Source organism: uncultured Maribacter sp. (genome assembly GCF_947495965.1).
Taxonomy (GTDB): Bacteria; Bacteroidota; Bacteroidia; order Flavobacteriales; family Flavobacteriaceae; genus Maribacter_B.
Map to the genome: position 1 here is coordinate 1 of NZ_CANMBB010000002.1, position 57,671 is coordinate 57,671.

Consider the following 57,671-nt stretch of genomic DNA (forward strand, 5'->3'; position numbering starts at 1 on the left):
ACGATGCTAGCATCGTTGAACTTTAAGTAATAAATTTAATCCTTTAATAATCTGTATCGGTTATTTAGGACTGGACATCTTAAACTATAATTTGTTTTTTTTGAAGTGTAAGGTGAAAATTGCATTAAAGCCAAAAACAAAATTTCCATCCTCGCCATTAAAATTATTTGGCGTATTTAATATAAAATCATCATCAATCATATTCCAAGTATTTGTCATATGAAATTGCAACATTAAGTAACGTATATCCCAGTTAATACCTAACGCAAATGCTCCATAGGTATCTTTAGATTTTATAGGATTTGCAACATAATAATATTCAGAGACTAGAGAAACATGATTAGCAATCTTATATCTTCCACTAAAACCAAGGGCAAAATAATTAGAAGGATCTATAGCGGCTACTTTATTTCTATGAATAAAAGTTGGTGCTATTTGCATTGAAAATTTTGGAGTAAACTTACGTGCAATTAAGAGTTGACTAGTAAAAGATAATCGATCATTGAATGAGCTATCTGGACTAGGAGCAGACCTATCCCCATAATAAGAGACGCTTTGGTAATAGGCAATGCTGGCAAAAGCCTTGCTGGGTTTTTTACGTTGGCGTAAAAGATTATATTTAAAATAACCATTATAAGCATTATCAAAAGAAGTCCATCCTATACCAGTGGTAAAATTATTAGTAATACCATACTCCACACCAAAACGGGTTGCAACCCTATCTGTTATAAAACTTTGCGTTCTAGTGTTTGGTATATTCCAATACCTACTTAATGCCATAAGCTGAAGTACTCCTTTTTTTCTGTTTTCTACAGATTGTCCTATAGCTATTTGCGTTGTTTTAAAGGTAGCCGTTTCGTATTGCGGTGTGTTAGGATATTCTTCATCTAATTTTTCTAATAAATCTTGTGCATTTATAGAAGAATTACAACCAAGTAATACAACAAATACATATAGAAAAAAAGATATTTTATTCTTCATAAGATTCATATTCAAATCTAAATTTTGTTGTTATTATTTTAGCAATATTAGATGCTACTATTGGCGGAATTTTAATGTCAAAATCCTTTACAACTATTTCAAAATCTCCTTCTAAGATATACGTATTATTATCTTTAGTAATAATCGTTTTTATTTCAATTTCCTTAGATATATTTCTTATAGTAAGTGTTCCTTTAACGATTCTTGTTTGGCTTTCTACTTGCGAAGAATCAAAATCAAGAATTTGACCTTTAAAAGTTGCTTTTGGGTATAAATCAGATTCTATATAACTTTCATTAAAATGCTCATACATTAAAGACTTTTTAAAAATAAAAGCATTCATAAGCATACTTATTGCAATCTCATTGTTAGACACATCAATAATACTTAACACTTGATTGTTTTTTGCTTCTATATTCTCCGCAGTGGTATAAGAAAAAAAGGAAACTTGCCCTTGACGGGCTATGAACTGGTTAGACTTAGTGTTAGAGCCTAATAAAGAAAAAGATACAAAAAGTAGAATAAGTATTCTATTCATTATTTGGAGTGTTTACCAACATACAATTTAAAAATATAACGTCATGTAGGAAACCTTTACAAACACCTTTAATAGTTACTTTTTGGCCTACTTTTAAAGACATTGGTTGTTTTGACGTGGGTAATTGCAAATTACATAATACATTAAAATTGGTATAGTTGCTTTGCAATATTATGGTATTTGTATTATTTATGAAAGTAATTTCTTTAATTATTCCGTATACTTTTACAACCTTACCTTTGTATATAGCAGTTGCTTTTTTTTCATTTTTAATGAAAGAAGCTGTGATTTCTTCTGCGCTAATGGTCGTTTTTTCTGTAGCATCCCGAATGTTAACTTTATACGGGTCATTATATAAATAAACTATATACAAGCTAAGTATTAGCACTAAAGTTACTAGAAAATAGCTTGTTTTTTTAAGTTTCATTTTTAGTTTATACTAAGAATAGTAATCCATATTAAAAAAATAAGTTAAATTGCTTTTAATGGACAAAAAAAAATTGTCGCAATCTTATTAAAACTACTTTGGATTCCATTTTGTTTTTACAATGAAAAAAGATAAACTTTATTTTTTAACTTTCATTTCTATCTCGGTTATTTTTTTGATTATTGCATCTGTTGGAGTAAAGTACTTCATAAAAGTAAGTGCTAATCAATTGTTAGAATTACAATTGGAGTCCGTAAAGAGAGAGTCTAATGAAATTTCTAAATTACTTTATTACCAATTAGAGAATAAAACAAAGCAACAAGAAGTTGTAGAACAAATACAACGAACAATAGAAAACACCCAAGAAGCTACCTCTTTTGTAAGTGTGTTTAATTGGTCTGGTAAAGCGGTATCGCACCCAGATATTACTAAAGTCGGGCAAAAAGTAAATTCTAATCAAACCCTATTAAATTCTTTAAAGGAAGAAAATAGTTCGGATCGTTTGTATAATTTGTTAATAGAACATGAGGAATTTAATACTGAGATTATACATATAGCACCAGTTATTAATTCCGATTTAATTGTAGCTGGCCATATAAATATATCGGAACTAAGCTCGGAAATAAGTAAGTTAAAGAAAAGCTTTTATACCATTTTTGTTTTAATGGGTATACTTATAATATTGTCTTCCTTTTTTGCGGTTCGTGTTATAGGTAGCTATTACGAAAAGCAATTAGAGGTAAAGAATAATAGCCTAGAAAACGAATTAATAAATCTTTCTAAGTTAAATACGGATCTTGTAGCGTATCAACAAAAAGTAAGTGTAGAAAATAAAACGGAAACTACCATAGAAGAATCTATACAAGAAACGGTTCCGGAATCTAGTAAAAAAAGAATTCTTACGTATATAAGGAATGAATTAGTGCCTATACATATTAACGAGATAGCCTATATTTATACAGAAGACACTATTACCTATGTACATTGTTTTAGCGGAAAAAAATCTACTACTAATGCAAGTTTAGATGATTTATTATCTAGTCTCGATACTTCCTTATTTTTTAGAGCAAACAGGCAATTTATTATTAGTATAACTTCTATTCATAAAATTATTAAATACGGAAATAGCCAGCTTAAGATTTTAATTAAAGAGGCAGATGTAGAAATTCTTATAAGTAAAAATAAGGCATCCGAATTTAGGCAGTGGTTAAATATTTAAGTAAACTACTTTTGGGGTAAACCAATAAGGCATTTATTAGAACTAATTTTATTTCTAGACAAGCCTTGGGACATATAAATCTAGATTTTCGAGTAAAGTCCTTTCCAATTCTATTTCCTTTAATACTCATGTATAAAACTATAGATGTTTTTATAATCCAGTATTATTTCAACCCTTTTTTATTCCTTTTTAAACCCTTTTTTTCCCTTTCGCATACTTTATATTGTATGTAAGCCCTTTGTTTTAGGTTATTTGCTGAACAATCATAAAATAATTTAAAATGAAAAAATTAAAGGTATTAGTATTTGGTTTAATTGGATTAATGTTGAGTTGTAGTAGTGAAGACGACTCTGTTACGGACCCAAAAGACGATAAAGATTTAGAAAACAGTATTTCTATACAACTAACTTCTAACGCTACTTTCGGAAATATTATAACAGATGAAAACGGGATATCTCTTTATTACTTTTCTAAAGACGTAAAAGGAGATTCTGAATGTGTTGATGGATGCCTAGCTGCTTGGCCACTCTTTTATGAAGAAAATTTAAAATTAGGCGAGGGTTTAGAAACCACAGATTTTGGTGTTATTACAAGAGCAGATGGTGCAATGCAAAATACCTATAAGGGATGGCCTTTATATTATTTTGCAAGTGATACGGCTGCGGGTGATACAAAAGGAGACGGGGTTGGAGATAACTGGTATATTGCTAAACCAGACTTTTCCTTGATGTATGCGCAAGCAGATATAGATGGTGAAAGTACCTTTTATATGACGAATGCTACAGGAAGAACCATATATCTTTTTGCTAATGACACTAAAGACGATAACAATTTTACGAATGAAGATTTTTCTAATGATGGTGCCTGGCCGGTAATAAGCATAGATATAAGTCATATACCAAGTATTTTGGATATAAATGACTTTGGAACTATTGATGTTTTTGGAACAACACAGGTTACTTATAAAGGATGGCCATTATACTATTTTGGGAATGATGTAAATAGGGGAGATGCTAATGGAGTGAGTGATGTTTGGCCAATAGTAAATGTAGATACTCCTAATGCACCAGAGGTGAATCAAGAAGCTTCTGTTAAATTAACATCTAATGCTACTTTCGGAAATATTTTAACAGATGCAAACGGGATATCTCTTTATTACTTTTCTAAAGACGTAAAAGGAGATTCAGAATGTGCAGGCGGCTGCCTAGCTGCATGGCCTCTTTTTTATGATGAAAACTTAATTGTAGATGAAGGTTTAGAAGCTGCAGATTTTGGTGTGATAACAAGGGAAGATGGAGCAAAGCAAAATACGTATAAAGGATGGCCTTTGTATTACTTTGGCAGCGATACGGCTGCAGGAGAAACTAAAGGTGACGGGGTTGGAGATAACTGGTACATAGCTAAACCAGACTATTCTTTAATGTATGCGCAAGCAGATATAGATGGTACAAGTACATTCTATATGACGAATGCCACAGGAAGAACCATATACCTTTATGCTAATGATACCAAAGACGATAACAATTTTACGAATGAAGATTTTTCTAATGATGGTGCATGGCCGGTAATACGCTTAGACATAAGTCAAATACCAAGTATTTTGGATATAAATGATTTTGGAACTATTGATGTTTTTGGAACAACACAGGTAACCTATAAAGGATGGCCATTATACTATTTTGGTAATGATGCAGAAAGAGGAGATGTAAACGGTGTAAGCGGGGTTTGGCCAATAATTAATGTGGAGACACCAAGTGCTGAGTAAAAAAAGGATATACTAACTATTACTTAGTATATAAACTATTAAAAAAAGAGGAAGCTATACATTTTGGGTGGTTACTTCCTCTTTTAAATAAAAGAATAACCTAAAGTCTTGCTATTTAAAGTTTGGTTATTCGTATCCATTAAAAACTTATTATTTACCTAAAAAACTATAATTCAAAATATCATGAAAATCATATATATATTAATTGGTCTTTTTTTAAGCACGCATCTTACTTATGGACAAAAGTTCTTAACAAAACAAGGAGAGATTTCCTTTTTGTCCGAGACTCCAATTGAAGATATTAAATCCGAAAACCATCAAGTATTAAGTGTTGTGGATGCTAAAGATGGTACCATAGCTATTGCGATATTAATGAAGTCTTTTTCATTTGAAAAATCCCTAATGCAAGAACATTTTAATGAAAACTATGTAGAATCAGACCTATATCCTAAAGCTACTTTTAAGGGTAAGATAGAAAGTGTAACCGCAGATTATGTAGGAGAAAAAGAAGTGGTAGTAAAAGGAGATATAACTATACACGGCATAACAAAGACTATTAGTATAAACGCAGAATTAGTAAAAACTACAGAGAATATAGCCCTTAGTGGAGTTTTTAAAATAACCATAGCAGATTTTAATATAGAAATTCCTTCAGTAGTTGCAAATAACATTGCAGAAACCATGGATGTTACTTTTCTGTTAGATCATTCTTTGTACCAGTAATTTGTTTAGAAGGCTACTTAATAAAAATAATCATTGTATAAAATCACGGTTAAACTAAAAAAAATAAAAGATGTATAGAAAATTTCAAAATATTAAAAAGATAGGGTTGGTGTTTGTATTTAGTGTTGCTCTTTTTTCTTGTGAAAAAAATGTAGAGGAAGAGGTTACCGATCCTTTAAAAGAAGCCGAAGAAACGTCTTGTGATCCAAATATTTCTTTTTCTCAAAATATAAATCCAATTCTAGTTGCCAATTGTATAGAATGCCATGGAGGAAGTCAGGCTCCTAATTTAAGCACATTTAGTGGTGTAAATGCAAATGCAAGTAGGGTAAAATCGGCAGTAGTAAGTCGCAGAATGCCTCAAGGAGGTTCTTTGAGTAATGCAGAGATAGAGCAAATTAGCTGTTGGGTAGAAAATGGCGCATTGAATAACTAAAAAAGAAGGTTATGAAGTTTAAAAAAATAAAAATGGGAGTATTTATTTTTCTCCTATTCCTCTTAGCCGCTGTATTTTTTTCTTTATGGCAGTATAACAAACCTCATATAAATGTTGCCGTTTCTAAGGCAGATATATCCCTTTCTGCAGAAAAACTATTTACAGATTTTAGTACAGATGAAGCCGGTTCTAATGCTAAATATCTAGATCAAATAGTAGAGGTTACTGGTCTAGTTTCTAATATAGGAACAGAGAAAGGGCAAACGGTAATTACATTGGGTAATGGAAATATAATGGGTAGTGTTTTATGTTACCTAGCTCCGGAGCAATTAATGGATAATAACACTTTAAAAAAAGGGCAACAAATTACCATAAAAGGAATTTGTACCGGATATCTTATGGATGTAATACTTGTAAAGTCTGTATTGGTTAATTAAAAACCTTTACGTAGTAACAAGTTTTTCTTTTTGAATATATAACGAATCTCACAAAAAACTAGAATGAAAAATTTATTTCTTATTGCAGTCTTAGTAATGGCTTGCACACAAACATACGCTCAAGACCTTTCTGCTATTTTGGAAAGTAATATGCCAGAAACAGAAAATTATACAACAGCAACTTTTAAAGGCACACGAATACTTAATGGACATTCTATAGAAAACCGAAAAAAAGGGGTTACAGAATTTGTAATATCGCATCGTTTTGGAAGAATTAATTTAGGGTTCGATGAACTTTATGGCTTAGACCAATCTAACATTCGTTTTGCTTTAGAACGCGGAATAACAGATGATTTAATGTTAGGTATTGGTAGAAGTAGTTTTGAGAAAACTTATGATGGTTTTGTAAAATACAGAATTTTAAAACAAAGAGACACTAAAAATACAATGCCCATATCTTTATCCTTTTTTGGGAGTTTGGCCTATAGAACTATAAAAGATTTTGACCCCGAAAAGGAACCAACCTTTAATCAAAAACTAACCTATGTAGGGCAACTACTAATAGCTAAAAAGTTTAGCCCAGGTTTTTCTATGCAAATAATGCCAAGTTATGTCTATAGAAACTCTGTAAAAATACATAACGACCCCCATGGAATATTTGCTATGGGTATAGGGGGCAGAGCCAAAATAACAAAACGTATGGCGCTAAACGCAGAATATCATTATACAATAAACCCATTACAATCTATTAACGCTAGTAATTCTTTAGCGCTAGGCCTAGAAATAGAAACAGGAGGACACGTTTTTCAAATAATCTTATCAAATTCTATTACTATGATCGAGAAAAGTTTTATAACAGAAAGCACAGACGATTTTTTTAAAGGAGATATACACTTAGGGTTTAATATATCTAGAGCTTTCCAAGGTAAAAACAAAAAGAAAAAAAATAAGGAGTAATTGCTTTAGGGTAAGCTTCGGAGTATTTAAATTGTAATTATTGAGCAAATAAATACTTCTATGAAAGGGATACTAAGGGGAAATTATGGTTAAGAATTTAAGGGTTATCACGTTTTACATTCTTAACCTTTTTTTTTAATATAAATAGTAGCTTAAAAACAAATTAAAATGTTTAGAAGAAAATATAAAGTTAAAGGAGAAGATGTAAATGATTATATGGTAATGCAAGACTTTGCATATGTAGTATATGCAATTTCTCTTATTAAATCTTACGTAATTAAAAATGGCTACTCCAAAAAAGTAGTAGAGGGTATAAAAATGAATATAGAAAATTCTACTAACCAATTAGTTTGTATAAAGAATCTAATGTTTACGCAAGATTTTTTAATGTATTTAGATAGTTTTAATATACAAGAGAGCAATAATAAGGTATTGGTAGAAACAAGATTTTTTAATGCTAAAAATGAACTGTGTGCAACTTTAGTTTTAAAGACGTAGAAATACAGTTATGCAATAATCTAAAATTGTAATGCTTTTAGGATTGTCTCGAAATAAAATTAGTTTCTAATGAATGTCTTGTGGTATTGCCTCGAGGTAGTTTACTTTCCCTTTTACCATAATTAAGGAAGTTGTAGTTAAAAGCTTGTCTTACTGAACTAAAGATTAGAAAAAAACTAAATGAGTTGTTTAATTTGCGTATTCAACTCATTTTTTTATTATTTTTGAGCCGAATAGATTTTTTAATTGGCTCATGAAATACAATTGGCAACAAAAAGACTGGTTTAATTTTCAATATCTGACTACAGATATAGATGACTTACTTTTTGATTTTGTTCAAAGAACTGGGAGAATTAGCGGAGTATTGGAAGGGTTTTCAGAAACGGAACAAACCGAAACAATAATTAATCTTATGGTTTCTGAGGCAATTAAAACTTCGGAAATAGAAGGGGAGTACTTAAGCCGAAACGATGTGGTGTCTTCTATTCGAAGGAATATTGGACTTAATCTAGATTTACCTCTTACTAAAGATAAACGTGCTGAAGGTGTGGCAGAATTAATGCTAGCCGTTAGAAATGATTTTTTAAAACCAATGACAAGTGAAATGTTATTTGATTGGCACGGAATGTTAATGAAGGGAAATTCTCAAATACAAATAGGACAATGGCGTACACATGAAGATCCTATGCAAATTGTTTCTGGAGCAATAGGAAAAGAGGTTGTGCATTTTGAGGCTCCACCATCGCAAAAAGTGCCTGAAGAAATGGATACGTTTATCAAGTGGTTTAATACATCCAAAAAAGTAATAAAGAAGCCTATTCTGAGGGCAGCAGTTGCTCACTTATATTTTGAATCTATCCATCCTTTTGAAGATGGTAACGGGAGAATTGGTAGGGCAATAGCAGAAAAAGCATTATCACAAAGTATTAATCGTCCTGTTTTGTTTAGTCTTTCTAAATCTATAGAAACTAATAAGAAAAATTATTATGATGCTTTAAAGGCTGCTCAGCGTTCTAATGAAATTAGCAATTGGATACATTTTTTTGTTAAAACTGTTCTTGATGCACAAATGGATGCCGAACAAGAAATTGAGTTTACCTTAAAGAAAACAAAATTCTTTGACCAATATAAAGGTTCCTTAAATGAACGTCAGCAAAAAGTTGTACGTAGAATGTTAGAAGAAGGTTATCAAGGTTTTGAAGGAGGTATGAATGCAGGTAAGTATGTTTCCCTTGCGAAAACATCTAAAGCTACGGCAACTAGAGATTTGCAAGACCTGGTAGAGAAAGGAATATTTGTACCCTCTGGTGGAGGTCGAAGCACTAGATACGACTTAAATATATAGTATTCTCAATATTAGCTTTACCACTTTATATTAGCCAAAAAGCCATTGTCTGTTAGCTTTGCCATAATTAAAGCATCTTTATCTTGATAAAAGAACTTTAATAGGATATCTATTTACCTATTTATTTTCCCCGGTACAAAAAATATACAAGAGTCCGCCTATCTAGTGCATATATGTACTAAATAGAGCGGTATTGATAGATATGACGGGGAAAGGGAGTGGTTGAGTTCTATTATATTCTATGCGGTTTTAGTGGTGTTTAACTACTTCCCGATACAAAAGTTGGCGAAAATATTCCCTAAAAGCTCATCGTTGGTAACTTGCCCTGTAATTTCTCCTAAATGGTAAAGGGCGTCTTTAACATCTATTGCCATAAGGTCGCTAGGAAGTTCTTCGTCTATACCAAACTGTACTTTTTGTATGGCTTCTAGTGCCTTGAGTAAAGAATCGTAATGTCTGGTATTGGTAACAATAGTTTCGTTATTACGTAACGCCCCAGTATTTACAAATTCTAGAAGTTTGTTTTTTAAAGCGTCAACGCCTTCGCCTGTTTTTGCAGAAATAGGCAAGAGGTTAGGTATGCTTGAGGAAAAATGTTCTATTTCTTTAGAAGAAAGTACGTCTCTTTTATTGGCTATTATAAGTAAGGGTTTTAGAGGGTATTTATTTTTTATTTTTTCAATTTCTATTACTAAACTTTGAATTCCTAACGCTGAACTTTGCACTTCTTTTGCATCTACTAAAAACAGAACTACCTGTGCTTGCTCTATCTTTTCAAAAGTTTTTTTAATACCAATATTCTCTACAACGTCTTTAGTATCTCTAATTCCAGCAGTATCTATAAAACGAAAACCAATACCACCAATAGAAATTTCATCTTCTATAGTATCTCTAGTAGTTCCTGCAATATCGCTTACAATGGCTCTTTCTTCATTTAATAAAGCATTTAAAAGAGTAGACTTACCAACATTGGGTTCCCCAACAATGGCCACAGGAATACCATTTTTTATTACATTACCAACAGCAAAAGAATCAATCAATCCTTTTAAAACCGTATTAATCTTATTTACTAGGGAAACAAAAGCGGAGCGGTCTGCAAATTCTACATCTTCTTCTGCAAAATCTAACTCTAGCTCTATTAAAGACGCAAAGTTTAATAACTCTTCTCTTAAATTTTTAATTTCATTACTAAAACCACCACGCATTTGTTGCATGGCTATTTGGTGCGATGCTTCGTTTTCCGACGAAATTAAATCGGCAACGGCTTCGGCCTGACTTAAATCCATCTTTCCATTTAAGAAAGCTCTAAGGGTAAATTCGCCAGCTTCTGCCATTCTACAACCATTTCTTAAAAACAATTGTATAATTTGTTGCTGTATATACGGGGAGCCATGACAAGATATTTCTACCACATTTTCTCCGGTATAGGAATTAGGGTTTTTAAATACAGAAACAAGTGCTTGATCTAAAGTTTTATCACCATCTACAATATTTCCTAAAAGAATAGTGTGACTTTTTTGCTTTTTTAGTTTCTTATTAAATGAAGATATAAAATGGTTCGATGCTATTACAATAGCATCTGGCCCAGAAAGGCGTATTACAGCAATAGCACCAGCACCAGAAGGTGTAGCTAAAGCAATTATAGTATCGTTTATTGTTGTTTGCATCTTTAGCAAAAATAAGTAAAATGAAAATAGAAATAGGTATCTATATTATTTGTAAAAGTTGCTTATTTGGTTGGTTTTTATATTGAAAAATAATTTAAATTCGTGTCAATTAATTTACCATTAACATTAAAAAAAAGAAAATGAAAAATGTATTAAAATGTGCCTTAATAGGAAGCTTTTTTGCAGTTAGTATTGCCCATGCACAAGAAACTACAACACAAGAGGTTGTGCCTGCAGAAGTAGTAGGGGAAGATGGAATACCAACAGAAGTAGATGTTACTACGGATACAGAAATGACTCTAGAAGAAGCCATTCCTTTAGAAACAGAAATGGAAGAAAAAGAAGTGGAAATGGATGCAGAAGCTATTAAAGAAGCAGAAGAGAAGGAACAAAAAGAAGCGGAAAAGAAAATAGAGAAAGCGGAGAAAAAAGCTAAAAAAGCAGAAAAAGAAATAGAAAAAGCGGAAAAAGAAGCTAAAAAAGCCGAAAAATTGGCAAAAGCTATTTCTAGTAAAAAGAAGGGTATTGCTAAAAGTGAAAAACAAATAAGTAAGTTGCAATCTAAATTAGCAAAAGGAAAAGCTAAAGGTAGTTTGTCTCCTGTTGCTATTGAAAAAATTAATAGCAAAATAGAAAAGGAAACGAACTCTATTGCGAAAGACAAATCTAAATTGGCAAAGTTGCTTAAAAAGCAATAAGCTGTTTTTTTAGACCATAAATTTTAAAGATTATTTTCTTATAAATACCTCAAGGATTTTCCTTGAGGTATTTTTTTTGTAACAAAAATCGCAGTTCCTCGTCTTATTAGTAGTTAAGCATCAATTAAAATAAATCAAAAAAAGATATGGAAATAGTAAATACACATGTAGCAAAAAGAGAAGATAAACAATTATTAGTGGTAACCCATTTATCACAATATTTAGATTATGTAACTGGCTTTGGCGGACTTATAGTTCCTTTAATTATTTGGTATACAACCAAAGACAAAGTACACGCTATGGAGGAGCATGGTAAGGCGGTTATTAATTTTCAATTAAGTTTAATTGCATATATATGTATAGGAATTCCTTGCATACTACTTTTAGGCTTAGGGTTTTTAATTATTGGTTTTGCAGCTGTTATAGGATTAATAATGCCTGCAGTAAATGCTATAAAAGCTAATAATGGAGAAGCGCCAAGTTATTTTGGAACCTTTAAGTTTATCTCTTAAACCCGCATAAACGGTATAAAAACAAAAAGTCCACCTAAAAAAAAGGGTGGACTTTTTTACTATGTATAAGTTTTCTTAGCTATTCAGCATTACAGGCATAACAAGCATGGTAACGGTTTCTCCTTCCTCTAAACTATCTGCAGGAGTAAGAATTCCTGCTCTGTTTGGTAAGCTCATTTCTAATGAAATATTAATAACATCCTAATGGTATAAAGCTATTCATTAATTTAAACATTTGCAATATTGAATCTTGTTTTACGTTAATATTTTTCAAAACATAAAATTTACTTTTAATGAAAATCTTCACAATTTTTGTTGCTTTTTTTTCTACTTTATATCTATTTGCTCAAAGCCCTAAATTATCGGATGATTTTGAGGTAATGGTAGGAGAGAAATATGAGGAAACCGATGGTAAAATCAAATTATTTGTCAAATACAAAGAAGCAGTTATAGCTGTAAATCGGCATAAAGATAATTTAGTAATTCAAAAGTTTAATCCAAATAGCTTAAAAGAAATAGAAAGAAAGGATGTCGAAAAGTTCTTTAAAGATAAACGTGCAGATGGAATTATTGAAATGAGAAGAATGAAAGATAATATATATTTATTTTTTTCTGTTTGGGATAAAAAAAATAAAACTTCTATTCTGCAATATCAAAAAATATCATTAGTTGACTTGAGTATAACTGGTCCAAAGGATTTAATAAAACAAAAAGGAAAAATTAAAGATGGTTTTTTACTTAAAACAACATTAAAAGAAGATAAATTATTAGTTAAGTATAGTTTAAAATCCGAAATTAAAAATGAGGCTAAAAGTTTTGAGAAAATTTCTGTTAATGTTTTTAACAATAATCTAGACCTCATTTGGAAAAATATTATTGAGATGCCATATTCTAAAAAGAAAATGGAAAAAATGTGTTATGCTATAGACTCTTATGATAATTTTTTTATGATTGCTAAAATCTATAATGATGATAGTGGTAAAGATGAGATTGGTAGAAAATTAAATTTTTTTTTAGAACTCTTCAAAGTGTCAAAAGAGTCAGATAAACTAGTTAAATCTAAGATTGATAATAAAAATAAATTAATAGAAGAAATTATACTTTATGAAGATATAAATTCTAATATGATTATCACTGGGACAACTAAAAACCCTGACTCTAAGGGATTTTTTAATTTTACTGAAGGTCACTCTACTGGTATTTTTGTTTTAAAACTAGATAAAAAAGGTATAATTGGTAATTATATTAATCACGACTTTTCTCTTGAAATGTTAAATAAATATGTATCTAAAAAACAAGAAGCGAAAAATAAGAAAATTAAAAAAGACGAAAAAGAAAAACCTTTTTTTAGGAATTTAAAGATACACACAATTGTGGTAAATGATGATGGAAGTTTTTTAGTGTTAGGTGAACAATATTTTAAAGACTTAATAATTTCATCATCTGGTAAAGCACAATATGAAGCATATCATTATGATGATATTATGGTAGCAAAAATCAACGCTGATGGTTCTTTGGCTTGGATGGATAAATTATTAAAAAGGCAGTGGGGTGCAAGAAAAGGGACCATGTCATTTACACATATGTTTTCAGGAGAGAAACACTATTTAATATACTTGGATAGTGAAGAAAATTTAAACTTCGTTGATGGTGAAGTTCCACATAAACGTTGGGAAACAAAAGGAGGCTATTTTACGGTCTATATAATTGACGATGAAACAGGGCAAGTTACTAAGGAGCCTATTTTTGATACGCATAATGTAAATGGAGTTAAAATGGAACATTTTGATACCAATAAAATTTTGTCTTTATCAAAATCTGAAATTCTTCTAGAGGGCTTTGAAGGGAAAAAGAAAGATTTTTTGATAAAAATTACGGCTAAATCTGATTAGGTTACTAAGCTAATAATTTCTATAAATATAATTATAAATTTTGTCGTTAAAGGATTTTAGAAATAGTATATATACTATTTCAAATACAAAATACAAGAATCTGTAACTGTCATCATAAAACAAACTTACGAACATAAAAAAAAGCCCACCATTAGGTGGACTTTTTTACTATGTATAAGTTTTCTTAGCTATTTAGCATTACAGGCATAACAAGCATAGTAACGGTTTCTCCTTCCTCTAAACCATCTGCAGGAGTAAGAATTCCTGCTCTGTTTGGTAAGCTCATTTCTAAAGCAACATCATCAGAGGTAAGGTTATTAAGCATTTCGGTTAAAAAACGAGAGTTAAAACCAATTTGCATATCATCTCCTTGGTAAGAACATGTTAATCTTTCTTCTGCTTTATTACTGTAATCTATATCCTCTGCAGAAATGTTTAATTCTGCACCAGCAATTTTTAACCTTATTTGGTGTGTAGTTTTATTAGAGAAAATAGAAACTCTACGTACAGAACTTAATAATTGTGTTCTTGGAATAGTAAGTTTGTTTGGGTTTTCTTTTGGTATTACCGCTTCGTAGTTAGGATATTTACCATCAATTAGTCTACAAATTAGTTCTGTGTTTTCAAAACTAAATTTAGCATTACTATCATTATACTCTATAGTAACATCTGCCTCACTACCTGCTAAAATTCCTTTTAATAAATTTAAAGGCTTTTTAGGCATTATAAACTCGGCTACTTGAGACGCTGTAATATCGGTACGTTGGTATTTTACTAATTTATGTGCATCTGTAGCTACAAAAGTTAAATTCTCTGGAGAAAACTGAAAGAAAACACCACTCATTACGGGCCTTAAATCATCATTACCAGCAGCAAAAATAGTTTTGTTTAAAGCGGTAGCTAAAACATCTCCTAAAATAGTAGTAGAACTAGGGTCTGCTAATTCTACGGCTTTAGGAAATTCTGCGCCATCTGCATACGCAAGAGCATATTTACCATGGTTAGAACTTATTTCTACGGTATTATTGTTTTCCACAACAAAGGTTAATGGTTGCTCCGGAAAAGTTTTTAAAGTTTCTAATAATAATTTTGCAGGAACAGCAATGGTTCCTTCTGCATCAGAATCTACTTCTAATATAGAACTCATGGTAGTTTCCAAATCGGAAGCGGATACAGTTAACGTATTCTGCTTAAGGTCAAAAAGAAAATTATCTAAAATAGGTAGGGTGTTACTATTGTTAATTACACCACCTAAAGTTTGTAATTGTTTTAATAAGTACGTACTAGATACTATAAATTTCATTCGTTAGTTTTTTATTGAAAATATCTTTTTGTAAACAGTGATAAAAGTTAAATAGGAGTAAAGCTATTTTTTATCTTGCTTAACAAAGATATTTTAATTGCTCTTTTTATGGAAACAAACTTATTAACAGAATTTAATAGCAGTAAATACTGTTTTGTGTAGTTAATGTGTTGTAAATGAGTGTTTAATGTTGATTTTGTGCGTATTATTTATTAACAAATTTTAGAAGACATTTAAATAATTAGAATAATAAAACTCTAAGTAAGAGCTTCTTGCTTTTGCTAGAAGGAATACAAATTTAAAAACGCTTTTATAGCTATTCTAGAATAGCTTTTTTATGAACGCTCCATGCTTGTGGCTTATCTGCAAAAAGAATTTTTGTTTTTTGCCAAACTGTTTTAAAAAAATTGGATTCTCTATAAGCGTTTAAAAAAGACTCGTCTTGCCAATAACTGTAGGTAAAAAATATTGAAGGATTGTTTTTATCTTGGTATAACTCTAAAAAGGTACACCCATTACTACTTCTTATTTTATGTTTTGCTTCTTCAAAAATAGCTTCAAAAGTAGCAATGTTTTCTTCTTTAAAAGTCAATTTTACAATGCGTACTATCATCTTAGATAAAATTTATAGTTATAGTGTCTCTATAATCTAACCCTAATAGGGTAGAAGCGCCGCCAACAGTATCTAAATTACTTTTATATATAGCAAGTTCTATATAGTCTGAGGAATTAAATAAAGCCAATAAATCTCCAGGACCTTTACGGCTAGCTTTGTCTATACTAAAATCTATAATATCACTATATCTATTATGGATTTTTTTAATGATATTGTTTCTAGCATGTAATTCAAAATCTCTACCGTTTCTATAGGACTCGAAAAGATGTTTTGGAATATTAGTTACTACATTACCGTAATTGTCTATATAAATAACGTTTCCAGTAATTTTATTTCCACTATCCGAAACCATAGCAGAAAATTCTTTTATTTCTTTAAGAGCATCAAACGGTTTACCTATGACCTCTAGCGTACCACCTCTTGCAATATGGCAGGCTACTTTTACAAATACATCTTTTACAGGAAAAGGACCTTTGTTTGGGTTAGGAATGGCAATCTGAAATATTTTTGTTGGCTTTTTATCTAAAGTTAATAAACCTATAACACCAGTATTTGCGGTAATAAAATAATGCCCATCTATTAAAGCAACAATATGTTGGTTTTCTATAGTAGATTCAGAGTCTATACCAACTATGTGTATAGTCCCTTTAGGAAAACTTTTATAAGAATTTTCTAAAACATACGAACACTGTTGTATATTAAAAGGTTCTATATGATGAGAGATGTCTACAATCTTAATAGTATCCAATTCTTTATATATAGAACCCTTGAGGGCGCCAACATAAAAATCTTTAAGTCCAAAATCTGTAGTTAGTGTAATTATTGCCATACAGCAATGTTGATATGTTTTTGGTTATGCAAACTGAAAAATTACTTAAGTTTGTTAAACAAAATTAAACAAAATTAACGGAGCATTTTAATATTTTTATGCCATAACTTAAAAACTGTAAAATTTTTTGAACGAACTTATTTTAGAGATAACGGAGATTAGTCCTAGAGAGTTTTTTGGACAAGGAAACGAGAATATTAACCTTATAAAAAAATATTTTCCAAAGCTTAAAGTAGTAGCAAGAGGAAGTAAAATTAAGGTGTATGGTGATGAAGAACTTTTAGAAGAGTTTGAAAAGCGTTTTGATATGCTTACGGCACACTTTGCTAAGTATAATACTTTAGATGAAAATGCTATTGAAAGGGTTTTAACTAGTGAAGACGAAGCAGAATATGCAACTTCGGAGGATAGTGGAGAAGTTTTAGTACATGGCGTTAGTGGAAGATTAATTAAAGCAAGAACAGCCAATCAGCGTAAATTAGTAGATGCAGCTAAGAAAAGTGATATGGTATTTGCAATTGGCCCAGCAGGTACAGGAAAAACCTATACTAGTGTAGCTATTGCAGTGAAAGCTTTGAAAGAAAAGCAAGTAAGGAGAATTATTTTAACTAGACCGGCTGTAGAAGCAGGAGAAAACTTAGGTTTTTTACCAGGAGATTTACAGGAAAAACTAGATCCGTATATGCAACCTTTATACGATGCTTTACGGGATATGATTCCTGCTGAAAAATTAACCCACTATATAGAAAACGGAACTATACAAATAGCTCCTATGGCTTTTATGAGAGGTAGAACTTTAGATAACGCTTTTGTTATTTTAGATGAAGCCCAAAATACTACACATGCCCAAATGAAAATGTTTTTAACTCGTATGGGTAAAAACGCAAAATTTTTATTAACAGGTGATCCGGGGCAAATAGACCTACCAAGAAGAACCATATCTGGTTTAAAAGAAGCCATTCTTATACTTCAAAATGTAGAAGGGATAGGGGTTATATATTTAGATGAAAAAGACGTAATTCGTCATAAATTAGTTAAAAAAGTAATAGCAGCTTACAAAAGCATAGAACATCAGAATTAATAAAGAATATGAGTAATACAATTATAGATACCAATTTTAATTTTCCAGGGCAACAAAGTGTTTATAAAGGAAAAGTTAGAGAGGTTTATAAATTAAAGGATGATGTTTTAGTAATGGTAGCTACAGACCGTCTTTCTGCTTTTGATGTAGTAATGCCCAAAGGAATTCCCTATAAAGGGCAAATACTAAACCAAATTGCTACTAAAATGATGGCAGATACTGCCGATATAGTACCAAATTGGCTAACAGCTACTCCAGACCCCAATGTTGCAGTAGGGGAGGCTTGTGAGCCTTTTAAAGTAGAAATGGTAATTCGTGGATACATGTCTGGCCATGCAGCAAGAGAGTATAAAGCTGGTAAAAGAATACTTTGCGGAGTTGCTATGCCAGAAGGAATGAAAGAGAATGATAAATTTCCTTCCCCAATTATTACTCCAGCTACTAAAGCCGAAATGGGAGACCATGATGAAGATATTTCTAGAGAAGACATTCTTAAAAAAGGAATTGTTTCGGAAGAAGATTATATAATCTTAGAAAAATATACCAATGCATTATTCCAAAGAGGAACAGAAATAGCAGCTAAAAGAGGTTTAATTCTGGTAGATACTAAATATGAATTTGGTAAAACAGCAGATGGTAAAATTGTATTGATAGATGAAATACATACGCCAGATTCTTCTCGATATTTTTATGCAGATGGTTATGAAAAAAGACAAGAAAATGGAGAAGCTCAAAAACAACTCTCTAAAGAATTTGTTAGGCAATGGCTAATTAGTAATAATTTTCAAGGACTAGAAGGGCAAACTGTACCAGAAATGACAGATGAATATATTACTTCTGTTTCTGATAGATATATTGAGCTTTATGAAAATATTACAGGAGAGACTTTTGTAAAAGCAGATATATCTAACATTCAAGAGCGTATTAATAGTAATGTTTTAGACTACTTAAAAACTATTTAAGTAAAAGCTTTAAAGTAACTTCTTTCTTTTGCTTAAGTAAAGCCACAATTTTTAAAAAAGCAATGGCAGTAATATAAGCATCTCCTAAAGCGGTATGCCGATCCTCTTTAGAGATGCTAAACTTTTCTGCAAGTTCATCTAAGGAGTATTGTTTTTTTTTTATTAATAGGTTAGACTTTAAAAGTGTTTTTTTATAAAGGTGAGAAGTATCTATATATTCATTTTTTAGTTCCGGTAACCCTTGTCTTTCTAATGCATGGTTAAGCATCTGAATATCAAACATAGCATGGTGTGCTATAATTATGGCATCTCCTAAGTAATCTAAAAATTGTAATAGGGCTTCTTTCTCTTCTAAAAGCTCTTTTTTAGAGTTTTTTAAAATACCATGAATTTTAGCGGTTTCTTTATTATAAATATTTTGGTTAACGTATACCTCAAAAGTATTACGTACTGCAATGCTATTATTTTGTATAGAAAGAGCTCCAATACATAGAATACGGTCTTTGTAAAAACTAAAACCAGTAGTTTCTGTATCTAAGACAACAAAACGTATTTCATGTATAGATTTTTGAGGGGTGTTTTTATTTTTGTTAAACCACATTACCCTAATAAATTTGCAACATTATAACGTATAGAAATTAGTTCCTGAATTTCCTTTACTGTTTTAAATGTTCGTTTTAATTTAATCTTTTCCTCTTTGCTTAATTTATCTAGTGCAATATACCTACCAGAATCTCTGTGTAATAAACCTTGTTTGGTTCTAAATTTTAGTAATGCTTTGGTAGCATAAGAACAAGCTAAATATATTTCAGAATTGTTAGGTTCTAGCTCTGCTAACTTTTCATAACGTTCCCAAGTGTTGCTTATAGATTTTACAGAATGCGATAAAATTAATACTCTGGCAGCATCAACAAGTGGCATAAGAGCTCTAGATTTTATATCAAAAAAATCTTTATTTTGACCATCTTGCTCCACTAAAAATGACCTAAAAAAGCCAGATGGTGATGGATTTTGTAAGGCTCCTTTTGTTAAGTGCAATAAAAATAATGGGTATTTTTTAGTTGTAGTAAAAATATGTTCGGATAATTGATCTACTAGGTTTTTATCTCCATAAGACAAAGAATAATCAAAAAAGATTGAAGACATGAGAACTTCATCTGGACCAGGATTAATAATCCAATGCGATACCATATTTTTCCATTCTTGTAAGCTTAAACACCATTTTGGGTTAGAGGCCATCATTTCTGCAGGGCAATACTCATAGCCAATAGTATTTAACCCTTTAGTAACGTGCTTAGCTAGTTTTAAAAAATAATTTGTTGTTTTTGGTAATACATCTTCTGCAACATCTTCAAAAACTAAAAAATTATCTTGATCTGTATGTAATAATTGCTCACTACGACCTTGGCTTCCTATTGCCATCCATGCAAAATTTGTAGGAGGCGGCGTAGTCATTTTTTTTAATGATATTTCTATTACTTGCTTAATACATGCATCATTAAGTTCCGATATAATTTTAGCGGTAAGCCCTATAGGAATATTTTCATCTAAATATCCCTGTAAAAGATTCATAATACTCTTTCTAATAACTTTTATTTGTTTGTGCTTAGTAGTTCTTTTTATGGCTTTTACTAATACAGCGGGGTTATCTCCAAGAGAAACCATAATATCATGCTTAGAAACTATACCAACAACCTTGGTATTAACTGTACCATCTTCGGTTAGGCATATATGGCTAATACTACTTTTCATCATTGCCATTTGCGCCTGCGTTACCGTCATATTTTTTGGATATGTAATTACTGGTGATGACATTATTTTAGAAGCAGGTGTAGTTATTGGGTATTGTCCTGTAACTATTTTGGTTCTTAAATCTTTATCTGTAACAATACCAATAGGTAACCCCTCTTTAAGAATTACAATAGAACCAATTCTTTTTTTATTCATTAGTTCTGCTAATTCGTTTACTGGCGTAGTCTCTAAACAACTAATAAGTTTTTTGGAGTAAGTAACAGGTTGTAAATCTAAAAGCTTAACCTCGGGAGTTATATTCTCAGAATAATTGGAAGTATATAAATTGCCTTTGTGTCTTTTTGAATAGGGATTAGCGGTATTAGAAGCAAAACTTTCTAAAAGAAAATTACCAACATTTTCGTTATTCTGAGCATAAGGTTTAAAAGCAGCAATAGGTATAGCGTAAATAATACTTTCTTCGTGCGCTATAGCTTCTAATTTGTAATTTTCTTTTACCCATAAAGGACGTATTCCAAAAATATCTCCTTCATCACATATATCTATTATCTCACTTTTATTAGCGTTTCTTTTACTCGCTTTATGTAGCGCTATAGCGCCTTTATGAACAATGTAAAAACTAGTATGCGGATCCTCTCCATCTGTAAATATAAAACTGTTTTTTTCCTGATAAAGGATACTAACTTGCTCTGATAGTGTTAGTAACTCTTTTTTTTGTAATAAATTAAAAGGAGGGTAGTTCTTAAGAAAATCTGCTACGCGTTCAGAAATAGTGTTTTTCATAAAATTAAAGTAATACTATCCTAGAAAAATAAAAAAGAAAAGAGAATAAAATTGGAAAAAATAATAAATACCTAAAAATGGAGTCGTTACTATTGGTGAAAAAAATCTTGATACGTATCTTTTGTACTCTATTCTGTTTTAATTTTTAGTTTAAACGTTTACTTTTTGTCAAAATAGGATAGTAATATGATAAAATCAATTCTTTTTTCTTTTTAAAGACCTTCTATTTTTGGTAAGATAACTCAACAATATATAGAATTATTCTAGCCAATAGTAACTTATTCCTTAAAAGCTTTATTTAATTCTATAGCAGTAACCAACTTAAAACTTAATTTATGAAAAAAATTATTTGCTTTTTACTGGTATTAATTTCTATACAGATAAAAGCGCAAGAAACAGAATTATTGACAAACTGGAAGTTTTCAAATTACGATTTTGGAAATGCAGAAGCTTTAGATTTTAATGATAAAAATTGGGAAAATGTTACGGTTCCACATGATTGGGCAGTACAGGAAGATTTTAATTTTTCTCATGATGTGCAATTAACTATGGTTGTACAGGATGGAGAAACAAAACCAAAATATAGAACAGGAAGAACAGGGGCGTTACCATATGTAGGCGTTGGTTGGTATAGAACTAATTATTCAGTTAGCGAAAAAGATTTAGAAGAAAAAGTTAGATTGCTTTTTGATGGAGCAATGAGTAATGCAAAAGTATATGTTAATGGTGCCTATGTAGGGCAAAGACCTTTTGGTTATATTTCTTTTTATTTTGATATCACTAAATTTTTGAAGCCTGGAAATAATACTATAGCAGTAAGGCTTGAAAATTTTAATAGTCAGTCTCGTTGGTATCCTGGAGCAGGACTATATAGAAAAGTATCTGTTATAAAAAGTAACAAAACGCATGTTAAAACTTGGGGGACTTTTATAACAACACCAGAAATTACAAAGAAAAAAGCAAAAGTTCATGTAGAGGTAGAAGTTTTAGGAACTGGTACATGTACTATAGTTAATGAAATTATTGCACCAGACGGTAGTATTGTAACTTCAAAAGAAAAAGAAGTTAGCATAAAAGGGGAAGAAAAATTTTCTGAGGATTTTATAGTTTCTAGACCTAAATTATGGGATATAAAAACTCCCAATTTATATAAACTAAAAACTACAATTCTAAAAGAAGGTAAAAAGTTAAGTAATTATGTATCTACTTTTGGAATAAGAACCATACGTTTTAATTTGGATGGGTTTTACTTAAACCATAAAAAAGTTAGATTTAAAGGGGTTAATATGCACCATGATTTTGGTCCTGTAGGTGCGGCTTTTCATAAAGAACTATTTATACGTCAAATGGTGAAGATGCAGGAAATGGGCGTTAACTCTATTCGTTTTTCTCATAATCCTCCAGCTCCTGAAGCGTTAGATGTATGCGATTCATTAGGTATTTTAGCAATAGATGAAGCTTTTGACGAGTGGAAAAAAGGTAAAGTTCTTAATGGGTATTCTAAGCATTTTGATTTATGGGCTAAAAAGGACTTAACCGATATGATTTTAAGAGACCGTAACCATCCAAGTATAATAATGTGGAGTATTGGTAACGAAATTATGGAGCAATATACACCTGGAGCAGAAGTTTGTAAATATCTAAATGCTATTGTAAAATCTATAGATACAACAAGGCCAACAACAGCAGGGTTTAATTATGTAGAAGGTAGTATAAAAAATGGATTAGCAACTACAGTAGATATAGCAGGCTTTAATTACAAACCTGGGATTTATCATAAAATAAGGGAGGAATATCCAAATTTAAAATTCTATGCAAGTGAAACAGGAGGAGCTTTAAGTACAAGAAATTCGTATAAATTCCCTGTTGTTTTTGATACTGTTCATAATAAAAGAGGAGCATCTGTAAATATTAAAATTTATAAAGATGGGCAGGCTGGTAATTATGAAAATACAAATGTTCCTTGGGGATACCCTTCTTACAAAGAATTTGCTTCACAGGAGTATAATGATTTTGTTTATGGAGAATTTGTTTGGACGGGTTATGATTATTTAGGAGAGCCTTCTCCATACCATGATGCAAAATCTAGAAGTTCTTATTTTGCTCCTGTAGATATGGTTGGTTTAGAAAAAGATAAATTTTATTTATACAAAAGCCAATGGAATAAAGAAGAAGAAGTATTGCACTTTTATCCTCATTGGACCTTACCTAATGCAATAGGAGAAAAAATTCCAGTAGTGTGTTATACAACCTATGCTAAAGCTGAATTGTTTGTGAATGGCAAAAGTTATGGCGTTAAAACTAAAGAAAAGCCTTTAGTGCCTGAATTTTTAGCAAATACTATTAAAAAAGAAACTTCGGGTGGGGCAACTATGTCCCAATTAAAAGCCTATGGAATAGTATGGGATTCTGTAGTGTATGAACCAGGTAAAGTAAAAGTAATAGCGTATAATAAAAAAGGAAAAAAAGTTGCTGAGGTTGTTAAAGAGACTTCTGGAGAACCATATGCAATAAAGATAGAAGAGGAACAAAAAAGCATAAAAGAAGGAGAAGTTGCCGTTTATGTTGTTTCTGTAATAGATAAAAAAGGAAATATTTGTTATACTTATAATAAGAATATGAAAATAAAAGTTAGTGGAGCAGCTAAATTTTTAGCCTCTGGTAATGGCGATCCAACAAACCTTCAAAACTTATCTAAGCCAGAAAGAAAGCTTTTTAATGGGCAAGCAGTTATTTATGTTCAATCAAATTCTAAAGGAAAAGTTATTGTTAAAACTAACTCAGGAGAATTAAAAGGGGTTAATGATGTGTTGATAGTGAGATAATTAAACAAAAAAATGAAATAAAAAAACCCAAGATTTAAATCTTGGGTTTTTTGTTTTTGTAGTAGCGAGAACGAGAGTTGAACTCGTGACCTCCGGGTTATGAATCCGACGCTCTAACCAACTGAGCTACCTCGCCAGGTTTTTTTAACGGCTGCAAATATATAGTTTAATTTTAATACCTTCAACTATAGTTGCAAAAAAAAATATTCTTCCTGTTTTATTTTTTTATCATTTATAAATATATATATTGGGCTATATTAAATTGTATAGAATGAGCGATAAAATAAAATATGAAATAGAATTTGTAATACAATCCTCACCACAACTATTATATCAATATTTATCTACACCTTCTGGTTTATCAGAGTGGTTTGCAGATAATGTGAATTCTAGAGGAGAATTGTTTGAGTTTATTTGGGATGGCGCAGAAGAAGAAGCAAAATTACTAAAAAAGAAAAATGATGATTTTGTAAGGTTTGCCTGGGTAGATAATGAAGATGATAGTTTCTTTGAGCTTAAAATAATTGTAGACGAAATAACAAAGGATGTTTCTTTATTTATTACAGATTTTGCAGAGGAAGACGAGCTAGATGAAGCAAAAATGTTATGGGAAAATCAAGTTTCAGATTTAAAGAGTATTTTGGGTTCTAAATAACCCTTTTCTAATATTAATAGTATCTTTGGCCTTAATTTATTAAGGCTTTTTTTATGGTTAATTTTAATGGTGAAATTATTGAGGATGACGTTCTTTTTCTTAATCAAGAAAATAGGGGACTTAGGTATGGCGATGCTCTTTTTGAAACCATTCGTTTAGTAAATAATGAGGTTCTCTTGTGGGAAGAACATTATTTAAGATTAATGGCTTCTATGCGTATTATTCGTATGGAAATACCAATGGAGTTTACGTTAGAGTATTTAGAAGAGCAAATAAAAAAGTTGGCTGTTCAAAATAAATGTAACGATCAGGCCAGAGTACGATTAACAATTTATAGAAATTCTGGAGGCCTATATTTACCAAAAACCAATACAGTATCTTTTGTTATTGAAACAAGCCCTTTAGATACTCCTTATTATATTCTAAATACTGAAAAATACGAAGTAGAGTTATTTAAAGATTTTTATGTGAATGCAGATATGCTTTCTAATTTAAAAACCAATAATAGGATTTTAAACGTAGTAGGGAGTGTTTTTGCAAAAGAGAATGATTATGATAACTGTTTGTTAATAAATAACTCTAAGAACGTTGTAGAGGGCTTAAATGGGAATGTTTTTCTTGTAAAAGGTAATATTATTAAAACACCACCATTACAGGATGGTTGTGTAAATGGTATTATTAGAAAACAACTTATAAGTATTCTTAAGAAATTAGAAGGGTATACCATAGAGGAGACATCTATTTCTACTTTTGAACTACAAAAAGCGGATGAATTATTTTTTACAAATTCTATTAAAGGAATTAAGCCGGTAACTAAATATCGCAAAAAACAATATACTACTGTTGTTGCAAAAGAATTAGTTGGGAAACTAAATGCAGTTATACGCTTGCAAAAAAGGGATTTAGTTTAAACCAGGATTTTCTGGAGCATTAGACCAGATAAGGTATTTGCCACCTAGTTCCACCATTTTTTCTTTCCAAAATGTTCCCGCAGATTTTTGTATAATTGAGCTTTGGTATTTGTTTTTTATTACAATCCAAGATTTAGAAGTAAGTTCTTGGTCTAATTGAAGAGAGGACCAACCTGAGTATCCTAAAAAGAACCTAATTTCGTTTTCAGTAATTAACTCTTTATTTATTAATTCTACTGCAATGTCAAAATCTCCACCCCAGAATATACCATCAGATATTTCGATGCTATTGGTAATTAAATGTGGTACTTTATGAATAAAATATAAGTTATCCTGTTCTACTGGGCCACCATTATATACTTGAAAAGGAAATTTTATTTCTTTAACCAAATCGTTAATATAATAATCTAAAGGTTTATTTAATATAAAACCAACAGAGCCTTCTTGGTTGTGCTCTGCTAATAAAACTACAGATCGGTTAAAAGATACATCTCCTGTTAAGGCAGGTTCTGCAATTAATAGTTTTCCTTTATTGGGTTTTATATCTATCATTATAACATCCTTACGTTATCTAAAATAAGGTATTTATAATAGAAACCAAAAACCTTTGGAATAAAAAAAGCGTTTCTAAGAATAGAAACGCTCTTTATATACTGTATTTTATACAGATTAGTTTACTGCTTTCCCTAAATCAGCTCCAGCTTTAAACTTTACAACATTTTTTGCTGCAATTTGGATAGTTTTTCCAGTAGAAGGGTTTCTTCCTTCTCTTGCATTTCTTTTAGATACAGACCAAGATCCGAATCCTACTAGAGAAACACGTCCACCACTTTTAAGAGATCCTTCAACATTTCCTAAGAAAGATTCTAAAGCTTTTTTTGCTGCTGCTTTTGTAATACCAGAGTCAGCTGCCATTGCATCGATTAATTCTGTTTTGTTCATAATATAATTAAATTAATTGTTAAAATAATTTCAATCCTCTAACAAATTTATATGGATTTCCGACGAACACAAGTAAAATCAAGGGAAATACCTTATTTTGTTGATAACTCAGGCGGTTTGTTAATAAAGTAGGGCATTTTTTACGCTTCTCGCAGCCCAATGGTAGTGGGACTTTACGCAAGATGAGCGTTTTTCTCTAATTTTAGCCCATTAAGAACATCGTTAGTTTTCATTTTTCGTTTTCCTGGTAATTGAATTTCTAAAAGATTAATGAATCCATTTTTTACAGCTACTTTAATTTCTTTTTTATTAAAAATTAGTTGTCCTAACTTATAAATATGTATTTCTTCTGTTTTAGAAATAGCATATATTTTTAAAAATATTTCTTCATTACCATTATATAAGGTTGTCCATGCTGCAGGATAAGGGCAAAGACCACGGATATGATTATAAATAGCATTTAACGGTAATTGCCAATCTACTTTACATGTTTCTTTATGAATTTTATAGGCAGACTTTAATTCTTTAGAATCCTTTTGTTTTTGTAGTGTAACTGTGTTGTTAGATATTGCAGTAATAGTCTTTATTACTAATGTAGCTCCAATAGCCATTAACTTGTCATGTAATGTTCCTGCGGTATCCTCCTGCGTTATAGTGGTTTCTTCTTGTAATATTATTTCTCCAGTATCTATTTTATCGTCTATAAAGAAAGTAGTAACTCCAGTTTTTGTTTCTCCATTAATTATAGCCCAATTTATTGGAGCAGCACCTCTATAGCTTGGTAATAATGATGCATGTAGATTAAAAGTGCCATATTCTGGCATTTGCCATACCACTTTTGGGAGCATTCTAAACGCAACTACGATTTGTAAATTAGCATTTAACTTTTTTAGTTCTTCTAAGAAAGTGGTGTCTTTAAGGTTGGTTGGTTGTATTATTGGGATATTTTGTTCTAAAGCATATTTTTTTACAGCTGAGGTGTTTAGTTTACGACCTCTGCCAGCAGGCCTATCTGGAGCCGTAATTACACCAACAACATTATATTTAGACGCTACTATTGCAGAAAGTGTTGCTACAGCAAAGTCTGGGGTACCCATAAAGAGTATTCTTATATCTTTCATTTTTAGCTTATTTCGTATTCGTTTTTAGAATTTATTTTTAAATATCCTTTTTCTAATAATTGTTGTAAGGTATATATTAGGTTTGTTTCTGAATAGGGTAGTAGCTGTATAATTTCTCTAGAAGAAAAACTTTTAGAGTGTATTAATTGTAATATCTCTTTTGAAATTTTTTTAAAGTCAGGCTTTGTATTATTCGCAATGCAAACATCGCATATACCACAATCTTCATTTTTGTCTTCTCCAAAATATTTTAGTAAAAGTTTACTTCTACATAAAGCATCATTATTAATAAAAGAGAGCATATCTTTTATTTGGTTTTTTTTAATGGTGTTCCTTTCTACTACTTTATTAGCAAATCTATTAATGGTATGGTCGTCTTCTCTTGGTATTAAATAAGTTATTTCTAAATCGCTATGTTTTCCTTGGTAGGTTATTATTTCTTCTTTTTCTAATTGTTTTAGGATAGAAATAATTAATACTTCTTTTTGCCCTGTTTTTTTAGCAAGAAGGTAGGTGTCTATTTTTGTTTCAAATTCAAAAATACCTCCATAAGTTCTTAATATTACTTGCGTAATTAACGCAATAGATTCATTTTTTTCTAAGTAATTTAAGAGTTGTTCTTTTGAGGTAATAAATTTTATAGTCGTTTTTATATCGTACGCTTCTGATAAGGATATAACCGAATTCTGGTCTAAAACTTTCAACGAGTTATAAGCTAATAAAGGGTTTAAGGAGTATCTAGAACAAAATTCATTAAAGTTTAATTGTTGTTTTATAGTGTGCCCTTCTCCATAAGAAATTTGAAAAAAGTTGCTTAATTTCCTATAAATAACTTTTAAGGTTTTTACATCTGGTAAAACACTTAGAAATTGTTTTTTTAACCTTTCTTCATCTGTTTTGTTGGTAATAAGCACTACTTCAGAAAATTGATTGTCTCTACCAGCTCTACCAGCTTCTTGAAAGTAATTTTCTATACAATCTGGTATTTGGTAGTGTACCACTAAACGCACATCTGGTTTGTCTATACCCATACCAAAGGCATTAGTAGCAACCATAATATTTGTTTTATTGGCTAACCAAGAGTCTAACTTTTTTTCTTTTTCTTTTTTAGAAAGTCCGCCATGGAAAAAAGTTGCGCTAAGATTATTTTGATTTAAAAAATTTGAAATCTCAATGGTGTTTTTTCTATTTCTTACATATACGATACCGCTTTTTTCTTCTCCACTAAATAGTTGTTTCAGACGTCCTTTTTTGTTTTCGTCCCAGAGTACTTTATACGCAAGATTACTTCTGTAAAAAGAGTCTTTAATAAAAAGAGAGTCCTTATAATCTAAGTTAGTTTCAATGTCTTTTACTACTTGTTGTGTAGCAGTTGCTGTTAAAGCAATCATTGGAATGTTAGGAGCTAATGTTTTTAGGTTAGAACATTCTAAATATGCAGGTCTAAAATCATGTCCCCATTGCGATATGCAATGTGCTTCATCTATAACTAGAAGGTTAACATTCATTTGTTGTATTCTTGTAGCAACAATTTCTTGTTTTAAACGCTCAGGAGATAGGTATAGGAACTTATAATTGCCATAAATACAATTATCTAGTAAATTATTTATTTCGTTAAAAGGAATGCCACCTGTGAGTGCAATAGCTTTTATGCCTTTTTTTTGTAAACTGTTTACTTGGTTTTGTATTAATGCTACTAAAGGAGATACTACAATACAAATACCGTCTAAAGCTAATGCGGGCAACTGAAAACATAAGGATTTTCCTCCGCCAGTTGGTAATAAAGCAAGAACATCTTTACCGTTTAATACGGCATTAATTATTTTCTCTTGCGACCCTCTAAAGGTTGTGAAACCCCAATATTTTTCAAGAAGATCTTTAGGGTTAGTTAGCACTATCTATTTTCTTTTTTATAAAGGAAACTCTATCTGCAATAGTTCCTGTTGGGACAGTTATGGTAGTATAACCAAAACTAGTATATGTTTTTTCTAAATGATTATGAATTTCAACAGCTTCTTCAAAATTTTCTAGTCGTTCATTATCCGAAACATAGATTTCTTTCCAAGGCGGTAAAATAAAAATTTGATCGTACTTATAATCCTCACAAGTACTTATGTAATCCTCAGGATATTTTTGTTTAAAATAGTCCATATAAGCTAATACATCTGGAACTCCTCTGTCAAAAAAAAGTATATTCTCTTTACGACTGTTCGCATCTATAAATTGCTTGTACCTGCCTTTAAAAAGCATATCATTAAAAGCATTTGGGTCTTTTACAAAAGCTAAGGGGTTAGATGCTAAAGAGCTTTCATCTAATTCTTTTTTAGCTTCTAAAGTCATAGTTCTTATTATTTCATGAAAACAATAAAAACCTTCATTTTCTAAAGTGTTTATTACAGAGGTTTTGCCTGTTCCTGGGCCACCAGTAATTACTATTTTTTTTGGACTCAAACTTTAAAATTTAGAGAAACAAAAGTAAGGAAACCTAAAGGATAAAAAAATTAGTAAGTAACTACTATCTTTGTGTAAAAAGAAATAAAAATGGATACAGAAAAATCCGAAGAGTTTTATAAAAAACTAATTGAGCAATTGTATGATACATCAAAATGGCCTTCTACCTATTTGTATAAATTTATAGTACTTAGTGAGAAAGAAAAGATAGATGCTATAAATGCTATTTTTGATAATACAGGAGCGGTTATTGAGTCTAAAAAATCTAAAAATGGAAAATATACCAGTCTTTCTATCACAGTAACTCTAAAAAATCCGGAAGCTGTTGTAGCTAAATATAAAGAGGTAACACAGATAGAGGGTGTAATATCCTTGTAAAATAATAATATATAGTATAATTTTCTTATTTTGCAGTCGTTATAAAAATACTTCACTTTTATACTTATAAAAGCCTAAAACTTTTAATTTGAATTTAATAGAAAACTTAGAGTACAATACAGAACGCCCTCATTTAATAATACCGGAGTATGGTCGTCATTTTCAGAAAATGGTAGATCATGCGGTATCTATAGAAGATCGTGAGGAAAGAAATAAAATTGCAAAGTCTATCATAGATGTAATGGGCAATTTGCAACCACATTTAAGAGATGTGCCAGATTTTCAACACAAGTTATGGGATCAATTATTTATTATGTCTGATTTTAAATTAGATGTAGACTCACCTTTTCCTATTACCTCCAAAGAGGTTTTAAAGCAAAGACCAGAAGCATTAGAGTATCCTCAGAATTTTCCAAAGTATCGTTTTTACGGAAACAATATTAAACGTATGATTGATGTTGCAGTAGAATGGGAAAAAGGAGATATGCGTGAAGGTTTAGAGTTTGCGATAGCAAACCATATGAAAAAGTGCTACCTAAACTGGAATAAAGACACTGTAGATGATAAAGCTATTTTTAAGCATTTGCATGAGTTGAGTGATGGTAAAATTGATTTAAAAACAGAAGAAGTTACTTTAACAGATAGCGGTCAGTTTTTAAAAAATAGAGTTGCTAAAACTCCTAGAAATAATAATTCAGGAAAAAAATATTCAAAAAATAATAATCGCGGAAAAAAACGCTATTAAACTTCTTCGTACAACTACATGGGAACATTTAAGATTGAAGGTGGGCATGCCTTATCTGGTGAAATAACACCTCAAGGTGCAAAAAATGAAGCCTTACAAATACTTTGTGCAGTATTATTAACTTCAGAAAAGGTGACAATAAATAACATTCCAGATATTGTGGATGTTAATAAACTTATTGCATTATTAGAAGATTTGGGTGTAAAAATCCAAAAAAGAGGTAAGGGAACTTACATTTTTAAAGCAGATGATGTTAATTTAGAATATTTACAATCAGACCAATTTAAACAAGATGGTAGAGGACTTAGAGGTTCTATAATGCTTGTTGGCCCTTTGTTAGCACGTTTTGGAAAAGGGTACATTCCTAAACCAGGTGGTGATAAAATTGGCCGTAGAAGATTAGATACTCATTTTGAAGGATTCATTAATCTTGGTGCAAAATTTAGATATAATAAAGAAGAACATTTTTATGGTGTAGAAGCTAAAAAGCTCAAAGGAACATACATGTTACTAGATGAAGCTTCAGTTACCGGAACTGCTAATATTGTAATGGCAGCTGTTTTAGCAGAAGGTGAAACCACTATTTATAATGCCGCTTGTGAACCTTATTTACAGCAGCTTTGTAAAATGCTAGTGCGTATGGGAGCAAAAATATCTGGAATAGGTTCTAATATGCTTATTATCCAAGGGGTAGATTCTCTTGGTGGTACAGAGCATACCATGTTGCCAGATATGATTGAAATTGGTAGTTGGATTGGTCTTGCTGCAATGACAAAAAGTGAGCTTACAATAAAAAACGTAAGTTGGAAAGATTTAGGGCAAATACCTACTACGTTTAGAAAGCTTGGTATTACTGTAGAAAAGAAAGGTGATGATATTTATATTCCTTCTCATAAGGATGGTTATGAAATTCAGAATTATATAGATGGCTCTATATTAACTATTGCAGATGCACCTTGGCCAGGGCTTACACCAGATATTTTAAGTATTATTTTGGTAGTAGCATCACAGGCAAGGGGAGAAGTGCTTATTCATCAAAAAATGTTTGAAAGCAGATTATTCTTTGTAGATAAGCTAATAGACATGGGCGCTAAAATTATTCTTTGTGACCCGCATAGAGCAACTGTTATGGGGCACGATTTTAAATCTAGTTTAAAAGCAACAACTATGACTTCTCCGGATATTAGAGCTGGTGTTTCTTTATTAATTGCAGCATTATCTGCAAAAGGAGAATCTACCATTCATAATATTGAGCAAATAGATCGTGGATACGAAAATATAGACGAGCGTTTACGAGCAATTGGAGCTAAAATTGTGAGAGTGTAAGGTGCCTTATAAATTATAGAATATAAAAGCAATTCAAATGAGTTGCTTTTTTTTTAATCTATTTTTCAATTAAAGTTCCGTCTGGGTATTTGGCAAATCTTCCCTTTTCTTTTGGATGTACGTTATCCGCGTATTGCCATGGCCAGCCCCCAAATTGAGTAAGACCATATTCTTTCATAGTATCTCTTATTTCTGCCTCTGTATTCATTACAAAAGGGCCATGTTTTGCTACAGGTTCTTTAATAGGTTTTCCTTGTAATAGTAATATATGTGCTTTTTCTTTGCCTACTTTTATAGTTGTCTCTGTATTAGAAATTAAATCTATACCATGATTTGGAGTAATAGTTTTGTCCTCTATAAGAATAGCATCTCCATCATAAAAATATAGCGTTCTGGTTATATCATTTTTAGAGGCAGGTAAACTAAAACTTGTATTAGGTTCTAAATGTAGTGTCCATATAGCTACTTCATTTTCAGGATTTGCAGCCCATGAATTAGGAGCAGGGTTGCATGCATTTACATTGTTATAAGTTCCGGCAATTACTTTAATAGTGGCAGAAGTATTTTTTATTATAGGAATATCTTCATTCCATAACATTGCAAAATGCGGTGCTACAAATTTATCTTTTTTAGCTAGATTTAACCATATTTGGAAAAACTCTAAAGGGTTTTCTTCTTCGGTATTTAATAAAGGAAACATTTCGGAATGTTGTACACCAGCTCCGGCAGTCATCCATTGTGCATCTCCGTTGCCAAACCTACCAGCAGCACCTAAAGAGTCTGAATGATCGCAAAAACCTTTGTTTGCTATAGAAATGGTTTCAAAACCTCTATGTGGGTGTGAAGGAAACCCTGGAATAGTTTTTCCATGATACATTCGCCAACCATCTTTAATGGTAAAATCATTCCCTAAATTTCTGCCTTTTAAAGATGTTGCAGGTCCCATTTCTTCATTGCCTTTAGGATACAAATCATAATGATATGCACAAAAAAGAAAAGGGTCTTGTGTTTGCCAAGGAAAACCAAGTGGAAAAATGTTTTTTATAGTATTACTCATTTTTTAATGTTTAGCATCATTAATCTCTATCCAATACCCATCTGGGTCTTGAAAATAAATTTGTTGTACGCCATCTGCTCTAACAGTAATTGCATTTTTAGTGCCAGGCCAATCGTAATACGTAATATTATGATCTTTTAAATGAACTAAAAAATCCTTAAGATTTTGGGTTGCTAAACATAAATGAACAGATTTATGTTTTTTATATTCTGGGTTTTCTTTCTGAATTAAATGAATTTGAGAGTTGTTGTTTATAATAAACCATCTAAATCCTTTTGCTAGAGTAGGATGAGGAGTCTCTTTTAGTTTTAAAATAGAACTGTAAAACTCCGCACTTTTATCAGCGTCTTTTACAATAACAGAATAATGATCGTATTGGAAATTAAATTCTTGGGAACAAACAGAAAAACATTTTAATATTAAGAATAAAAGTAAAGCCCTTTTCATTATTTCTTTAAAAATTAAGTTCCATTATTACAAAGTTTATACCTGAATTTACATAAGTTTTCTTCGTTTCTTTTAAACCAAATTTATGATAAAAACTAGCTTTGTTTTCTCTGGCATTACACCAAAACTTTGTTGCGTTATTCTTTTTTGAATACTCTAAAAGATGGTTTATCATTTTAGTGCCAAACCCTTTTTTCTGGTGCTTTTCTTTAGTCGCTAATTTTCTAAATTGAGCATCTTTATTATTTATAAATAAAGAAACCACAGACACTAATTCTTCATTTATAAAACCACCAAAATGAAGCCCTTCGGAGTCTTTTTCTAGTATCACATGTTCTAAAGGAAAACCTGGATACATTACAGATTGCCTTATAGGCCAGGTTTCTCTATCAGAAATTTGCTTAATAATAAAATTTTCACTCAATCTTAGAGATTTAAATGCTTTGAGGCTTTTCTCGAAATTTAATAAATGCCTCTTGGGCTTGTATCAAGGTAGTTTACTTTTACCCCATGGTATATAAATATTGCTCGCTGGCAATTTTCCCATCTTTTACTTCATAAACACAAAGTTCTTCCATTTGCTGTCTTCCTCTTTCTTTAAAAGTACAGTCAAAAGTCATTTTTGCAGTAAAAAAGTTTCCTGCTACAACAGGCTCAGAAATTTCACTTGCATGAAAATCCTCTACACTTTCTAACCAATCCTTACTCTTATTCCAAACATTTTGCTTGCCAGTAATTAATTCTCCTGGCATGCCAGGCATTTCTTTACTAACAATATCCTCTGCATATAATTCGGTAATACATTCTAAATTTTTACCTTCATTACACATTTTACGCCATTTATTTGCAACTTCTTGAGTGTTCATTTTGTATGTTTTTTTAATTATCTCTTAAAAGTAATTAAAAATTTAAAATTAGAGTTTTAATATATTGATATTTTCTTTTTAATTTAAAGCTTCTTTATAGAATTTTAAACAACGTTCCCTTGCAAAAGTATGGTCTACAATTTTAGAAGGGTAATTTAGTTCTTGAAATTCTGGAACCCATTTATTTATGTACTCTAACTTGCTGTCAAACTTTTTTATTTGTGTTGTTGGGTTAAAAATTCTAAAATACGGTGCTGCATCTACGCCACTTCCAGAGGCCCATTGCCAGTTACCTATGTTAGAACTTAATTCATAGTCTAATAGTTTTTCTGCAAAATAGGCTTCTCCCCAACGCCAATCTATTAATAAGTGTTTGCATAGAAAACTAGCGGTAAGCATACGCACTCTATTATGCATATACCCAGTTGTATTTAATTCTCGCATTCCAGCATCTACTAAAGGATAGCCAGTTTTCCCATTTTTCCATGCTTCAAACTCTTGTTCGTTATTTCTCCAATCTATTCTATCATATTTTGGTTTAAAAGAAAAATGAATGGTCTTAGGAAAATGCCAAAGAATTTGCATGAAAAATTCTCTCCAAATTAATTCATTCCAGAAAACTTCATTGTCTTCATTAATTGCTTTTAATAACATTTTTCTAATGGATACGGTTCCAAATCGTAAATGAGGACCTAATTTTGAAGTGCCTTTTTCTTTTGCTGGGAAGTTTCTTGTTTCCTCGTAATGTTGAATTAAAAATGGAGTAGTGGTAGGGTTTTCTACTTTTATGGAAGAAGGAGTAAAACCAATTTCTTTTAAAGTTTTATTTTCTGTGTTACTATCTTTAATACAATTATTTAAAAAAGTTTCACTGGGAAATTGTTTTAAGTGAATGCTAGGATTAAATTGTGCTTTCCATTTATTTTTATAGGGAGTATATACTACGTAAGGTGTAGAATCAGCCTTTAAAATATTTCCTTTTTCAAAAACTACTTGGTCTTTAAAAGATTTAAAATGTATGTTTTTATCATTCAATATTTTTTGAATTTCTAAATCCCTTTTTATGGCATATGGCTCGTAGTCATGATTTGTAAAAACAGTTTCTATAGTATAGTTTTTAGTAAGACTTTTAAAAATTTCTTTGGGCTCGTCATGGAATACGGCAAGTGAGCTACTGTATTTTTTAGAGAGTGTTTCTCTCATTTCTTGAAGAGTTTTGTGAATAAAACTTACTCTTGCATCATTTTTGGGAAGCTTGTCTAAAATAGTTTTATCAAAAATAAAAATAGGAAGAACAGGGTTTCCACTTTGCAATGCGTTATACAAACCAACATTATCCTGTAAACGTAAATCTCTTCTAAACCAAAAAACAGAAATTTTTGCTTTCATTTATCCTTTATTTATTTGCGATAAACCACCATCTATTCCTATTGTTTGACCTGTAATCCAGCTACTTTTATCGCTAATTAAAAAATGGGCCATACTTGCAATATCTTCTGTGTTGCCAATTCTTTTTAAAGGATGCCTGTTGGCCATTGCTTCTCTTCTTTTGTCATTGTTTAATAAGCGTTTGGATAAAGGAGTATCTACTAAGGAAGGAGCAATTACATTTACTCTAATTTTTGGGGCATATTCCGCAGCTATTGATTTTGCAAAACCTTCAATAGCACCTTTAGCAGCAGCAATACTTGAATGAAAAGGCATACCGGTACCAACAGCAACAGTGCTAAATAGAACAATACTTGCTTCGTCTGTCATTATGGGAATAACACTTTTAACTACATTAACTAAGCTAAAAAAGTTAATTTCCATATCCTCACGAAAAGATTCTGTTGTTAGTATTTTAAATGGTTTTAGATTTATACTGCCTGGGCAGTATATTAATCCATGAAGAACATCTGGTAATAATGAAGTTTCTAAGTTGTCTTTAGTAGCATCAAACTTTATGTACTTAACATCTTCTGGGATACTATTTTCTTTAGACCTGTTTGCTACATATAAATTATATTCGTCCTTTATATTATTTACTATGGTTTTTCCAATACCACTAGAGCCTCCAATTATGAGAATATTTTTTTTCATTTTAAAAACTTTTAAAAATTAATTCAGGATTTTCGTCTGTAACTTTTCCGAATAATTCTTCTAATTTTAGATACCTGTAAGTAAAAATTTCTTTTAATTTTTTTTTGACGATTATAGGGTTTGCCAACTGCCCTAAAATACCCATAGGTATTTTGTAGTCTATTATGTCTTCCATTATAACTCCTCCGTTTGTGGGTATTATAAAGTGCTTATGATGCCATAAAGAATATGGCCCAAACCTTTGTTCATCTACAAAATACTCTCCTTCTTTAACATGAGTAATCTCTGTTACCCAAGTTGTCTTTATTCCAAGTACAGGCGTTACTTTGTAATGTATTATTTGACCAGAATACATTTTTTTATCTTGATTAGATAGGATGTTAAATCCCATGTAATCTGGTGTAATTATTTTTAAGTTTGATGGATTTGATAAAAAGTCCCAAGCATCTTTTTGTGATATAGGGAGTTTTTGTTTGGCATGTAGTTGATAAAGTTTCATTAAACAAATATACAATTTTGTTTAACTTTTGTTATTAAAAATTAAACAAAATGTATGGTCGTTATTAAATTTTGTGAGTTTATTCCAGTTTATTTTAAGGATTTCTTAACAAATACACCCTATCATAATGTTTAGTTTTGTGTGAACAATATAAAATATATGAAAATGAAAAAATTATTATTAACATTAGTAACTGCAGCAGCTTCATTATCTATGAATGCTCAGATTACAACACCAGCACCTAGTCCTGCTTCTAAATTAGAGCAAAAAGTAGGTTTAACAGACGTTACTGTAGAATATTCTAGACCTTCTAAAAAGGGTAGAGAGGTTTTTGGAAATTTAGTTCCTTTTAATACTTTATGGAGAACAGGTGCAAATAAAAACACTACAATATCTTTTAGTGATGATGTAGTAATTAGTGGTACTGCGGTAAAAGCTGGTACGTATGCTGTTTTTACAAAACCTGGAAAAGAAAATTGGGAAGTACTTTTTTATTCTAATACAGAAAATTGGGGTGCGCCAAAAACATTAGATGAGAGCTTAGTTGTTGCCAAAGCAACAGCTAAAGTTTATGCTTTACCAATGGCTGTAGAGAGTTTTACAATTACTATTGATGATTTAACTAATAATGGAGCATCTTTAGGAATTTTATGGGATAAAACAATGGTAAATGTTCCTTTTACTGTTCCTACAGATGTTAAAGCATCTAAAAGTATAGAAACTGTAATGAATGGGCCTTCTGCAAATGATTATTATGCAGCTGCTTCTTACTATTATGAGGCAGATAAAGATTTAAAGCAAGCGCAAGAGTGGATAGCTAAAGCGGTTTCTATGAATGATAAAGCTTTTTGGATGTCTAGAAGACAGTCTCTTATTTATGCGAAACAAGGAGATAATAAAAATGCTATTGCTGCAGCAAAAAGGTCTTTAGCAGCTGCTAAAGAAGCTGGTAATGCAGATTATATAAAAATGAATAAAGACTCTTTAACAGAGTGGGGTATTGAAGTAGAATAGCCATATATATAACTCTGATTTTATAAATTTAAAAAGCCATAATTATTTAAAATTATGGCTTTTTGTTGTTTAGAGTTGAGTTGGTTATTTATTCTACAAAATAATTGCTTCTTAAATACTCGGGGGATTGTCTCTAAATTTATTGTCTGCATTTATGAATTATTCTCTTGAATTTTTATAGGTCTCTTAGACTTTTAGCAGCTAACTCTGCTGTTATGTCTCTTTGCGGCATACCAAACATTTCATAACCTACCATAAATTTCTTTACTGTTGCAGAACGTAATAAAGGAGGGTAGAAACTCATATGAAAATGCCATTCTGGATACTCTCCGTTTGTTGGAGATTGATGTATACCAGAAGAATAAGGAAAAGAGGTGTCAAATAACTTATCGTATTTCTGCGTTACAATTTTTAATTGTTCTGCATAATCTAACTTTTCTTTATCTGTAAGTTCACTAATACTTTTTCTATGGTTTTTAGGAACAATCATTACTTCATATGGCCAAACAGCCCAAAATGGAACTAAACTAACAAAACTATCATTTTCAGCAATAATTCGTTCTTTTTCTTTAAGTTCTTGTTCTATATATGCAGTTAATAAGCTCTTTCCATGTTTTTGAAAATACTCTTTTTGTTTTTCTGTTTTCTTTAAAACTTCATTTGGGATAGACTTTTGCGCCCATATTTGTCCATGCGGGTGTGGATTGCTACATCCCATTGTTGCTCCTTTATTTTCAAATATTTGAACATGATTAATTTCTGGCTTAGCACCTAATTCCTTATACTCATCTTGCCAAGTAGTAATAACTTTTTCTATATCTGCTACTTCCATATCAGGTAGCGTTAAGGAATGATTTGGAGAAAAACATATTACTTTACAAATACCAGTTTCTCCTTCTGCTTTTAAAAGCCCTTCGTCATATTTAAAATCTAAACTATTTGGAAGTAGTGCTCCAAAATCATTATGAAAAACAAATGTATTTTTATAATCTGGATTTACTTCGCCATTAATTCTTGTATTTGTAGGGCATAAATAGCAATTTGGATCATACGTAATCATTTCTGACTTAGCTGTCTCTTCTTTTTTTCCTTGCCATGGTCTTTTTGTTCTATGTGGGGAAACCAAAACCCATTCGCCTGTTAAAATATTATATCGTCTATGCGGTGCAGCATTAAAATTATCGTTCATTTTGCTTAAGAATTTAAAATATGTACGCTATCGTCTATTTGTAAATGATAATATTCAGAAGTAATTCCAGTTTCTTTTTTATAAGCTGCTAAAATGTTTTTTACAGCAACTTCTCTGTTTTCATCTTTAATTAAATTAATGGTGCAACCTCCAAAGCCTCCACCCATCATTCTAGAACCTACAACTCCTTCTTGTTCTTGGCTTACATCTACTAAGTAGTCTATTTCAGAAGTGCTAATTTCAAAATCTGAAGACATAGATCTATGTCCTTCTAATAAAATAGTTCCAATTTCTTTTGCATCCCCTTTTTCTAATGCTGTTATCATTTTTAGAACTCTACCATTTTCTTTTATAACATAAAGAGCTCTTTTAAAATCTATTGGTGAAACACTATCTTTTACTTTCAGAATAGCTTCTTCTGTAACATCTCTTAATGAGGCTACAGTAGGGTTTGTTTCTTTAATTTTTGCTACTATGTTTTCACAAGATTGTCTTCTGTCATTATACTCATTACCAACAGCTAATTCATGTTTTATATTGGAGTTTATAAGTACCCAGCTATATCCTACTAAATTAATTGGAACATATTTATAACTTAAATCTTTACAATCTAAGAACAGTGCATTAGATTTTTTACCAAATAAAACAGCGTATTGATCCATTAACCCACAATTTAGGCCAATTCTATGTTCCGCAGCTTGTCCAATTTTAGCAATTTCTTCTCTAGGTATTTTTAAATCTAACAACTCAGAAATAGCAAGTGTAAAACCACAACAAAGAGCAGCCGATGAGGAAAGACCAGACCCTATTGGAATGTCTCCTCCAAAAACACAATCTATGCCTTTAAGTGTATAATTTTTTTCATTTAAGATTTCAATAATGGCTTTAAAATATTTTCCCCAAAAACAAGAAAATTCTGGACCATTGCCTTTTAAATTTAAAGTTATTTTTTCTGGAAGCGTTAAAAAAGCTTCTATATTAAATGTAGAAGTGTCATTTACTTGCATTGCAAAATAAATAGCTTTTTCTATAGAAGCTGGTAAAACATAACCTAAATTATAATCTGTGTGTTCTCCTATTATATTTACTCTTCCCGGAGACTTTATTAATACTGGGTTAGGAGAATAATTTTCTTTAAAAAAGCTTTCTACGCTATCTTTAATCATACTTTAAATTATTAATGAATAATGGTTGCAATATAAGCATTATTTTTTAAATGTATAATATACATTTATTGAGTAGGGTGCAAAAAAAACTAGATTTCGAAGTTATACCCTTTTGCGATTAAATCATCAAATTTTTCTTTATCAAAACGATATAAAAATGCTCCTTTTTTAGAATTTGTTCTGTCTTTTTTATCCGTTTTTATTAAAATATTTAGAGAAAGAAACTTTTTTCTAAAATTTCGAGAATCTAACGGTCTTTGATAAATACATTCATATAAAGTTTGCAAATCTGGTAATGTAAAATATTTGGGTAATAATTTAAAACCAATAGGTTGGTGCCTTACTTTATTTCTTAATTCTATGATAGCATCTTCTACCATTTGTCTATGGTCTAATATTAATTCAGGTATTTCATTTATATTAAACCACTCTGCATCAAATTCTTTTACTTGTTCAATATCAAAGTCATTTATTCCTATAAGGCTATAATGCCCTATAGAAATTACGCGTTCTCCTGGGTCTCTATTTATATTGCCATAGGTTTTAAGTTCTTCTAAAAAAATGTCTTTTAAACCTGTAGACTCAAATAAAATTTGTTTTGCAGCATCGTTAATAGATAAATCATTTTGTACAAAAGCACCAACTAAAGACCATTGCCCTTTTAACGGAGCTACTTTTCTTTTAAATAATAAAAGTTTAAGGTTATTGGAGTCAAAACCAAAAATTATACAGTCTACAGCAACCAGAATTTTTTGTTGAACGTCATATGACGAATCTAATAATTTCATGTAAAAGGTTTAATTTAAGTCACTATTTAATGTAAAATATACAAGAAAAAGTGATTTAAATAATAATTTACGCAATATAAAGAAAATCTTGATTAAGCTCTAATCTGATTTTTTTGTTCTTTTTTATCAAAAATTTGAAAGAGTATTGCAATAAAAATTACGAATGCTGCACCAATAAAATTTAGCCATAAATATCCAAGTTTTTCTTCGCCAGCAGGGTAAATGTGTATTAGGTAGTAATATATAAAGCATACAATAATTTGGGTAAGTATAGCAGCAAAAAACACTGCGTTACCCTTTATCCATTTTAAAAAGAAGGCCAATAAAAAAATACCTAAAACGTTACCGTAAAATATACTTCCTATAATATTAACGAGCTGTATTAAATTGTCAAATAAATTGGCAATACAGGCAATTAAAATGGCGATTACTCCCCATATTAAAGTAAACCATTTAGAGGCAGTTACATAATGTTTTTCTGTAAAAGTTCCTTTTCTGTTCCTTTTATATAAATCTAATGCTGTTATTGTTCCTAAAGCATTTAATTCTGATGCTGTTGAAGACATTGCTGCAGATAGTATTACGGCAAGCAAAAGACCAATTAACCCCTTTGGTAGGTTGTTTAGTATAAAATGTATAAAAACATAATCTTTATCATTAGTTTCTGTACTATTGTCTGCTTTTTTTATGATTTCTTTTGCAAGAACTCTGTTTTCTGCATCTTTCTGATTAATTTTTATAATGTGCTGTTTAGCTTCTTGAATAGCAGTATATTCTTTTAAATCTAAAGCAGAAGAGAATTTATTTTGAGCTATGTGTTTTTCCGCTTCTAATTTTATTTGTTCTTTTTGTAGTAATTTATATTCGTCCTTATATTTAGAATTTAATACAGTTTCTGTTGCAGAAGGATTAAAGTTTAAGGGTGCTGGGTTGTATTGATAAAAAACAAAAACCATTACACCTACTAGAAGGATAAAGAATTGCATTGGAATTTTTAAGATGCCATTAAATACCAATCCTAATTGACTTTCACGAACAGATTTTCCTGATAAATAGCGTTGTACCTGACTTTGGTCTGTACCAAAATAGGACAGTGCCAAAAACAAACCTCCAGTAATGCCGCTCCAGAATGTATATCTACTTTTAGTGTTAAGGCTAAAATCTAATATTTCTAGTTTATTGTTAGCTCCAGCAATTTTTAAAGCTTTGGTAAAAGAAATATCCGACGGGAAATAATCTAGGATAAAAAAGAATGCCAAAAACATTCCAGACATTATTATAAACATTTGTTGTTTTTGCGTAACACTTACCGCTTTTGTGCCTCCAGAAACAGTATATATAATAACTAAAGTTCCTATAATTATATTAAGAGTTCTTAAATGCCAACCTAATACTGCAGATAAAATTATAGAAGGAGCAAAAATGGTAATTCCTGCCGCTAGCCCTCTTTGTATTAAAAATAATATAGCAGCTAGGGTTCTTGTTTTTAGGTCAAATCTATTCTCTAAAAACTCATAGGCGGTATATACCTTCATTTCGTGGTAAAGAGGTATAAAAACCAAACAAATAATAATCATTGCAAGAGGTAGTCCAAAGTAAAATTGAACAAAACCCATACCGTCATGAAAAGCTTGCCCTGGTGTAGATAAAAAAGTAATAGCACTTGCCTGGGTTGCCATTACAGAAAGGCCAATTGTCCACCATTTTGCTTTATTACCACCACGAATATATTCATCTACATTGGTGCTTCCTTTTGTTTTCCAAACTCCATAACCAACAATAAACAGTAGTGTTCCGCTAAGTATTACCCAATCTAATATTCCCATATTAACAGAAAGAAGTCATTATATAGAAAAAAACTAATATGTATGCTATATTAAGAACAAGTACTAATGTGTATTCTTTTTTCCATAAAGATTCTTTTATTTTGTTTTTCATCCTTTAACCTTTGTTTTTTTCTCTATAGTATCTTTTCCTATAGATAAAAGATTAGAGAATAGTTTATAAGCTCCAGGAACTCCTGCTGGTAATTCTCTAAAAAAGCTGAGTCCTGTATAAATATAATTTCCTTTACCGTAAGGAGCTACTAATAGGCTACCTTTTGTAGCAGCTTCTCCTTTATCTTTCATTTGCAAAATTGGAGTAAATTCTGAAGACCATTTATTTGGAAAATATAACCCTCTTTCTTGTACCCAACCATTAAAATCGTTCTGGTTAATTTGATTTGGGAAATTAATAAGAGAATGATTTTTGGCAAGAATTTTAACTTCAGAATTTTCATTGGTAACCCTATCCCTGGATACTTGGAGTGGGTAAGGGGCAATGTTTTCAAACTGTTTATCCCATCTGCCAGCAGTGTTGTACTGTATTATTAAATTACCTCCTTGATTAACATAATCTAATAAAAAAGGCTGCTTAAATTTTAGTTCTGGAATTACATTATACGCTCGTATACCAACAACTACGGCATCAAATTTTTGTAAAGAACCTTTTGTAATTGTGGTGGGGTCTATAGTGTGTACTGTATATCCTATTTGTTGCAAGCTTTTTGGCACTTCATCACCAGCACCCATAATATATCCTATATTTTCTCCTGCTTTTTTAATGTTTAAACGTACAACTTTTGCTTCGGCAGGTAAAAGAATAGTTTGTGTTGGTATATGGTCATAAGCAATAGTTATTAAGTCTTTAGTAATCTCTTTTTCATTAATTTTTAGGATAGGAGAAATGTAGCTTTCGTTTTCACTCTCTGGTGGTGTTAAAGTGAATTTTATTATTTGCTCATCTCCTTTTTTATCTATTTTAAATGGTTTAGCTTCTTTATTTACATTCCATTTTTTGTCGTAGCATAATTGTACTGTACCTTCTATATTATTCTTATGCGCTTTTACAGAGATTTCTACCTCTTTAGATTTCTCATCAGCAAATATTATAACTTTATCGTTAAAACTTGCGGTTGCTTCGGGAACAACTTCAAAAGGTTGAAAAATTTCTCCTTTATCTCTTTTCGCATACTTATATACAATAGGTTTTGTATAGGTAATGGGTGTTCCGTTAAAATCTAGCACATATGTTGCGTAGAAGGCTCTTGGTGTTTCTGGTTTGCCAAGTAATTTTTTATCTTTTACGGTATACATTCCTAGTGTTCCTTTTTCATTTAACCAATAAGGACTAGTAAACGGAGTGTTTTTTGGAATAGTTAAATCTAATTTTAAGCTGTTTTTTACATTTTCGTCTAAGATTATTCCCTCGTGTTTGGCTCCTTCTTTTTGTAAATAAACTTCTTTAAGTGTAATAGGGGATGCACTTCTATTAATAACTTCAATATTTACAGAAACGGTTTCTCCTGGGGTAGCATTTGTATTTGCTGCAAAAGCTTCTAAATACAATCCTGCTAAGTTGCTAATAATTTCTTTTAGCTCTTTAGATTTAATGGTTTTCCAATGTTTGTTGCTAGATTTTTGAAGCAAGGTATATGCTTTTACTAAATCTGGGATATGCGTAGATGGATTTTTAAAATTAAATTCTGCTTCTACTTTATTTAAGATAGCTCCTATTTCTTTACCACCATTAATTCTTGACCATCTGGTATTTATACCATTAAATAAATCATGTTTGTTTTGCGGTAAATCTCCTTTTAATAGTTCTACATACTCTTTTGTGGAACCTCTTTCTGATAAACGACCAAAACCTTGACATAAATGCTGGCTACTTGCAATTGCAGCAATTTCATTATTAGACATTCCTAACATTGGGTAATACACACCAATATCTACATTTAACATTTTAGATTTATCGGCTTTTTTAAATTTTTCTTCACTACCATAAAACCACCATGAGGTATTAAAAAATAACCTTTGCGGTTGCCATGTGTCTGTAGTTTCCAGTTGCTTTGCATATGAGGTAACATCATTAGCCAAATCAAAAGCTTCTACACTAAGCATAGCAGAAGAGGTGTGGTGGCCATGTGTTGTACCTGGGCTACGGTGATCAAACCTGTTAATAATAATATCTGGTTTAAATGTTCTTATTGTGCGTACAACATCTCCTAGAACCTCTTCCTTATTCCAAATTTGAAGCGTTTCGTCTGGGTGTTTGGAGTAACCAAAATCATTTGCTCTACTAAAAAACTGTTCACCACCATCTACACTACGCGCTTTTAGTAATTCTTGAGTTCTTAATACACCTAAAGACTCTCTTAATTCAGGACCTATAATGTTTTGTCCGCCATCCCCTCTAGTAAGTGATAAGTAGCCTGTGCGAGCTTTTACATTATTAGATAAATAGGAAATAAGTCTTGTGTTTTCATCATCTGGATGCGCTGCAACATATAATGCAGTTCCTAAAAAATTTAGTTTTTCTATAGAATGATAAATTTCTGAAGGTGTATTTTTTTTAGGGGCTTGGGAGAAACTTAATACAAACGAAAAAAACGCTAGTAAGCAAGTTGCTAGTCTTTGAAGCATGAGTTTTGGTTTAGATTGCTTTCAAAGATATAAAGATTAAACCCCAAGTAATTTTTTTTAAAACTTCTTTAACAGATAAAAAACGTTTTTAGTTAATTAGCGCTACAGCTTTTTGCATCATTAAACTGTTTGGGTATACTAACAATTCACCACTTTCTTTACGTAAACTTACATGAAAAGCTTTAATATCCTCAATAAGATAAATAGTTTCACTATTAATGTCATTATCTAAAATTCTTACTTTATCTCCAATTTTAAAAGGAAAAGCAAAGAAAAGAATAACGCCTGCAGTTAAATTACTTAGTATGGACCATTGCGCAAATAAAGCAATACCTATTACTGCAAAAATGGAAGAAAATAAAAGTCCTATTTCTTTAAAATTTACACCCCAAATAAAAGTTAAGATACCAATTGCAATAATGTATAATATTATAGTTACATACTTGTTAACTAGTTTTGTACGTATTTCTATAAACTTGCTAGATTCTCCTGTTTTTTTTACAACTTTAGTTAATATTAGCTTTAATATAATAAAAAGAGCAATTGTTACAGCTGTTGCTACTAATTCTGTTTGGTTTCTTGTAAAATAATTATCCATTAATAATTTTTAAAATATTATAACTTTAAACTGTCTCTTAAATGTAAATGCACATTATCATGTTTATTCCAATAGTCAGTTTTTATAGTTTTTATTTTTTTTGCTGTGGAGATTAATTTTTTCTTGTTTGCTCCAAAACCACTATTAAAAGTCTCTACCCAACCTTCTATAAAATAAGGGAATTTAGAAGAGAATTTTACGGTTAAATTTCTTTCTAATTCTGGATAGGTAATAGAATAATAGTTGCTGTCTTCTTTGCTTTCTAGTGATGTAATAGCATTGTAAGCTTTTAATTCTATATGAGACAGTCTAGTATATTCTATAGAGGGAATCATTTTTAAATTCCCAATAGGTAGGTTGGCTGGGTTAATTCTAATTTTATTCCATATTTCGTTTTCTAAAACCTCTTTTTGAATTTTAAATTTTTGATCTCCATCATTCTCAAAATAGGAGTGAGACATTACTTCAAAATCTTCTTTATTATTTATTTGGCCGTATACATGACCACACCATTCTTGAGCCGAAAATGAAATTTTTAAGGCATGAGAATTGTCGTGTACGGGATAAAAACTACTATTCATTATAGAATATGGGTAAATTCCTGTCAGGTAATTTTTTGTGCTATTTAGTTTTAATACCGAAATATTGTTTTTATTTGGTGTATCAGCTTTTACTTGTTTATCAGCTAAAAAAGGTTCGGTTACATAAACAAGTACAGCATTACCTTCTCTTAGTTCTCCATAACGGGCTTGGGTAAGTTGGTAAGAGGTAATTTCCGCATCACCAGCGTACCAATACTCTTTAAACTCTGGATTAAGTTCTTTGTTAGGTTTTATACTGTTTTCTTTTTTTAAACTTGTTTCTAGAGCTAAAACATTTTCTTTTGTCTTATTCTTACATGCACTAAAATTTAGCAATAGTAAAAAACATAAACTTACTAAATACCTAGTATTTCTCATGATTGTAAATTTTTAATAAAATTACCAAAAATATAATTAGGGATGGCTTTTAAATGAAATAGAAGTGAATTATGTTTTTTTATTTTTTGTAGGCATAAAAACAAAAAGTTAATTCAATGTTATTTATATGCTAATTAAGAAAATAAACATTGTAATGGTATAAAGGTTGATGTAAGGCATTACTTAATCTTTAAAACAATTTAAATGAAAAAGTATTCTTTTTTACCAGTTTTTTTACCGTTCTATTTTTAACTGCACAAGTAGAAAATGAAAATTTTAAAATAGAGAAAGGCTCTAAATATTTAGGGGGCTCTATTTTTTTAAATTTTTCAAATTCTGAAAACAATTCTAATAACGGGAGTGTAGAGTCTAATAATACGAATATGGGTTTTGCTCCAAAATTAGGTTATGCAATAAAAGATAATTTCATAGTTGGTTTAGGTATTACCTCTAGTTATTCTAAAAACAATATTGACTATCCCACGCTTAATTCTAGTGATAATGAAAATACATCAACAAGTATTGGTGTTTTGCCATTCATAAGAGGGTATAAAAGTTTAGGAAGCAGGCTGGCAATTTATGTGCAAGCAGAAGTTAATTATTCAAAAAATTGGAGAAATATAACATCTTCTAATTCTCCAGAGTATACGAATGATGGGAGAAGTATTTTTGTTGGTTTTCGTCCAGGAATTTCTTTTTTAATTTCGAATAAATTAGCATTAGAAGCGGGTATTGGGGCATTAGGATATTCGTCTTTTAAAACAGAAGAAGAAAATCAATTTAATGAAAATAAAAGCGATTCTTTTAATTTTTCATTAGACACATCTAATTTACTTTTTGGTATGGCTTATTATTTTTAATAAAAGAAAGCATATAAACTGTCTGGCTAACTCTCAGCGAGTTTAAATTTCAATTATGGAGTAAATTATTAATGATTCTAGGTTTCTAGTACGAACCTAGAATCATTTTTATTTAGTAATTTCTTCTAAATAATTATATACTAGTTGTGTTGGCAAACCTACCACATTAGTGTAAGAACCTTCTATTTTTTCAATAGCAATAAGACCAATCCATTCTTGAATACCATACGCACCTGCTTTGTCAAAAGGTTTGTAATTTTCTATATAATACCAAATTTCATCATCACTTAATTCTTTAAATTTTACTTTGGTTGTATGGTTAACAGTTGTTTGTTTTGTTGAAGTAGTAAAACATACGGATGTTATGACTTTATGCCAATCTCCAGATAATTTCCGTAACATTTCAAAGGCTTCCTCTGCATTGGCAGCTTTTGCTAAAGATTCATTATTATACCAAACAACAGTGTCTGATGTTATTAGAATTTCATTAGCTAGTAAAGTTTCTTTTTGAGGAGATGCTTTTAATTCTGCTAAATAATCAGAAATTTCCTCCCCTTTTAAATTATCAGGATAAACTTCAACAACATCTTTTAAACGTACTTCAAAAGGAATTCCTAAATCTTTAAAAAATTGTTGTCTTCTAGGGGATCCGGATGCTAAAATTATTTTATACTTTTCTAATTTTTGTAAAAGCATATTAATCGTTTGATGCACTGTAGTTACCCAACCAATCTCCACGGACTTTAAGTACTTGCTCTATGACATCTCTTACGCAAGCATGGCCGCCATTTTTATGAGAAATATATTTTGAAACTGCTTTTACTTCGGGGATTGCATCTTGCGGGCAAGTAGATAAACCTACATATTCTAATGGAGGGACATCGGGCATATCATCTCCCATATAAAGAACATTTTTAGGAGCAATATTATTAGCGGTTAAATATTCTTGTAAAGGCTCCATTTTTAAATGCGCGCCCATATAAATATCTTTTACACCAAGTCCTTGAAGTCTAATTTTAACCCCTTCATTTGTTCCTCCAGAAATTATACAAACATTATACCCCTTTTTTATAGCAACTTTTAAAGCATAACCGTCTTTTACGCTCATTGTACGTAGCATTTCTCCAGAGGTTGTAACTTGTACAGTACCATCTGTAAATACACCATCTACATCAAAAACAAAAGTTGTAATGTTTTCTAGGTACTCTTTATAACTCTTTTCCATATTTATTTAGAATTGCATCTGTTATAACATTATATATTTTTAGATGCTCTTTATTATTAATTTGAGATTTATGCGTGTCTATTGTTTTATAGTCACCTCTGCGGGCTGGGCCAGTTAAAATAGTTTCTGGATCAAATAGTGTTCCCTTTTTTGCTGTTTCTAGGATTAAAGGTTTTATAATATCAAAAGACAAGTCGTTTTTCTCACAAATATCACTTCCTATTTGATACATGTAGTTGCTAAAGTTATTTATAAAAACAGCGGTTAAGTGTAATTTTTTTCTTTGCTCTGAGGTAACATCGTATACAGTATCTGATATTATATTGGCTAATTTTTTTAAAAGCATACTACTTTGATTATTATTTGCTTCAATACACATAGGTACACTCTTAAAATCTACAGGATAATTTTTTGTAAATGTTTGTAGCGGATAAAAAACACCATGATTAGGATTGTTTTGCAATACATTCATAGGTATACTCCCAGCTGTGTGGGCAACTATACCTTTTTTATCCTTAAGGAAAGAAGCTACTTTTTCAACAGCAGAATCGCTAACTGCTATGATATAAAAATCCGCATTTTTAATATTATTAAAGTTGGTTTGGGTCTCTGTTTTTTCCTTAAAAAACTCTAAAGCTTTACTATTTCTGCCTACTACTTGGGTAATGGTAATATTAGTGTAGGTAGTAAATACATTAAACAAATGTTGCGCAATATTTCCTGTGCCTAAAATTACTACTTGTAACATACTGCTAAATTAAGGATATATTTACTCTTAATAAAGCAAATTATAAGTCAATTAAAACGAAACGTTGTAATTATTTTAACAGTAATATTGTTAATAATACTCGCAAAAAGGCTGTATTTTTACTAGCTGAAAATTAACTCATTTTTGTAATGACCAACATACTTAAAAAATTCTTTTTCTCTACACGTTTAATGTCTGTTCTATTTATTGTATTTGCAACAGCAATGGCATTTGGAACTTTTATAGAAAGTTGGTATAGTACAGAAACCGCAAGAATCTGGATTTATAATACTACTTGGTTTGAGGCTATAATGGTGTTTTTTGTGATTAATTTTGTGGGGAATATTTTTAGGTACAAACTTTTAAGAAAAGAAAAGTGGCCAGTTTTAGTATTACACCTTTCTTGGATATTAATAATTTTAGGTGCTTTTGTAACTAGGTATATTAGTTTTGAGGGTATGATGCCTATTAGAGAAGGCAATACAGAAAAAGTATTTTATTCTGATAAAACGTATTTAACCGTATTTGTTGATGGGGAAATAAATGGAGAACCTAAGAGAAAGGTTCTTGAAGATGATTTAATTGTTACCCCTGAAGCATTAAAATCTAACTTACCTTGGAAATCCGATTATAATCATCAAGATTTTACAATTTCTTATGTAGATTTTATAAAAGGGGCTAAATTAGGTTTGGTGCCAAGTACTACCGGAAACTTCTTTTTAAAAATTGTTGAAGCGGGTAATGGACAAAGACATGACCATTATTTAGAGAGTGGTAAAGTAGTAAGCATTCATAATGTTCTATTTGCTTTAAATAAAAGTACAGAAGGTGCTATTAATATTTTTGCTAAAGATGGTTCTTATAGTATAAAATCTCCGTTTGAAGGTAATTTTATGAGAATGGCAGACCAAATGCAGGGTACTGTTATAAAAGATAGTTTGCAAGAGCTACAATTAAGGTCTTTATATAACACAGCAGGTATGCAATTTGTAATTCCAGACCCAATTACACAAGGAGAATATGGAGTAGTACCATTACCAGAAGAAGAAATTACAAAAGCTAGTCAAGATGCCTTAGTTGTAAAAATTGAGAGTAATGGTGAAGTATTAGAAAAGAAAATACTTGGAGGAAAAGGAACATCAAATTTTACAGATAAAATAAAAGTTGGAGGTTTAGATTTTGCTTTAGCCTATGGTTCTAAAGTATACGAGCTTCCTTTTAGTATAAAACTTAACGATTTTATTGCCGAAAAATATCCTGGTACAGAAAAAGGCTATGCCTCTTTTATGAGTAAAGTTACTATTGAAGATGAACGCCCTTTTGATTATAAAATATTTATGAACCATGTATTAGACCATCAAGGGTATCGTTTTTTTCAAGCAAGTTTTGATCCAGATGAAAAAGGAACTGTTCTTTCTGTAAATCATGATTTTTGGGGAACTTGGATAACCTATATAGGATATACACTTTTATATATTGGATTGTTAGGAACTATTTTCTTTGGAAAAACTCGATTTAGAGATTTAGTAGAAAAACTAAATAAAATAAAAGCAAAAAAAGGCGCACTTACTTTAGTAATACTATTAAGTTCTACAGTATCTGTTTTAAGTCAAGAACATAGCGCAAATGATGGACATAATCATAATAACGAACCCACTATTACGCAAATAGACTCTGTTTTAATGGCTACTATTGTTTCTAAAGAGCATGCCGAGAAATTTGGGAAACTAGTGATACAGGATGAGAGTGGTAGAATGAAACCCATAAATACATTTTCATCAGAATTATTAAGAAAACTTAGTTTAAAGGATACTTATAAAGATTTAAATGCAGACCAAGTATTTTTATCTATGATGATGAATCCTGCTATATGGTATAATACGGAGTTTATTGCGGTAGATAAGAAAAAACAAAATGATAGTATTAGAAAAACAATAGGTGTAGAAAAGGGTAAAGAATTTGTAAAGGCTACAGACTTTTTTGATAGCAAAGGAAACTATAAATTAGAACCCTTTTTAAAAGATGCCACAGGCACAAATAATCCTAATAAGTTTCAGCAAGATATAAAAGATGCTAATATTAGACTTAGCTTATTAAACCAAGCGTTGAGTGGGCAAATCGTAAAGATTTTTCCATTGTTAAATGATGAGAATAATAAGTGGATATCTGCAGTAGAATATAGGGGAGGACAATACCAAGTTGCAGATTCTTTATATGCCAACTTTGTTAAAAATGCAGTGCCTTATTATTTAATGACTTTATCTAAAGCAAAAAAATCTGGTAACTATGCAGAAGCAGATAAGTTATTAGATGCTTTTAAACAAAACCAGAAAAACCACGGTGAAGAAGTTTTACCTTCAGATGAAAAGGTAAATGCTGAAGTAATTTATAATAAGCTTAATATTTTTAATCGCTTATATAAATATTATGCTTTAATAGGTGTTTTGATGTTTTTTACATTAATATTTCAAATTTTTAAAGACCGTGAAATATGGAAAATTGGAATTTACGCTTTTAAAGGTGTAATTGTTATTTTCTTTTTGTGGCATACCGCAGGTTTAATAATGCGTTGGTATATATCTGGTCATGCTCCTTGGAGTGATGCTTATGAAAGTATATTATATGTTGCTTGGGCTACTATGGCAATGGGGTTATTTTTAGGAAGAAAAAATAATATGACAATTGCTGCAACTGCATTTGTTACCTCTATGTTATTATGGATAGCGCACCAAAGTTGGGTAGATCCATCTATAGCAAATTTACAACCGGTTTTAGATAGTTATTGGTTAATGATACATGTTGCTGTAATTGTAGGTAGTTATGGTCCCTTAACTGTTGGTATGATCTTAGGTGTAGTTTCTTTATTACTTATGGTTTTAACGAATAAGAAGAATAAGAAAAGAATGGATATTAACCTACAGGAACTAACAATTATTAATGAAATGGCTTTAACTGTAGGCTTAATAATGCTAACAATTGGAAACTTTCTTGGTGGACAATGGGCAAATGAAAGTTGGGGTCGTTATTGGGGATGGGACCCAAAAGAAACTTGGGCATTAGTATCTATTATGATTTATGCCTTTGTAATACATACAAGACTAGTTCCTGGTTTAAGAGGTAAATGGACTTTTAACTTTTTAAGTGTTGTAGCATTTGGTTCTATTATGATGACCTATTTTGGTGTAAACTTTTATCTGGTTGGCTTGCATAGTTATGCTAGTGGAGATCAAGTTATAACCCCAAATTTTATTTACTATACTGTTTTTGGAGTTTTTGTTTTAGGAGCAGTAAGTTATTGGAGATATAAAGTAAATTTTAGTAAAAAATAATAGAAAAACTGAAAGTTGTTTTGCTATTACCGACTAGTTTTAAAATATAAAAAATGAAATTAGATATATTAGTTTTTGGTGCACACCCAGATGATGCAGAGTTAGGAGCAGGAGGCACTATAGCAAAGGCAATAGCAAGTGGAAAAAAAGTTGGTATTGTAGATCTTACAAGAGGAGAATTGGGTACAAGAGGTTCTGCTGAAATAAGAGATAAAGAAGCCGCTAAGGCAGGAGAAATTTTAGGTATTGCAGTTCGTGTTAATTTAGGATTTGCCGATGGTTTTTTTGTAAATAACAAAGAGCACCAATTACAAATTATAAAGCAAATTAGAACGTATACTCCAGAAATTGTTTTATGTAATGCTATTGATGATAGGCATATAGATCATGGAAAAGGAAGTAAATTAGTAAGTGATGCTTGTTTTTTAAGTGGTTTGGTAAAAATAGAAACCAAAATAGAAGGTAAAAATCAAGAACCTTGGCGACCAAAAAATGTATATCATTATATACAATGGAAAAACATATCTCCTGATTTTGTTGTAGATATTACTGGTTATGTAGATACTAAAATGGAATCTATAAAAGCATACGCTTCACAATTTTATGACCCAAATAGTGAGGAGCCAGAGACTCCAATAACAAGCAAGAATTTTTTTGAAAGTGTAGATTATAGAGCAAGAGATTTAGGAAGATTAATTGGAGTTAATCATGCAGAGGGTTTTACAGTAGAAAGAGTTATAGGGGTAGATAATTTAGATGCTATTTTTTAAGCAATTTGTTTATATTCTTTTTTTGTTTTTGGCACTGTAAAATAAAAACAAGAGCCTTTTCCTAAAGTACTTGTTACCCATATTTTACCGCCATTTTTTTCTACCATTTCTTTACATAAGGAAAGCCCTAATCCTGTACCTTTTTCATTATTGGTGCCATAAGTTGTAATATTAGAATTTTTGTTAAAAATTGTTTCCTGCATATTAACACTCATACCAACACCAGTATCTTTTACAAAAATTTCCCAAGCATTTCTTTTTTGCATAGAACCTATAGTAATAGTTCCTTTTTCTGGTGTAAATTTCAGAGCATTACTTATTAAATTTCGTATTACAATATCTATTTGGTTTTTATCTGCCCACGAATATGTTTTTGGAGGTAATTGATTTATTAGGTTTATAGATTTTGCATGTGCAGTTTCAGATAACAAATTAATATTTTCTGAAACTAAGTTTTCTAAGCATACTTCAGAAGGTTTTAATACTGCACCATTCATTTGAGATTGCCCCCAAGATAGTAAGTTGTTTAATGTAAAGGAAATATGGTCTATGTCAGATTTTAGCTTAGGTACAAAACCTAAAAAATCTTCTTGTCCAATTTCGCCATCTTTAAATAATTTTAGTAAGCCTTGAAAAGCTCCAATTGGCCCTCTTAAATCGTGTCCAATAATTGAAAAAAGTTTATCCTTAGTAGAATTTATTTCTCGTAAGTTGATCTCTTTTTTTTCTAAATCTTTCTTTTTAGTATTTAATTCTAGATTTAATTTCTTTTGTATTTTTTCATTCCTTTTAATAATAAAACTTATTACTACAAAAATAAGAAGGATGGATAAAGCATAGTATACATAGTTTTTCTGCTTTGCAATTGCTTTTTCACTGGAAAGTATTAATTCTTCCTTTTGTCTTTCATGCTCAATTTTTGTTTTAAGCATTGTTAAACTTGTTTGGTTTTCATTTCTAGACAGTGTATCCGATATTTTTTGAAAAAGCTCATGGTATGTTAAAGCTTGAGCGTAATCTTTTTTATTTTTATTTATCTTATATAATACTTTTGCGCATTCTTGTATTCCTTCCTTAAATTGTAATTGATTTGATAATTTAAAAGCATTTTGAGCATATACTTGAGAGATACTGTCTTTTTTTTGGCCTAAATAAGCTTCAGACATACCATTAAGAAGGCTTATTTTGCCTCTAACATCTTGTAGTGACTTATGAAGCATTTCACTTTGTTTATACCAATAAAGAGCCCATTTGTATTTGTTTTGTTTTAAATAAATTTTCCCCTTTATTTCATATGCATAGGCAAGCCAATCCATAATTTTCTTTTTCTCAAATATTGCAACACTTTGGTTTATATTAAACATTGCATATTCTAATTCTCCCATGTCTGCATAGGCAGAAGCCATATTACTCATTGTTTCGGCAGAGAAAATTGGGTTTTTTAACTCTTCATTTATTTTTTTTACTTTTTTAAAGAAAAATAAACCTTGGGTATAATCTTTTTGACTTATATAAAGATTAGCTATATTTTCATTTATGATGGATAACATTTTTTTGTTAGCAGTTGTAGTTGCTAATTCTTCTGCTTCTAAGTATCCACTAAGTGCCATTGCATAATCCCCTAAATATGTGTATTCACCAGAAAGATTATTTTGAGACCGTATAATTTTTTTAGAATCTTCTATTTCTTTTGAAACATGTAAAGCCTTTTTAAAATACTCAATACCTTTTTTATGAGCACCTTGGTCAGAGTAATAAATTCCTATTGCTATTAATGAATTAATTTTGCCAGAATTGTAATTTGCTTCATTACTATACTTTAATGCAGTTTTAGATATTTGTAATAAACTATCGGTGTTATAATATCTTAATTCATTTCCTAATTTATTTAATAATGAAATGTATAAAGTATCTTTTGTATTAAAATCACTTTTTAATTTTGCAGCATTTATTACTTTTTCTAAACTATCACGAACCGTTTGTTGTGCGCTTCCAGTTAGGATAAATAAAAGTAGTACCGTAAGTAAAATTTTACGGATTATTTGTTGGGGAAAACTGTTCTTTAATGGAGTACAGTTTTTAGTCATGGTTTCTTAATATATTAAGAAAATAAAATTACCATGATACGCAGTGGTTTGCTAATAAATGTTGTGAAACATCATATTTTGTGTGTTTTATCTTGTAAAACATGTATTTTGTCGATGTTTTGAAGATTTGCAGTATTCTTATAGGTTTATTCTTTTTTTAAATTAGGCATGCTAAAAGCAAAAGTGCTACCCTTATTTTCTTCGCTTTTAACCCAGATTTTTCCATTGTTTAATTCTATCATTTCTTTGCATAAAGATAAACCTAAACCTGTGCCTTTTTCATTAGAAGTGCCATATGTAGAAAAATGTTTTCTTTCATTAAAAAGCTTATCAATATCTTCTTTTTTTATCCCTTTTCCAGTATCCGAAATAAAGACCTGAACTTCTTTATTTGTATTTTTAGAACTAATTTTAATTGAACCGCCTGCTTCAGTAAATTTAATAGCATTATTTAATATATTTCTAAAAACTAAATCTATGTGATTTTCATCTGCAAAAGCATTACAATTTTCGGGAATTTCTAAAGAAATATTTAATTTTTTTTTGTTAATTCTATCAGAGAATAATTTTACGTTATTAGCAGCAATTTCATTTAAATTTATTTTTTTTGAAAAAACTTTAGAACCTTGCATTTGCGTTTGTCCCCACGTTAATAGATTATTTAATGTAAAATGAATATGCTCTACATCATTTTTTAATTTTGGTATAAAACGTTTAATGATAGATTCTTCTTCAGTTGCTTCTAG

The 57,671-nt window shown here is 30.6% G+C and carries 56 protein-coding genes, 1 tRNA gene and 1 pseudogene (1 of these 58 running past the window's edge); 23 read left to right on the forward strand and 35 right to left on the reverse strand.

What is annotated here, in order from left to right:
* Positions 1-84: 84 nt before the first annotated feature.
* The 3 genes from Q0820_RS04330 to Q0820_RS04340 are packed head-to-tail and all read right to left on the reverse strand — an operon-like array spanning position 85 to position 1,946.
* Positions 85-981: a DUF5777 family beta-barrel protein gene (locus Q0820_RS04330; RefSeq protein WP_298485464.1), complete on the reverse strand. Its 897-nt coding sequence runs from the start codon at positions 979-981 to the stop codon at positions 85-87.
* Positions 971-1,519, reverse strand: coding sequence for a YceI family protein (locus Q0820_RS04335; RefSeq protein ID WP_298485465.1), 549 nt, complete (start codon positions 1,517-1,519; stop codon positions 971-973). Before Q0820_RS04335 ends, Q0820_RS04330 begins: the two co-directional genes overlap by 11 nt.
* The gene (locus Q0820_RS04340) at positions 1,512-1,946 is read right to left on the reverse strand and encodes a hypothetical protein (protein WP_298485467.1); all 435 of its coding nucleotides are present in this window, start codon (positions 1,944-1,946) and stop codon (positions 1,512-1,514) included. The genes Q0820_RS04335 and Q0820_RS04340 overlap by 8 nt, the downstream gene beginning before the upstream one ends.
* A 121-nt stretch (positions 1,947-2,067) precedes the next feature.
* Here Q0820_RS04340 and Q0820_RS04345 point away from each other — a divergent pair, with 121 nt between their 5' ends.
* The 8 genes from Q0820_RS04345 (at position 2,068) to Q0820_RS04380 (ending at position 9,326) form a co-directional block, all read left to right on the forward strand.
* Positions 2,068-3,165, forward strand: coding sequence for a LytTR family DNA-binding domain-containing protein (locus Q0820_RS04345; protein ID WP_298485469.1), 1,098 nt, complete (start codon positions 2,068-2,070; stop codon positions 3,163-3,165).
* Positions 3,166-3,445: 280 nt separating this feature from the next.
* Positions 3,446-4,930: a hypothetical protein gene (locus Q0820_RS04350; RefSeq protein WP_298485470.1), complete on the forward strand. Its 1,485-nt coding sequence runs from the start codon at positions 3,446-3,448 to the stop codon at positions 4,928-4,930.
* Between the two features lie 183 nt (positions 4,931-5,113).
* Positions 5,114-5,653: a YceI family protein gene (locus Q0820_RS04355; protein ID WP_298485472.1), complete on the forward strand. Its 540-nt coding sequence runs from the start codon at positions 5,114-5,116 to the stop codon at positions 5,651-5,653.
* 70 nt (positions 5,654-5,723) lie between these two features.
* A complete protein-coding gene (locus tag Q0820_RS04360; protein ID WP_298479792.1) occupies positions 5,724-6,089 on the forward strand; it encodes a cytochrome c in 366 nt (121 codons plus the stop codon).
* Between the two features lie 11 nt (positions 6,090-6,100).
* Positions 6,101-6,526: a hypothetical protein gene (locus tag Q0820_RS04365; protein ID WP_298485474.1), complete on the forward strand. Its 426-nt coding sequence runs from the start codon at positions 6,101-6,103 to the stop codon at positions 6,524-6,526.
* Between the two features lie 63 nt (positions 6,527-6,589).
* On the forward strand, positions 6,590-7,483 hold the full coding sequence (locus Q0820_RS04370; RefSeq protein ID WP_298485476.1) for a DUF5777 family beta-barrel protein: 894 nt from the start codon (positions 6,590-6,592) through the stop codon (positions 7,481-7,483).
* A gap of 168 nt (positions 7,484-7,651) precedes the next feature.
* Entirely contained in the window at positions 7,652-7,981 is a 330-nt protein-coding gene (locus Q0820_RS04375) for a hypothetical protein (protein ID WP_298485478.1), read from the forward strand.
* Positions 7,982-8,234: 253 nt separating this feature from the next.
* A complete protein-coding gene (locus Q0820_RS04380; protein ID WP_298485480.1) occupies positions 8,235-9,326 on the forward strand; it encodes a Fic family protein in 1,092 nt (363 codons plus the stop codon).
* A gap of 263 nt (positions 9,327-9,589) precedes the next feature.
* Here Q0820_RS04380 and mnmE read toward each other — a convergent pair whose 3' ends face one another.
* Positions 9,590-10,993, reverse strand: coding sequence for a tRNA uridine-5-carboxymethylaminomethyl(34) synthesis GTPase MnmE (gene mnmE, locus Q0820_RS04385; RefSeq protein WP_298485482.1), 1,404 nt, complete (start codon positions 10,991-10,993; stop codon positions 9,590-9,592).
* Positions 10,994-11,133: 140 nt separating this feature from the next.
* Between mnmE and Q0820_RS04390 the strand changes: the two genes are divergently transcribed.
* Together Q0820_RS04390 and Q0820_RS04395 are read left to right on the forward strand one after the other, a co-directional pair.
* The gene (locus Q0820_RS04390; RefSeq protein WP_298485484.1) at positions 11,134-11,691 is read left to right on the forward strand and encodes a hypothetical protein; all 558 of its coding nucleotides are present in this window, start codon (positions 11,134-11,136) and stop codon (positions 11,689-11,691) included.
* Between the two features lie 146 nt (positions 11,692-11,837).
* A complete protein-coding gene (locus Q0820_RS04395; RefSeq protein ID WP_298485486.1) occupies positions 11,838-12,203 on the forward strand; it encodes a DUF4870 domain-containing protein in 366 nt (121 codons plus the stop codon).
* A gap of 75 nt (positions 12,204-12,278) precedes the next feature.
* Here Q0820_RS04395 and Q0820_RS04400 read toward each other — a convergent pair.
* A pseudogene (locus Q0820_RS04400) lies at positions 12,279-12,395 on the reverse strand (DNA polymerase III subunit beta); the annotation flags it as partial.
* A gap of 101 nt (positions 12,396-12,496) precedes the next feature.
* Here Q0820_RS04400 and Q0820_RS04405 point away from each other — a divergent pair.
* Positions 12,497-14,095, forward strand: coding sequence for a hypothetical protein (locus Q0820_RS04405; RefSeq protein WP_298485488.1), 1,599 nt, complete (start codon positions 12,497-12,499; stop codon positions 14,093-14,095).
* A 184-nt stretch (positions 14,096-14,279) separates the two neighbouring features.
* Here the strand turns inward: Q0820_RS04405 and dnaN are convergent, their stop codons facing one another.
* From dnaN to Q0820_RS04420, 3 genes are all read right to left on the reverse strand, one after another.
* On the reverse strand, positions 14,280-15,398 hold the full coding sequence (gene dnaN / locus Q0820_RS04410; RefSeq protein ID WP_298485489.1) for a DNA polymerase III subunit beta: 1,119 nt from the start codon (positions 15,396-15,398) through the stop codon (positions 14,280-14,282).
* A 316-nt stretch (positions 15,399-15,714) separates the two neighbouring features.
* Complete coding sequence (locus tag Q0820_RS04415) at positions 15,715-16,011, reverse strand: antibiotic biosynthesis monooxygenase family protein (protein WP_298485491.1); 297 nt, start codon at positions 16,009-16,011, stop codon at positions 15,715-15,717.
* A gap of 1 nt (position 16,012) precedes the next feature.
* On the reverse strand, positions 16,013-16,843 hold the full coding sequence (locus Q0820_RS04420; protein WP_298485494.1) for an SAM-dependent chlorinase/fluorinase: 831 nt from the start codon (positions 16,841-16,843) through the stop codon (positions 16,013-16,015).
* Positions 16,844-16,970: 127 nt separating this feature from the next.
* Between Q0820_RS04420 and Q0820_RS04425 the strand changes: the two genes are divergently transcribed.
* The gene (locus Q0820_RS04425; RefSeq protein WP_298485496.1) at positions 16,971-17,924 is read left to right on the forward strand and encodes a PhoH family protein; all 954 of its coding nucleotides are present in this window, start codon (positions 16,971-16,973) and stop codon (positions 17,922-17,924) included.
* Between the two features lie 8 nt (positions 17,925-17,932).
* On the forward strand, positions 17,933-18,886 hold the full coding sequence (locus tag Q0820_RS04430; RefSeq protein WP_298485498.1) for a phosphoribosylaminoimidazolesuccinocarboxamide synthase: 954 nt from the start codon (positions 17,933-17,935) through the stop codon (positions 18,884-18,886).
* Here Q0820_RS04430 and Q0820_RS04435 read toward each other — a convergent pair.
* Positions 18,879-19,487, reverse strand: a complete 609-nt coding sequence (locus Q0820_RS04435) for a 3'-5' exonuclease (RefSeq protein ID WP_298485500.1) — start codon at positions 19,485-19,487, stop codon at positions 18,879-18,881. The two genes, Q0820_RS04430 and Q0820_RS04435, sit on opposite strands and share 8 nt — an antisense overlap.
* Positions 19,487-21,421 (reverse strand): DUF294 nucleotidyltransferase-like domain-containing protein, encoded by a 1,935-nt coding sequence (locus tag Q0820_RS04440; RefSeq protein WP_298485502.1) that lies wholly within the window; start codon positions 21,419-21,421, stop codon positions 19,487-19,489. Before Q0820_RS04440 ends, Q0820_RS04435 begins: the two co-directional genes overlap by 1 nt.
* Before the next feature lie 335 nt (positions 21,422-21,756).
* Between Q0820_RS04440 and Q0820_RS04445 the strand changes: the two genes are divergently transcribed.
* Positions 21,757-24,246 carry a glycoside hydrolase family 2 TIM barrel-domain containing protein gene (locus Q0820_RS04445; RefSeq protein WP_298485504.1) on the forward strand — a complete coding sequence of 830 codons (2,490 nt, stop codon included), beginning with the start codon at positions 21,757-21,759 and terminating at the stop codon, positions 24,244-24,246.
* A gap of 62 nt (positions 24,247-24,308) precedes the next feature.
* On the opposite strand, the gene Q0820_RS04450 is transcribed toward Q0820_RS04445, so the two are convergent.
* Positions 24,309-24,382: transfer RNA gene (locus Q0820_RS04450), tRNA-Met, on the reverse strand.
* 135 nt (positions 24,383-24,517) lie between these two features.
* Here Q0820_RS04450 and Q0820_RS04455 point away from each other — a divergent pair.
* Together Q0820_RS04455 and Q0820_RS04460 are read left to right on the forward strand one after the other, a co-directional pair.
* Positions 24,518-24,901 (forward strand): START-like domain-containing protein, encoded by a 384-nt coding sequence (locus Q0820_RS04455; RefSeq protein WP_121065899.1) that lies wholly within the window; start codon positions 24,518-24,520, stop codon positions 24,899-24,901.
* A gap of 53 nt (positions 24,902-24,954) precedes the next feature.
* A complete protein-coding gene (locus Q0820_RS04460; protein WP_298485509.1) occupies positions 24,955-25,812 on the forward strand; it encodes an aminotransferase class IV in 858 nt (285 codons plus the stop codon).
* On the opposite strand, the gene Q0820_RS04465 is transcribed toward Q0820_RS04460, so the two are convergent.
* The 5 genes from Q0820_RS04465 to Q0820_RS04485 form a co-directional block, all read right to left on the reverse strand.
* Positions 25,804-26,364 (reverse strand): YqgE/AlgH family protein, encoded by a 561-nt coding sequence (locus tag Q0820_RS04465; protein WP_298485511.1) that lies wholly within the window; start codon positions 26,362-26,364, stop codon positions 25,804-25,806. The genes Q0820_RS04460 and Q0820_RS04465 overlap by 9 nt on opposite strands.
* A gap of 117 nt (positions 26,365-26,481) precedes the next feature.
* A complete protein-coding gene (locus tag Q0820_RS04470; RefSeq protein WP_121065908.1) occupies positions 26,482-26,754 on the reverse strand; it encodes an HU family DNA-binding protein in 273 nt (90 codons plus the stop codon).
* A gap of 173 nt (positions 26,755-26,927) precedes the next feature.
* Positions 26,928-27,875, reverse strand: coding sequence for a methionyl-tRNA formyltransferase (gene fmt / locus Q0820_RS04475; protein WP_298485513.1), 948 nt, complete (start codon positions 27,873-27,875; stop codon positions 26,928-26,930).
* A 2-nt stretch (positions 27,876-27,877) separates the two neighbouring features.
* The gene (locus tag Q0820_RS04480) at positions 27,878-29,770 is read right to left on the reverse strand and encodes an ATP-dependent DNA helicase RecQ (protein WP_298485514.1); all 1,893 of its coding nucleotides are present in this window, start codon (positions 29,768-29,770) and stop codon (positions 27,878-27,880) included.
* A complete protein-coding gene (locus Q0820_RS04485; RefSeq protein ID WP_298485516.1) occupies positions 29,760-30,326 on the reverse strand; it encodes an ATP-binding protein in 567 nt (188 codons plus the stop codon). Before Q0820_RS04485 ends, Q0820_RS04480 begins: the two co-directional genes overlap by 11 nt.
* Positions 30,327-30,416: 90 nt before the next feature.
* Between Q0820_RS04485 and Q0820_RS04490 the strand changes: the two genes are divergently transcribed.
* From Q0820_RS04490 to murA, 3 genes are all read left to right on the forward strand, one after another.
* The gene (locus tag Q0820_RS04490) at positions 30,417-30,704 is read left to right on the forward strand and encodes a DUF493 family protein (RefSeq protein WP_298485518.1); all 288 of its coding nucleotides are present in this window, start codon (positions 30,417-30,419) and stop codon (positions 30,702-30,704) included.
* Between the two features lie 88 nt (positions 30,705-30,792).
* Positions 30,793-31,449: a DUF4290 domain-containing protein gene (locus tag Q0820_RS04495; RefSeq protein ID WP_298485520.1), complete on the forward strand. Its 657-nt coding sequence runs from the start codon at positions 30,793-30,795 to the stop codon at positions 31,447-31,449.
* 18 nt (positions 31,450-31,467) lie between these two features.
* Complete coding sequence (gene murA / locus Q0820_RS04500) at positions 31,468-32,775, forward strand: UDP-N-acetylglucosamine 1-carboxyvinyltransferase (RefSeq protein WP_298485522.1); 1,308 nt, start codon at positions 31,468-31,470, stop codon at positions 32,773-32,775.
* A gap of 58 nt (positions 32,776-32,833) precedes the next feature.
* Here the strand turns inward: murA and Q0820_RS04505 are convergent, their stop codons facing one another.
* The 7 genes from Q0820_RS04505 to Q0820_RS04535 all read right to left on the reverse strand — a co-directional run bounded on the left by Q0820_RS04505 (position 32,834) and on the right by Q0820_RS04535 (position 37,726).
* Positions 32,834-33,832 carry a pirin family protein gene (locus Q0820_RS04505; protein WP_298485523.1) on the reverse strand — a complete coding sequence of 333 codons (999 nt, stop codon included), beginning with the start codon at positions 33,830-33,832 and terminating at the stop codon, positions 32,834-32,836.
* Between the two features lie 3 nt (positions 33,833-33,835).
* Positions 33,836-34,279, reverse strand: a complete 444-nt coding sequence (locus Q0820_RS04510) for a VOC family protein (protein WP_298485525.1) — start codon at positions 34,277-34,279, stop codon at positions 33,836-33,838.
* Between the two features lie 7 nt (positions 34,280-34,286).
* On the reverse strand, positions 34,287-34,703 hold the full coding sequence (locus Q0820_RS04515; RefSeq protein WP_298485527.1) for a GNAT family N-acetyltransferase: 417 nt from the start codon (positions 34,701-34,703) through the stop codon (positions 34,287-34,289).
* 79 nt (positions 34,704-34,782) lie between these two features.
* Entirely contained in the window at positions 34,783-35,145 is a 363-nt protein-coding gene (locus tag Q0820_RS04520; protein ID WP_298485529.1) for a nuclear transport factor 2 family protein, read from the reverse strand.
* Between the two features lie 78 nt (positions 35,146-35,223).
* Positions 35,224-36,534 carry a deoxyribodipyrimidine photo-lyase gene (locus Q0820_RS04525; protein ID WP_298485532.1) on the reverse strand — a complete coding sequence of 437 codons (1,311 nt, stop codon included), beginning with the start codon at positions 36,532-36,534 and terminating at the stop codon, positions 35,224-35,226.
* On the reverse strand, positions 36,535-37,227 hold the full coding sequence (locus Q0820_RS04530) for an SDR family NAD(P)-dependent oxidoreductase (RefSeq protein ID WP_298485534.1): 693 nt from the start codon (positions 37,225-37,227) through the stop codon (positions 36,535-36,537). It abuts the gene before it with no gap.
* 1 nt (position 37,228) lies between these two features.
* Positions 37,229-37,726: an SRPBCC family protein gene (locus Q0820_RS04535; RefSeq protein WP_298485535.1), complete on the reverse strand. Its 498-nt coding sequence runs from the start codon at positions 37,724-37,726 to the stop codon at positions 37,229-37,231.
* A gap of 165 nt (positions 37,727-37,891) precedes the next feature.
* Here Q0820_RS04535 and Q0820_RS04540 point away from each other — a divergent pair, with 165 nt between their 5' ends.
* Positions 37,892-38,740: a DUF2911 domain-containing protein gene (locus Q0820_RS04540; RefSeq protein WP_298485536.1), complete on the forward strand. Its 849-nt coding sequence runs from the start codon at positions 37,892-37,894 to the stop codon at positions 38,738-38,740.
* A 175-nt stretch (positions 38,741-38,915) separates the two neighbouring features.
* Here Q0820_RS04540 and Q0820_RS04545 read toward each other — a convergent pair whose 3' ends face one another.
* The 7 genes from Q0820_RS04545 to Q0820_RS04575 all read right to left on the reverse strand — a co-directional run bounded on the left by Q0820_RS04545 (position 38,916) and on the right by Q0820_RS04575 (position 47,906).
* Entirely contained in the window at positions 38,916-39,929 is a 1,014-nt protein-coding gene (locus Q0820_RS04545) for a UDP-glucose--hexose-1-phosphate uridylyltransferase (RefSeq protein WP_298485537.1), read from the reverse strand.
* A 5-nt stretch (positions 39,930-39,934) separates the two neighbouring features.
* Entirely contained in the window at positions 39,935-41,095 is a 1,161-nt protein-coding gene (gene galK, locus Q0820_RS04550) for a galactokinase (protein WP_298485538.1), read from the reverse strand.
* An 89-nt stretch (positions 41,096-41,184) separates the two neighbouring features.
* Positions 41,185-41,883, reverse strand: coding sequence for an NUDIX domain-containing protein (locus tag Q0820_RS04555; RefSeq protein WP_298485539.1), 699 nt, complete (start codon positions 41,881-41,883; stop codon positions 41,185-41,187).
* 92 nt (positions 41,884-41,975) lie between these two features.
* Positions 41,976-43,709, reverse strand: a complete 1,734-nt coding sequence (locus Q0820_RS04560) for a sodium:solute symporter (RefSeq protein ID WP_298485540.1) — start codon at positions 43,707-43,709, stop codon at positions 41,976-41,978.
* Positions 43,710-43,817: 108 nt separating this feature from the next.
* Positions 43,818-46,349 carry a PIG-L family deacetylase gene (locus tag Q0820_RS04565; RefSeq protein WP_298485541.1) on the reverse strand — a complete coding sequence of 844 codons (2,532 nt, stop codon included), beginning with the start codon at positions 46,347-46,349 and terminating at the stop codon, positions 43,818-43,820.
* 88 nt (positions 46,350-46,437) lie between these two features.
* A complete protein-coding gene (locus Q0820_RS04570; RefSeq protein WP_298485543.1) occupies positions 46,438-46,947 on the reverse strand; it encodes a mechanosensitive ion channel domain-containing protein in 510 nt (169 codons plus the stop codon).
* Positions 46,948-46,964: 17 nt separating this feature from the next.
* A complete protein-coding gene (locus tag Q0820_RS04575; RefSeq protein WP_298485544.1) occupies positions 46,965-47,906 on the reverse strand; it encodes a septum formation inhibitor Maf in 942 nt (313 codons plus the stop codon).
* A gap of 383 nt (positions 47,907-48,289) precedes the next feature.
* Here Q0820_RS04575 and Q0820_RS04580 point away from each other — a divergent pair, with 383 nt between their 5' ends.
* Complete coding sequence (locus tag Q0820_RS04580; RefSeq protein WP_298485546.1) at positions 48,290-48,766, forward strand: hypothetical protein; 477 nt, start codon at positions 48,290-48,292, stop codon at positions 48,764-48,766.
* A gap of 108 nt (positions 48,767-48,874) precedes the next feature.
* On the opposite strand, the gene Q0820_RS04585 is transcribed toward Q0820_RS04580, so the two are convergent.
* From Q0820_RS04585 to Q0820_RS04595, 3 genes are read right to left on the reverse strand one after another with little or no spacing between them, the layout of a single operon-like run.
* Positions 48,875-49,462: a Maf-like protein gene (locus tag Q0820_RS04585; protein WP_298485547.1), complete on the reverse strand. Its 588-nt coding sequence runs from the start codon at positions 49,460-49,462 to the stop codon at positions 48,875-48,877.
* 1 nt (position 49,463) lies between these two features.
* Complete coding sequence (locus Q0820_RS04590) at positions 49,464-49,991, reverse strand: HAD hydrolase family protein (RefSeq protein WP_298485549.1); 528 nt, start codon at positions 49,989-49,991, stop codon at positions 49,464-49,466.
* The gene (locus Q0820_RS04595; RefSeq protein ID WP_298485551.1) at positions 49,975-50,739 is read right to left on the reverse strand and encodes a Rossmann-like and DUF2520 domain-containing protein; all 765 of its coding nucleotides are present in this window, start codon (positions 50,737-50,739) and stop codon (positions 49,975-49,977) included. The genes Q0820_RS04590 and Q0820_RS04595 overlap by 17 nt, the downstream gene beginning before the upstream one ends.
* A gap of 149 nt (positions 50,740-50,888) precedes the next feature.
* On the opposite strand from Q0820_RS04595, the gene ccsA reads away from it, so the two are divergent.
* Together ccsA and bshB1 are read left to right on the forward strand one after the other, a co-directional pair.
* Positions 50,889-54,068, forward strand: coding sequence for a cytochrome c biogenesis protein CcsA (gene ccsA, locus Q0820_RS04600; RefSeq protein WP_298485552.1), 3,180 nt, complete (start codon positions 50,889-50,891; stop codon positions 54,066-54,068).
* 53 nt (positions 54,069-54,121) lie between these two features.
* Positions 54,122-54,838: a bacillithiol biosynthesis deacetylase BshB1 gene (gene bshB1, locus Q0820_RS04605; protein ID WP_298485554.1), complete on the forward strand. Its 717-nt coding sequence runs from the start codon at positions 54,122-54,124 to the stop codon at positions 54,836-54,838.
* Here bshB1 and Q0820_RS04610 read toward each other — a convergent pair.
* Positions 54,835-56,925, reverse strand: coding sequence for a tetratricopeptide repeat-containing sensor histidine kinase (locus Q0820_RS04610; RefSeq protein ID WP_298485556.1), 2,091 nt, complete (start codon positions 56,923-56,925; stop codon positions 54,835-54,837). The two genes, bshB1 and Q0820_RS04610, sit on opposite strands and share 4 nt — an antisense overlap.
* A gap of 146 nt (positions 56,926-57,071) precedes the next feature.
* Positions 57,072-57,671: the end of a tetratricopeptide repeat-containing sensor histidine kinase gene (locus Q0820_RS04615; protein ID WP_298485558.1), read on the reverse strand. The gene runs 1,464 nt beyond the window's last position; only the last 600 of its 2,064 coding nucleotides appear in the window; its start codon lies beyond the right edge, outside the window — the gene reads right to left on this strand; the stop codon is at positions 57,072-57,074.

Coding starts and splice junctions, on each gene's coding strand:
- Q0820_RS04330 (WP_298485464.1), bottom strand. CDS start 981: ATGAAGAATAAAATATCTTTTTTTCTATATGTATTTGTTGTATTACTT.
- Q0820_RS04335 (WP_298485465.1), bottom strand. CDS start 1,519: ATGAATAGAATACTTATTCTACTTTTTGTATCTTTTTCTTTATTAGGC.
- Q0820_RS04340 (WP_298485467.1), bottom strand. CDS start 1,946: ATGAAACTTAAAAAAACAAGCTATTTTCTAGTAACTTTAGTGCTAATA.
- Q0820_RS04345 (WP_298485469.1), top strand. CDS start 2,068: ATGAAAAAAGATAAACTTTATTTTTTAACTTTCATTTCTATCTCGGTT.
- Q0820_RS04350 (WP_298485470.1), top strand. CDS start 3,446: ATGAAAAAATTAAAGGTATTAGTATTTGGTTTAATTGGATTAATGTTG.
- Q0820_RS04355 (WP_298485472.1), top strand. CDS start 5,114: ATGAAAATCATATATATATTAATTGGTCTTTTTTTAAGCACGCATCTT.
- Q0820_RS04360 (WP_298479792.1), top strand. CDS start 5,724: ATGTATAGAAAATTTCAAAATATTAAAAAGATAGGGTTGGTGTTTGTA.
- Q0820_RS04365 (WP_298485474.1), top strand. CDS start 6,101: ATGAAGTTTAAAAAAATAAAAATGGGAGTATTTATTTTTCTCCTATTC.
- Q0820_RS04370 (WP_298485476.1), top strand. CDS start 6,590: ATGAAAAATTTATTTCTTATTGCAGTCTTAGTAATGGCTTGCACACAA.
- Q0820_RS04375 (WP_298485478.1), top strand. CDS start 7,652: ATGTTTAGAAGAAAATATAAAGTTAAAGGAGAAGATGTAAATGATTAT.
- Q0820_RS04380 (WP_298485480.1), top strand. CDS start 8,235: ATGAAATACAATTGGCAACAAAAAGACTGGTTTAATTTTCAATATCTG.
- mnmE (WP_298485482.1), bottom strand. CDS start 10,993: ATGCAAACAACAATAAACGATACTATAATTGCTTTAGCTACACCTTCT.
- Q0820_RS04390 (WP_298485484.1), top strand. CDS start 11,134: ATGAAAAATGTATTAAAATGTGCCTTAATAGGAAGCTTTTTTGCAGTT.
- Q0820_RS04395 (WP_298485486.1), top strand. CDS start 11,838: ATGGAAATAGTAAATACACATGTAGCAAAAAGAGAAGATAAACAATTA.
- Q0820_RS04405 (WP_298485488.1), top strand. CDS start 12,497: ATGAAAATCTTCACAATTTTTGTTGCTTTTTTTTCTACTTTATATCTA.
- dnaN (WP_298485489.1), bottom strand. CDS start 15,398: ATGAAATTTATAGTATCTAGTACGTACTTATTAAAACAATTACAAACT.
- Q0820_RS04415 (WP_298485491.1), bottom strand. CDS start 16,011: ATGATAGTACGCATTGTAAAATTGACTTTTAAAGAAGAAAACATTGCT.
- Q0820_RS04420 (WP_298485494.1), bottom strand. CDS start 16,843: ATGGCAATAATTACACTAACTACAGATTTTGGACTTAAAGATTTTTAT.
- Q0820_RS04430 (WP_298485498.1), top strand. CDS start 17,933: ATGAGTAATACAATTATAGATACCAATTTTAATTTTCCAGGGCAACAA.
- Q0820_RS04435 (WP_298485500.1), bottom strand. CDS start 19,487: ATGTGGTTTAACAAAAATAAAAACACCCCTCAAAAATCTATACATGAA.
- Q0820_RS04440 (WP_298485502.1), bottom strand. CDS start 21,421: ATGAAAAACACTATTTCTGAACGCGTAGCAGATTTTCTTAAGAACTAC.
- Q0820_RS04445 (WP_298485504.1), top strand. CDS start 21,757: ATGAAAAAAATTATTTGCTTTTTACTGGTATTAATTTCTATACAGATA.
- Q0820_RS04455 (WP_121065899.1), top strand. CDS start 24,518: ATGAGCGATAAAATAAAATATGAAATAGAATTTGTAATACAATCCTCA.
- Q0820_RS04460 (WP_298485509.1), top strand. CDS start 24,955: ATGGTTAATTTTAATGGTGAAATTATTGAGGATGACGTTCTTTTTCTT.
- Q0820_RS04465 (WP_298485511.1), bottom strand. CDS start 26,364: ATGATAGATATAAAACCCAATAAAGGAAAACTATTAATTGCAGAACCT.
- Q0820_RS04470 (WP_121065908.1), bottom strand. CDS start 26,754: ATGAACAAAACAGAATTAATCGATGCAATGGCAGCTGACTCTGGTATT.
- fmt (WP_298485513.1), bottom strand. CDS start 27,875: ATGAAAGATATAAGAATACTCTTTATGGGTACCCCAGACTTTGCTGTA.
- Q0820_RS04490 (WP_298485518.1), top strand. CDS start 30,417: ATGGATACAGAAAAATCCGAAGAGTTTTATAAAAAACTAATTGAGCAA.
- murA (WP_298485522.1), top strand. CDS start 31,468: ATGGGAACATTTAAGATTGAAGGTGGGCATGCCTTATCTGGTGAAATA.
- Q0820_RS04505 (WP_298485523.1), bottom strand. CDS start 33,832: ATGAGTAATACTATAAAAAACATTTTTCCACTTGGTTTTCCTTGGCAA.
- Q0820_RS04510 (WP_298485525.1), bottom strand. CDS start 34,279: ATGAAAAGGGCTTTACTTTTATTCTTAATATTAAAATGTTTTTCTGTT.
- Q0820_RS04520 (WP_298485529.1), bottom strand. CDS start 35,145: ATGAACACTCAAGAAGTTGCAAATAAATGGCGTAAAATGTGTAATGAA.
- Q0820_RS04525 (WP_298485532.1), bottom strand. CDS start 36,534: ATGAAAGCAAAAATTTCTGTTTTTTGGTTTAGAAGAGATTTACGTTTA.
- Q0820_RS04530 (WP_298485534.1), bottom strand. CDS start 37,227: ATGAAAAAAAATATTCTCATAATTGGAGGCTCTAGTGGTATTGGAAAA.
- Q0820_RS04535 (WP_298485535.1), bottom strand. CDS start 37,726: ATGAAACTTTATCAACTACATGCCAAACAAAAACTCCCTATATCACAA.
- Q0820_RS04540 (WP_298485536.1), top strand. CDS start 37,892: ATGAAAAAATTATTATTAACATTAGTAACTGCAGCAGCTTCATTATCT.
- Q0820_RS04545 (WP_298485537.1), bottom strand. CDS start 39,929: ATGAACGATAATTTTAATGCTGCACCGCATAGACGATATAATATTTTA.
- galK (WP_298485538.1), bottom strand. CDS start 41,095: ATGATTAAAGATAGCGTAGAAAGCTTTTTTAAAGAAAATTATTCTCCT.
- Q0820_RS04555 (WP_298485539.1), bottom strand. CDS start 41,883: ATGAAATTATTAGATTCGTCATATGACGTTCAACAAAAAATTCTGGTT.
- Q0820_RS04560 (WP_298485540.1), bottom strand. CDS start 43,709: ATGGGAATATTAGATTGGGTAATACTTAGCGGAACACTACTGTTTATT.
- Q0820_RS04565 (WP_298485541.1), bottom strand. CDS start 46,349: ATGCTTCAAAGACTAGCAACTTGCTTACTAGCGTTTTTTTCGTTTGTA.
- Q0820_RS04570 (WP_298485543.1), bottom strand. CDS start 46,947: ATGGATAATTATTTTACAAGAAACCAAACAGAATTAGTAGCAACAGCT.
- Q0820_RS04575 (WP_298485544.1), bottom strand. CDS start 47,906: ATGAGAAATACTAGGTATTTAGTAAGTTTATGTTTTTTACTATTGCTA.
- Q0820_RS04580 (WP_298485546.1), top strand. CDS start 48,290: ATGGGTTTTGCTCCAAAATTAGGTTATGCAATAAAAGATAATTTCATA.
- Q0820_RS04585 (WP_298485547.1), bottom strand. CDS start 49,462: ATGCTTTTACAAAAATTAGAAAAGTATAAAATAATTTTAGCATCCGGA.
- Q0820_RS04590 (WP_298485549.1), bottom strand. CDS start 49,991: ATGGAAAAGAGTTATAAAGAGTACCTAGAAAACATTACAACTTTTGTT.
- Q0820_RS04595 (WP_298485551.1), bottom strand. CDS start 50,739: ATGTTACAAGTAGTAATTTTAGGCACAGGAAATATTGCGCAACATTTG.
- ccsA (WP_298485552.1), top strand. CDS start 50,889: ATGACCAACATACTTAAAAAATTCTTTTTCTCTACACGTTTAATGTCT.
- bshB1 (WP_298485554.1), top strand. CDS start 54,122: ATGAAATTAGATATATTAGTTTTTGGTGCACACCCAGATGATGCAGAG.
- Q0820_RS04610 (WP_298485556.1), bottom strand. CDS start 56,925: ATGACTAAAAACTGTACTCCATTAAAGAACAGTTTTCCCCAACAAATA.